Genomic DNA, 51639 nt, shown 5'->3' on the forward strand with positions numbered 1-51639 from the left:
GCCGCGGCCTATGCGAGCGGCGGGCGCGACGGCCTCGCGCGGCTCGCCGCCCGCGAGCCGCAGGCTCGCCGCCTCCTCGCCGACCTGGGTGGCGGCCCGGGCGGCGGCGGTCGATGACGAGGCGAGGCGTCGAGAGCGGAGGCCCGGACGGACGGTGATGATCAACCTGATTTGGGGCCTCGGCGCCGTCCTCGCCTTCTGGTGGCTGATGCGCGCCTTCGCACGGTCGAACCCCAAGGACGTCTCGCGCCTCGTCAAGCGTGTCGGCGGCGGTGCGCTCATCGCGCTCTCGCTGCTGCTCGCCGTGCGCGGGCGCTTCGACATGGCGCTGCTCGTCAGCGGCTTCGGCGCTTGGCTGCTCGGCTGGAGCCTGCCCTGGGCGCGTGCCATCCCGGGGCTCGGCGGCGGGGGCGGGAGGAAATCGACCGGCCAGGTCTCGCGGGTGCGCTCGGCGCTGCTCGAGATGGAGCTCTCCCACGACACCGGCGACATGGACGGGACCGTTCTCGCGGGCTCCCTCTCCGGCAAGAGGCTCTCGCAGCTCGACGAGGCCGCGCTCCAGACGCTCTACCGGGAGGCCGTCGCGTCCGACCCCGACGGGGTGCGCCTGCTACAGGCGTATTTCGACCGCCGGTTTCCCGGATGGCGTCAGGACTCGCAGGGCGATGCCGACGCGGGGGCGGCTCGCGAGACGAAGCCGGGCGCGATGACGGAAGAGGAGGCCTACCAGATCCTGGGGCTTGAGCCGGGGGCGGATGCCCAGGCCGTTCGCCGCGCGCATCGGAGCCTGATGATGAAGCTCCACCCCGACCAGGGGGGCTCGACCTATCTCGCGGCCCGGGTGAACGAGGCCAAGGAAGTCCTGCTGAGCAGACATCGCTGATACTCCACGCGCGATGAACCTGACGACGGGTGAACGCTGGGCCGGTCGACTCCGGCCGCCCTTTCGCTGGGCTGAGGATTTCGGGGAAGAGGACGCCCGCCGCCGACGGGGCGGCGGGTCGCTCCGGGGAAGCCGCGCGTCAGCTGCGCACGGCGAAGCAGTCGAAGCCCGCGCTCTCGAGGCGGCGGCAGGCGTCGCGTGCGGTCTCCTTGTCCTCGAACCCGGTGAAGCGGGCCCGGTAGAGCGTCGCGCCGTTGGACCGCACCTCCTCGGTGAAGGGGGCTGCGGACCGCAGCGGGCTGCCGGCGCGCGACTGGGCGCGCTGCAGCAGGTCGAACGCTGCGTCCTCGGTCGGCGTTGCGGCGATCTGGATCACCCACTCGGTGAGCGCGTAGGTGCGGGCGGGCGGTGTCTCGGCCTGCGGGATCGGGATCGTCGCGTCCGCGGAGGCGACGACGATCTCCTCCGTCGCGGCCGCAGGCTCCGTGTCGCCGACCGGCGCGTTCGCGGCGACGGGCGCCTCGTCGCGGGCGGGCATCGGCGGGAGAGGTGCGGTGACCGCGACCGGTCCGGCGGCCGCGCCGGAGAGCGAGGCGGTCTCGCGCACGTCCGGGATCGGCGCGGGCGGCAGCGGCACGCCGGACGGAGCGGTATCGCGCACCGCGGCGAAGGCGCTCGCCGAGGCGGGGACGACGCCGCCGTCGGCGCGCAGCGATCCGGGTGTCACCGTCGTGTCGCCCGCCGCCGTCGCGACCGCGGGGCGCATGCGGGTGAGGTCGAGGGGCTGGCCGGGGGCCGCGGCGGCGACGAGCACCGGCGGATCGATGTCGGCGGGGCGGCGCGGCGGCAGCGCGGCGAAGACCGTGCCGTTGGGCCCCAGCAGCATCGGCGTGCGGCGGGCGCCGGCGTAGGCGCGGGGCAGGAAGCGCTCGACGAGGCGCTCGACGATGCCGTCGCGGTGCGCGCCCGACCGGCCGCCCATGACGATCGTCACGATGTGGCGGCCGTTCGCCTTGGCGTTCGTCATCAGGTTGAAGCCGGAGGCGCGGATGAAGCCGGTCTTGATGCCGTCGACGCCCTCGACACGCCCGAGCAGGCGGTTGTGATTGCGATGGGTCGTGCCCGCGAAGGCGAAGCTGCGGCGCTGGAAGTAGCCGTAGTAGCGGGGGAAGCGGTCCTGGATGGCCACCGCGAGGGTCGCCATGTCGCGCGCCGTCGTCACCTGCCCGCTGTTGGGCAGGCCGTGCGGGTTGCGGAAGGTGGTGTTGGACATGCCGAGCTGACGGGCGCGCTCGGTCATCTGACGTGCGAAGTTCTCGACCGAGCCGCCGAGATTCTCGGCGACGACCGCGGCGACATCGTTGGCAGACTTCGTCACGAGGGCGAGGATCGCGGCCTCGACCGCGATCGTCGAGCCCGCGCGCACGCCGATCTTCGAGGGCGGCTCCGCGGCCGCGCGCGCCGAGACCCGCAGGGGGGAATCGAGCTGCAGGCGCCCCGATTCCAGCTGCTCGAACAGCATGTAGAGGGTCATGACCTTGGTGAGCGACGCGGGGTAGCGCCGGGCGTCGGCGTTCTCCGCGTGCAGGACCTCTCCGGTCTTCACGTCCATCACGAACGCGGCGTAGGGCGGGTTGTAGGCGGCCTCGGCCCGGGGAGCGTGGACCAGGAGTGCCGCGAGCCCGCACAGGAGCATCAACGCGAGCCGAAGCCCGCGCTCGGCGAAAACGCTACGCTTTACCATCGAAGACCGTCCCCGTATCTCGGTCGTGAACTCGAACGTTGTCGGTCAGCCCATCCCCGGCGCGTGACTGGCGCGCCACGATGTCAATCATGAGGCAACCGCGGTTACGGAGGGGTTAAGCCCACGATCGGGAATTCCGCGGATATGTTGCACCGCACAATAAACTTGACATCCATGTTGCAGTGCACATATCAAGGCATGTCGCGGACCGGTCCGCGGCGCGGGGCCGCCCTCACCCACGGGTGCCGGGGCGGCGCTCGATCACGGACATGCCAGACGCGGCGCGCCGCGCGCCGGAGGAATATGACGATGATGAACCAGTTCGACGATTTCCAGAAGCTCGGCAAGGAGAACATGGACGCCGCGATGAAGGCGCTCGGTGCGTTCTCCATGGGCGCCCAGCAGATCGCCGTCGAGTCGACGGACTTCGCCAAGAAGTCCTTCGAGCAGTCGACCGCGACGCTCGAGAAGCTCGTCGGCGCCAAGACGCTCGACAAGGCGATCGAGATCCAGACCGACTACGTCAAGTCGGCCTACGAGTCGATGGTGGCCCAGTCCAGCAAGATGGGCGAGCTCTACGCGAACCTGATGAAGGACGCGATGAAGCCCGTCGAGGCCATGATGGCGAAGCCCGCCAAGTGATCCGACCGGCCAGGGCGCGACGGCGACCACGCCGTCCCGCCAGCCTCGTCGAGACGCCCGGCCCCACGGCCGGGCGTTTCGCGTTTTCGGCGCCATCCGCTAGGCTCCCCGTCGCACCGCGACGGAGCCAGGCATGCCCCAGGACGCCCGACACGACCCGAGCGACGTCCCCGAAGACGCCGCCCACGACCTCGCCGCCATCCCCGTTCTGGTCAAGCGCCGTCTCCAGGCCGAGGTGATCGGCCCGATCTTCACCGAGATGGTCGCCGCTCTCGGCGAGGCGCAGGCCTCCGCCATCCTCGACGCGGCGATCCGCAAGGCGGCGATCGCGGAAGGGCGGCGCTTCGCCGAGGCGGCGGAGCGCGAGCGCGGCGGCACCTCGATGGCGGACTTCATCGCCCTCTACGAAAACTGGACGCGCGGCGGCGCGCTCGAGGTCGAGGTGCTCGAGGCGAGCGAGACGCGCTTCGACTTCGACGTCGTGCGCTGCCGCTATGCCGAGACCTACAAGGAGATGGGGCTCGGCGGCGTGGGGCACCTGCTCTCGTGCAATCGCGACGGCACGTTCTGCCAGGGCTACGACCCGCGCATCCGCATGGAGCGGAAGACCACGATCATGCAGGGCGCGCCCCGCTGCACCTTCCGCTACAGCTGGGTGGAGGCCGAGCCGGACGGGGGCGCCTGAGCCGCCCCCTGCGCTCCCTTCGCCCTTCGTCGCGTGACGTCGCGCCGCGCTTGGCACCCCCGCGGCTCCGACCAAAGTGCGGATCACAGACCCGGCCGCACGCGTTATGCTGCATCGCGAGAGATCACGACTACCGCTCGCGACGACCCGCCGAGCCTTCGAGGAGGTGCCGATGAACGCCATGCCCGCCATCGCCGAGACGCACGGCACAGAGACGCACGGCACGCAGACGCCCGGCTCCGACGACGTCGCAGACCTTCCCGCGCTGCTGCGCGGCGCCGCCACCGCCGTCGACGCCATACTCGCCGAGGCGACGCGGCGCGTGCGCGCACGGGTGATCGAGGGCGGCGAGGTCTCGGCCACGCTCATGGAGGCCGAGCAGCACGCCACCCACGGCCTCGCCTGGCTCGCCACCTACGCCCAGGCGATCCGCGAGATCGCCGCCTATGCCGAGCGGCTCTCCGAGGAGGGGCGCTTCGGCGAGGTCGAGGCGCTGGTCAGCCGCGTCGCCGCGGGCGAGTACTGCGCGCAGGTGCTCACCGGCATCCCGATGAGCCAGAGCGAGATCGTGCGGCTCTCCGCGCTCGGCCTCTCGGCGAAGGACGTCGCGACGTTCGTCACGCCCGCGCTGGAGCGGCTCGTGGAGAGCGGCAGCACGCCGCAGGCCCGCGCCCGGCTCGTGACGCTCATCCGCGAGGGCCAGGGCTCCGCCACCGTCGGCGACGCCGGCCTCGACGAGACGCTCGAGGCGATCCGCAGCGAGATGCGCCGCTTCTCGCAGGCGGAGGTCGAGCCCCATGCGCACGAATGGCACCTGGCGAACGCCTACATCCCCTACGAGGTCATCGGCAAGATGGCCGAGCTCGGTGTCTTCGGACTCACGATCCCGGAGGAGTACGGCGGGCTCGGCCTCTCCAAGGTGTCGATGTGCGTCGTCTCCGAGGAGCTGTCGCGCGGCTACATCGGCGTCGGCTCGCTCGGCACGCGCTCGGAGATCGCCGCCGAGCTGATCCTCGGCGGCGGGACCGACGAGCAGAAGAGCCGCTTCCTTCCCGCCATCGCGTCGGGCGAGATCCTGCCCACCGCCGTCTTCACCGAGCCGAACGTCGGCTCGGACCTCGCCTCGCTGCGCACGAAGGCGACCCTCGACGGGGAGGTCTGGCGTGTGAACGGCAACAAGACCTGGATCACGCACCCGGTCCGCGCCGACCTGATGACCATGCTGGTGCGCACCAAGCCCGAGGAGCCGGGCCACCGCGGCCTGTCGATCCTGCTCGGCGAGAAGAGCCGCGGCGACGACGAGACCCCCTTCCCCGACGAGGGCCTGTCCGGCGGCGAGATCGAGGTGCTCGGCTATCGCGGCATGAAGGAGTACGAGCTCGCCTTCTCCGACTTCGCCGTGCCGGCGCAGAACCTGCTCGGCGGCGTCGAGGGCCAGGGCTTCAAGCAGCTGATGGCGACCTTCGAATCGGCCCGGATCCAGACCGCGGCGCGCGCGGTGGGCGTCGCCCAGGCGGCGATGGACGTGGCGCTGCGCTACGCCGAGGATCGCGTCCAGTTCGGAAAGCCGCTGATCGCCTTCCCCCGCGTCGCCGACAAGATCGCGCTGATGGCGGCGGAGATCCACGCGGCGCGCCAGGTCACCTACTTCTCGGCCCGCACCAAGGACGAGGACAAGCGCTGCGACCTCGAGGCGGGCATGGCCAAGCTGCTGGGCGCCCGCGTCGCCTGGTCGGCCGCGGACAACGCGCTCCAGATCCACGGCGGCAACGGCTTCGCGCTGGAATATCCCGTCAGCCGCATCCTGTGCGACGCCCGCATCCTCTCGATCTTCGAGGGCGCCGCCGAGATCCAGGCCCAGGTCATCGCCCGCAGGCTGATCGACGCGGCGGGGTGAGCGGCCGACGCTCTCCCCTCTCCCTCGTCATCGGCCGTGCGGCCCGTCCGAAGAGCGCGACGCCGATGCAGTGCGCCGACGCTCTCCCCTCTCCCTCGTGGAGAGGGGTCGGGGGTATGGGGCGGGCAGGACGCACTCGACAGCCGAGCCGCGCTCCACCTGCATAGGCCCGCATCGACGCCGCGCCTTATCCTGTAGCGCCCCACACCCCCCGCCCCTCTCCACGAGGGAGAGGGGAGCCCCCGCTCGCTTGTCGTCGGCGGCGCGGCCCGTCCGAAGAGCGCGACGCCGATGCAATCCGCCGACGCTCTCCCCTCTCCCTCGTGGAGAGGGGTCGGGGGTGTGGGGCGGGCAGGAGGGGCTCTACGCCCATGCCAAAGCTGGGCGACCGGCTGGCACCGGCGTTGCGCTCTTTCCCCCCACCCCTCCCCTTCCCATCAGGGAGGAGGAGAGTTCGCGCGCAGCGGTCAGTCGGAACCCTTGGTGGTCCCTGTGTAGGACGGTGGGTCGGAGGCGGGGAAGCTCTCCTCCAGCGCCTCGTCGATCATCGCCTCCTGCTCCTCGCGGGTATGCGGCTCGGGCGTCAGGCCCGCCTGCTCGCGCTTGGGCGCGGGCGCGTCCTCGGGCTTCGTGGGAGTCTCGGTGCTCTTCGTCTTCTGCGGATCGCTCATGGCGTTCCCCTTTCACGGGTGACGTCGGACGAAACGTCAACGCGCGGGGACCCGGTCGCGGTTTCGCACGATCTCGCGAGCGGGGCGGTCGGGCCTTCCGGGTCCGGCGTCGCGAAGCTACCGTCGCGCGCATGAGACACACCCTCACGCTCGCCTGCGCCCTGTGCGCCCTCGCCTCTCCCGCGCCGGCGGGGGAGGCGGACGTCGTCGACGTCTCCGTGGCGCAGGAGACGGGCGGCACCTGGCGCTTCGCGGTGACCGTCCGCCACGCCGACGAAGGTTGGGACCACTACGCCGACCGGTTCGAGATCGTCGGCCCCGACGGCACCGTGCTGGGCGCGCGGGTTCTGGCGCATCCGCACGTCGACGAGCAACCCTTCACCCGCACGCTCCCGGGCGTCGTGATCCCCGAGGAGATCGGGTCGGTGACGGTGCGCGCCCACGACGGCGTGCACGGGCTCGGTGGGGAGACGATCGCGGTGACGCTGCCGCGGTGAGGGCTCGCATCACCCCACCACCAGCCGCTCCATCTCCGCCCGCGTCTCCCCCTCGAACGCCACCGGCCGGCGGGTGCCGGCATCGATCGCCACGCAGACGCCGGCGGCGGTCGCCGCGCGGCGACCGCCCGAGAAGATCGCCTGGGAGAGCGTGAACGAGGTGCGGCCGATGCGCGAGAGCCAGGTCGCCGTCTCGACCGTGCCGGGGTAGTGCAGCTCGGCCTCGAAGGCGATCTCGAGCTTGACGATGACGAAGGCGACCCCCGCCCGCTCCGCCTGCGGCAGGCGCTCGCGCAGGTACGTGACGCGCCCGGATTCGCACAGTGTGGCGTAGACGACGTTGTTGACGTGGCCGAGCGAGTCGCAGTCCGAGAAGCGCAGCACGTCGCGCGCGATCGCGACGCGGGGGTCGGCGGCCAGCGCCGCGAGATCGAGCGTGTCGGCCATCGCGCGTCGCCTCAGCCCAGGTTCAGCTCGCGGAAGAAGTCGTTGCCCTTGTCGTCGATGACGATGAAGGCCGGGAAGTTCTCCACCTCGATCCGCCAGATCGCCTCCATGCCGAGCTCCGGGTACTCCAGCACCTCGACCTTGCGGATGCAGTCCTGCGCCAGCCGGGCCGCCGGGCCGCCGATCGAGCCGAGATAGAAGCCGCCGTGCTTCTGGCAGGCCTCGCGCACCTGGGAGGAGCGGTTGCCCTTGGCGAGCATCACCATGGAGCCGCCGGCGGCCTGGAACTGGTCGACGTACGAATCCATCCGCCCCGCCGTGGTCGGGCCGAAGGAGCCCGAGGCGAAGCCCTCGGGCGTCTTGGCGGGGCCGGCATAGTAGACCGGGTGGTCCTTGAGGTAGGCCGGCATCGGCTCCCCGGCCTCGAGCCGCTCGCGGATCTTCGAATGGGCGAGGTCGCGGGCCACCACGATCGGGCCGGTCAGCGACAGGCGCGTGCGGATCGGGTGGCGGCTCAGCGTGCCCAGGATCTCGGGCATCGGCCGCGTCAGATCGATCTCGACCACGTCTCCGCCGAGCGAGCCCTCGTCGACCTCGGGCATGTACTTGGCGGGGTTGGTCTCGAGCTGCTCGAGGAACACGCCGTCCTTCGTGATCTTGCCGAGCGCCTGGCGGTCCGCCGAGCAGGAGACGCCGAGCCCGATCGGCAGCGAGGCGCCGTGGCGCGGCAGGCGGATCACCCGCACGTCGTGGCAGAAATACTTGCCGCCGAACTGCGCGCCGACGCCCAGTTGCTGCGTCATGGCGTGGATCTCCGCCTCCATCGCGAGATCGCGGAAGGCGTGGCCGGCCTCGGAGCCCTCCGTCGGCAGGCCGTCGAGATAGCGCGTCGAGGCGAGCTTCACCGTCTTGAGCGTCTGCTCGGCGCTGGTGCCGCCGATCACGACCGCGAGGTGGTAGGGCGGGCAGGCGGCGGTGCCGAGCGTGAGGATCTTTTCCCGAAGGAACGCCATCAGCCGATCCTTGGTCAGGAGCGAGGGCGTGCCCTGGTAGAGGAAGGTCTTGTTGGCCGAGCCGCCGCCCTTGGCGACGAAGAGGAACTTGTAGGCGTCCTCGCCCTCCGCGTAGATCTCGATCTGGGCCGGGAGGTTGTTCTTCGTGTTGCGCTCCTCGAACATCGACAGCGGCGCGAGCTGCGAGTAGCGCAGGTTCCTCTTCTCGTAGGCGCCGAGCACGCCGTCGGCGATGGCGTCCTCGTCGGAGCCGTCGGTCCAGACGAGCCGGCCCTTCTTGCCCATGACGATGGCGGTGCCGGTGTCCTGGCACATCGGCAGCACGCCGCCGGCCGCGATGTTGGCGTTCTTGAGGAGGTCGTAGGCGACGAAGCGGTCGTTCGCCGTCGCCTCGGGGTCCTGGAGGATGGCGGCGAGCTGCTTCAGGTGGCCCGGGCGGAGCAGATGGTTGATGTCCATGAAGGCCTGCTCGGCGAGCCGCCGGATGGCGTCGGCCTCGACGACGAGGATCTCGCGATCGCCCATGCGCTCGACGCGCACGCCCTCCTGCATCAACCTGCGGTAGGGCGTCTCGTCCGGGCCGAGCGGGAAGAGGCTGTTGCGGGAAGCGGGCTTCGGAACGGTATGTGCGGCCATGGTCGTGCGTGGTCTCGGCTCTGGCGTGCGCCCGCGGCCGGGCCGGCCGCGTCTCGTCGTGCCCGCGTCATAGAGCCTGGAGGGCCGAATTCCAAGCCGGAGCCGCGCCCGCGGCTATTCGACGAGCGCCTGCACGATCTTGGAGGCGCGCGCCAGCTGGTCCTCGCTCGCCCGGGAGAGCGTGGCGTGGATGCGCTGGACGAGGATGCCCCGCGCACCCATCGGCCCGGTGGCGGTGGTCGGGACGGCGCCCGTGCCGAAGAAGGCCGTCGGTTGCACCTCCAGCACGGCGCACAGACGCTCGATCGTATCGAAGGAAGGCGCCGCCGCACCCCGCTCCATCTTGGAGATCATGTCGGAGGAGACCTCGATTCGCTCCGCGAGGACGCTCTGCGTCAGGCCCTTTGCCTTGCGGATGTGCCTGAGGTTGGCTCCGAACAGCTCCGGCAGGGGCACCAGACGACACTCCGTTGCGACGTGCGCACAGTCGCGCCCGCGCAGCAGTGGCAGAACGGAGCCGGATTGCCGAAGGACCATGAAGCGTAGTATAATTCAGGAATATTGCGGTTTCGCTATACGGTTGCGCCCTATGTCCACGGAATTCATCTTCTGGTTGGCCGTGCTGGCGATCCCGCTCGGGACCCTGGCATGGGGCCTGTGGGACCACGAGATTCGGGCCGCACGCGTGCCTCGCGCCGAGATCGACGCGCACGTCGCGGCGCTGCGCGCGCAGCACGGCCCGCGCGCGCTGGAGATCGCCGCCGCGAAGGAAGCCGCCGCCTGGAGCCGGGGCGACGCCCGCGAGCAGGGCCTCTGGCGCCGCGTGCGGCGCAGGCTCGCGCGGGAGCGGCGGGGCTAGAACGCGTGTGGAGCGGCCGACGCCCGCGGCGCCGCGGCGTTTCAGCCGGGCTCATCGGGAAAGCCCGGGCCCTCGGTGAGGCCGGGATCATCGGGAAGGCGTGGGTCCTCGACCTCGTCCTGCGGCGCCAGGATGTCGACGAGGGCGCCGACGCGGCCGCCGGAGGCGAGGTGGCGGCCCTCGTTGAGCATGGCCTCGTCGTTCTCCAGCCAGGCTCGCGCCCGAGCGAGCTCCTCCCTCGTGGCGCCGGTCGCGATGATCTCGGCGATCGTGACGTCGTCGATCGGGCCGGCGACGGCCCGGACCTCCTCGCGGGTGAGCGTGTCGGTCATCGTCTCCTCCTCGCGCGATTCACGGTTCGCCTGTCGAACGGGGCGTGCGAGGCTCGTGTTCCCGCCGCCCCGTCCCACGCCGCCCCGCCCCACGCCGCCCCGTCCCCGCCGTCCGAGGAGCGCGCATGCGCATCGTCGTCGACACCAACGCCTTCGTCGCCGCCGGCTTCAACCCGGGCAGCGCCTCCGCGCGCATTCTGGAGGCCGTGCGCGCGCAGGCGCTCACCCTCGTGTGGGACGACGCGACGCGGGCCGAGACCCGCCGTGTCCTGACACGCATCCCGCGCCTGCGGTGGGAGGACGTGGCGCCGCTGTTTCGGGACGCGGCCCGCTTCGACGACGCGCCGGACCCGTCCGCCTTCGGCCTGATCGTCGACCCGTCGGACCGCAAGTTCGCGGCGCTGGCGAGCGCCGCCGGAGCGGTGCTCGTCACGAGCGACGACCACCTCCTCGCTCACGCGGGCACCCTGCCCTGCCCGGTCGAGACGCCGGGCGTCTTCGCGCGGCGTCTCGACGGCACCCTCGGCGGAGGCTAGCCGATCCCGAGCCGCGCGCGTGCGTCCGGCTCGCCGAGGTCCCAGTAGAGCCCCGCCATCAGCGCGAGGCCCTCGCGCGCGATCGAGACCGGCAGGTGCTCGTTCGGCGCGTGCTGCGAGCAGCCGGGATAGGAATGGGGCACCCACACGGTCGGCATGCCGAGGAGATCGGCGAAGACGTCGTTGGGGAGCGAGCCGCCGAGGTTGGGCAGGATCGCCGGCGGCGCGCCGCTCGTGCGCGCGAGGCTCGCCGCGCAGAACGCCACCGCCGGATGATCCGGATCCGTGCGGGTCGCCGGGAACACCTCCTCGCGGGCGCGCGAGACCGCCACGCGCGAGAACCCGTGCGCGCCGAGATGGCGGCGCAGCGCCGGGATCACCGCGTCGGGATCGACGCCGACGGGGAAGCGCAGCTGCCCACGTGCCCAGGCGCGGCCGGGGATCGCGTTCACCGGCGCCTCCGGCACGCCGGCGTGGAGCGCGAGGATCTCGAAGGACGACCAGGCGAACACGCGCTCGGCCGGGGTGAGACCCGGCTCGCCCCACCATGCATCGAGCGCCGGCCCGCTCGGTTGCTGAGCGGGGACGATGTCGGCGAGCGCCCGGCGCACCGCCTCGGGCACGGCGCCCGGCGTCCATTCCGGGATGCGGATCGCCCCCGTCGGGCCGGTGATCGAGGCGAGGGCGTGGGCGAGCTCGATCGCCGGGTTGGCGAGGAGCCCGCCGAAATTCCCCGAGTGATGCGCCCCCTCCCGCGCCTCGACGACGAAGTCGATCGGATAGCCGCCGCGCGCGCCGAGGAACAGCGTCGGGCGCTCCCTGGAGAGCCGCGGCCCGTCGGACGCCACGAGGAGATCGGCGGCGAGCGCGTCCGCCCGATCGCGCGCGACCTCGCGCAGGCCCGGCGAGCCGATCTCCTCGCCCATCTCGATCAGGAAGGTCGCGTTGAAGCCGAGCCGGCCGCGGGTCTCGAGCACGGCGGCGAGCGCCGCCATGCCGATCGCGTGCTGGCCCTTGTTGTCCGCCGTACCGCGGCCCCAGTAGGCGCCGTCGCGCTCCACCACGACCCAGGGCGAGAGCCCCTCGCGCCATTGCGCATCCTGCCCGCGCACCACGTCGCCGTGGCCGTAGCCCAGCACGGTCGGCAGGTCGTCGCCTTCCCGCCGGCGCGCGATCAGGAAGGGCGCGGGACCCGCGGGATGGCGCACGATCTCGGTCTCGAAGCCCATGGCCGCGAAGGCGGGGGCGAGCGCCTCGGCGAGATAGGCCTGGAGCGTCTCCTCGCGCGCGGGGTTCTGGCTCTCGGTCGGCATCGCGACGAGCCGCGCGAGGGTCGCGGCGAAGGCGCCGCCGTCGTGATGCGCGGTGGCGCGGGCGATGGCGTCGGAGCGGCCGGATTCGGGCGTGTGGTCGATGGTCATGGCGACACGCTACCCGGCAGCGCGGGCGAAGGGGAGCGGGGCGGGACCGCGATCGCAGGCGCTGCCGATGGGCGAAAGGCCCGCCCCGGTATTGCAAAGCTCACGTCCAATGCTAAATTCAAGGTAGCTCGCACTTCGGGAGAGGTGTCATGAAGCTTCTGTTCAGCGCAGTGCTGCTCCTTGGCGCCTTGTTGCTCATGGGACAGTCGGTGGAGATGCGGACGCTTCCCGGCGCTCAGCCTGGTCGGACAGACAACGATTGGTTGCCTTTGTCCGCAATCGCGGGCATCATTCTGCTCTTCATTAGCCTTTACGTCTTCACGAAAATGTTCCCGGACCCGTGGAGGAAGAAGGTTGGTGAGTTCGTCAGTTTTGTCGCGGTCGGTGGCACATTCGTCTTCGTGATCCCAGAGGCGGACGATTGGCTGCTCCGCGTTTGGCCTTTTGGAAACGGGCGAATTGAACAGCCGGCCGTTCCGCGCGAGCCTCCTCCGCCAACCCGTCAACCGCAGCCAAGCCCACCCGACGCCGGCATTACGGACGTCCCGCGCGCCACTCCGCTCCATCCGGAGCCCAGCAGGCCGACTGCAGCGCCGGGTCGCGATGCCTTCCAGAGCTATGTGGCCACCGCAGAACGCCACGTCGATCATCGCGACTGGGCACGCGCGCGCGATGCGTTCACGCTCGCGCTCGCCTCGAATGCCGATCGCCAGCAGACGGCGAACGCGCTGCTCGGGAGGGCGTCCGCCCTTATCCAGTTGAACGAGCTAGCGGCTGCCCGTCACGACATCGACCGCGCGGAGGCGACGATGCCCGGTGACCATAGGATCAGTGCATTCCGCTCGGTGATTGCCGGGATCGAGCGGCTTCGGCGATCATGAGGCGCGGCGCCGTACGCCATGCGAGGCCGCGCCGGCCATGCACGCGCGAGCACCCTCCCGTGTCGTCGCAGCCATAGCCGCGCCGCGATCGCTCCCCTACAAGGCGGGTCCAACGCGAAAGACCCGCCATGCAGCCCGCGACCGACGCGCTCACCGCCGCGCCGCCCACGGGCCAGGGGGCGTGGCGGCGCGAGATCCTCGCGACGCTGACGCTGGCCTGGCCGCTGATCCTCACCAACGTCGCGCAGACGTCGCTGCAGGCGACGGACGTGCTGATGCTCTCCTGGCTGTCGCCGGAGGCGCTCGCCGCCGGCGCGCTCGGCTCGAACCTGATGTTCGTGTGCTTCATTGCCGGCGTCGGCCTGTTCAGCGCCGTCTCGGCGATGATCGCCGCGGAGCGCGGGCGCAAGCGCCACGCCGTGCGCGAGGTGCGCCGCACCGTGCGCCAGGGCTTCTGGGCGAGCGCGCTCCTCGTCGTGCCGGCCTGGCTGATGCTGTGGAACGCCCGCACCGTGCTCGGCTGGCTCGGCCAGGACCCGGTCCTCGCCGACATGGCCTCGGGCTACGCGCGCGCCGTGATGTGGTGCCTGCTCCCGGCCTATCTCTACCTGACCTTGCGCAACTTCGTCGCCGCGCTGGAGCGGCCGCTGATCGCGCTCGCGGTCGGCATCGCCGCGATCGGCGTCAACGCGGCGCTGAACTGGGCCCTGATCTTCGGCAATTGGGGCGCGCCGGCGCTCGGCCTCGAAGGTGCGGGCTGGGCCACCACGATCACGAACGTCTTCCTCTTCGGCGCGCTGGCGCTCCTCGTGCTGGCCGACCGGCGGGCGCGGCGCTACCGCGTCTTCGGCCGCTTCTGGCGCGCCGACTGGCCGCGCTTCGTCCAGCTCTGGCGGCTCGGCCTGCCGATCGCCGCGATCGTGCTGTTCGAGGTGACGATCTTCTCCGCCGCCGTCTTCCTGATGGGGCTGATCTCCACCGAGGCGCTCGCAGCCCACCAGATCGCGATCCAGATCGCCTCGCTCTCCTTCATGGTGCCGCTGGGCATCTCGATGGCGGCGACGGTGCGCGTCGGCCTCGCCTACGGCGCGGGCGACCACGCGGCGATCGCGCGCGCCGGCTGGATCGCCTTCGCCATGGGCGTCGGCTTCATGGCGTGCATGGGCCTCGTGATGATCGGCGCGCCGCGCCTGCTGATCTCCGCCTTCCTCGACGTGGACGATCCGGCGAACGCCGTCGTGGTCTCGCTCGCGGTGTCCTACCTCGCGATGGCCGCCCTGTTCCAGGTGGTGGACGGCGCCCAGGCGGTGACGGCGGGCATGCTGCGCGGCCTGCACGACACCCGCGTGCCGATGTTCATGGCGCTCACGGGCTACTGGCTCTTCGGCATGCCGCTCGCGGTCGGCCTCGGCTTCTGGGTGGGGCTAGAGGGCGTCGGCATCTGGTTCGGCCTCGCCGGGGGGCTGGCGCTCACCGCCGTGCTGCTGGTGTGGCGATGGGTGGGGCGGGAGCGGCTGGGGTTGCTGCCCGGCTCGCACAGATGAGCTCCTAGCCCGTGCGCGCTTGCCTCGGTGCTCGCGCCGCTCCCATAGTGTCTGCGCCGATCACGACACGAGGCCTTCATGCCCGACGCCCCCGCCCCCCTCGATCTCGCGACCCTGCGCGGGGAGATCGATCGGATCGATGCCGAGATGCACGCGCTGCTCATCCAGCGCGGGGCGATCATCGAGGAGCTGATCGCCGTCAAGAAGACGAGCGAGTCGGGCTCCGCCTTCCGGCCGGGGCGCGAGAGCGCGGTGATGAAGGCGATCGCGGAGCGCCACCGGGGCATCCTGCCGCTCGACACGGTCGAGTCGATCTGGCGCGTGATCATCGGCACCTTCACCTTCGTGCAGGCGCCGTATTCCGTGCATGCGGACGTCTCCGGCGGGGACGCGCCGATGCGCGATTCGTCGCGGTTCCACTTCGGCTTCTCGGTGCCCTACGTGCCCCACGAGGGAGCGCCCGCGGTGATCGCCGCCGTCGAGGCCTCGCGCGGGGACCTCGGCATCTTCCGCATCGACCAGGGCGCGTCGGCCGGCGCCTGGTGGCGCCGGCTCGCGGCGCCCGACGCGCCGAAGATCATCGCGCGCCTGCCCTTCATCGAGCGTCCCGGCCATCCCGCGGGCACGCCGGTCTACGTGATCTCGAAGCCGCTCGCGGACGCCGCGGTGCGCGAGGTCGTGCTCTACGCCGTGCGCGTCGAGCGCTGGCGCGACGCCGCCGCCGAGGGCATCGCCACGCTCGGCGGCGAGATCGTCTGCACCACCGGGCTCGCCGGCGAGCTGTCGACGCTCGTCGCCGTGCCGGGTCGGGTCGACGCGTCCGACCTCGTCGCGGCGCTGGAGGCGAGCCGCGCGCCGGTGTCCGAGATCGTCGAGGTCGGCAGCCATGCGGCGCGCCTGCACGTGGACGACGTCGCCGCCCGTGCCGCCGCGTCCTCCCGGGCCGCGATATCTTAGCACGTGAAATCGCGGCCGCGATGCGCTAGGACGAGCCGCCCGGCGCCCGGCCGGGAGCCCGCACGCCGTCGCGAGGCCAGACGAGGCCCAGAAATGCCGTCCCCCGTTGACTCTTCCGCCGACACTCTCGCGCCCCTGGAGCCGCCGCGCCCCCTCGCCCGCCCGGAGCCCCGGCCCGGCGTGCTCGCGATCGAGGCCTACGTGCCCGGCAAGAGCGCGGTGCCGCCCGGCGTGACGCCCCACAAGCTGTCCTCGAACGAGAACCCTTTCGGCGCCTCGCCGAAGGCGGTGGAGGCCGCGCGCGCGGCGCTGGAGAAGCCCGCGCTCTACCCCGACGGCGCGGCGACCGCGCTGCGCGCCGCGATCGCCCGCAAGTACGGGCTCGACGCCAAGCGCATCGTGGTCGGCAACGGCTCGGACGAGCTGCTCGAGATGTTGGCGCAGGCCTATATCGGGCCGGGTGACGAGGGCGTGTTCAGCGCCCACGGCTTCCTCGTCTACCGCATCGCCATCCTCACCGCCGGCGGCACCCCCGTGGTCGCACCCGAGCGTGCCTGGACGACGGACGTCGACGCGATCCTCGCGTGCGTCACCCCGCGCACCAGGATCGTGTTCCTGGCCAACCCCAACAACCCGACGGGCACCTACCTGCCCTTCGACGAGATCCGCCGCCTGCACGCGGCGCTGCCGCCCACCGTGCTCCTCGTGCTCGACGCGGCCTATGCCGAGTACGTGCGGCGCAACGACTACGGGTCGGGCCTCGAGCTCGCGCTCACCACCGAGAACGTCGTGATGACGCGCACGTTCTCGAAGGTCTACGGGCTCGCGGCCCTGCGCCTCGGCTGGATGGTCGGCCCCGCCCACGTGGTCGACGCGCTCGAGCGCATCCGCCCGCCCTTCAACGTGAACTCCGCCGCGCTCGCGGCAGGCGCCGCCGCGATCGAGGACGAGGCCTTCGTCGCCGCCTCCGTCGCCCACAACGAGGCCTGGGCGGAGATCCTGGTTCGCGAGATCGAGGCGCTCGGCCTCACTGTGACGCCGAGCGTGGCGAACTTCCTGATGATCCACTTCCCCGAGACCCCCGGGCGCACGGCGCGGGAGGCGGACGCCTTCCTCACCGCACGTGGTCTCGTGCTGCGGCGCATCGACGGGTACGGCCTGCCCAACGCGCTGCGCCTGTCCATCGGAACGGAGGCGGCCAACCGCCTCGTGATCGAGGCCCTGCGCGACTTCCTGGCGGGACGAGCCCCGGAGAGCCGGGATGCCTGAGAGGCTGGGCCCGCCCCGCGAGGAACCGCTGTTCGCCCGTCTCGCCCTCGTCGGGCTCGGGCTGATCGGTTCCTCGATCGCGCTCGCGGCGCGCCGGCAGAACCTCGCCGGCACGATCGTCGCCGCCGACGCCGATGCCGACGTGCGCGCCCGCGCGCAGGCGCTCGGCCTCGCCGACGCCGTCTACGCCGACGCCACCGAGGCCGCGCGCGAGGCGGATTGCGTCGTCCTGTGCGTGCCGGTCGGCGCCTGCGGCGCGGTCGCGGCCGCGATCGGCCCGGTGCTCGAGCCGGGCGCCATCGTCTCGGACGTCGGCTCGGTGAAGGGCGCGGTGATCGCGGCGGTCGTCCCGCACCTGCCGGCCGGCGTGCACTTCGTGCCGGCCCACCCCGTCGCCGGCACCGAGCAGTCGGGCCCCGAGGCGGGATTCGCCACGCTGTTCGTCAACCGCTGGGCGATCCTCACGCCCGCCGAGGGCACCGATCCCGACGCGATCGAGCGCACCCGGACGCTGTGGGAGGGGATGGGCTCGGCGGTCGAGATCATGTCGGCGCCCCACCACGACCTCGTCCTCGCCATCACCAGCCACGTGCCCCATCTCATCGCCTACAACATCGTCGGCACGGCGGCGGACCTCGAGCAGGTCACGCAATCCGAGGTGATCAAGTTCTCCGCCGGCGGCTTTCGCGACTTCACCCGCATCGCCGCCTCGGACCCGACGATGTGGCGCGACGTCTTCCTCAACAACAAGGAGGCCGTGCTGGAGATGCTCGGGCGCTTCAACGAGGACCTCTCGGCGCTCGCCCGCGCCATTCGCTGGGACGACGGCGAGACGCTCCACGCCCTCTTCAGCCGCACCCGCGCCATCCGCCGCGGCATCGTCTCCGAAGGCCAGGACGCGCCGGCGCCGGACTTCGGACGTCCGCGGGAGTAGCGCGCCGGTCAGTACGAGAGGCCACCCATGACCCGCCGCCCCGACCCCATCGCGCTCACCGTCCTCACCGGCTTCCTCGGTGCCGGCAAGACGACGCTGCTCAACCGGCTGCTGCAGGATGCGGACCTCGCTGACACGGTGGTGATCGTCAACGAGTTCGGCGAGGTGGGGCTCGATCATCTCTTGATGGAGACGGTGGACGAGGGCCTGGTGCTGCTCTCGGCGGGGTGCCTGTGCTGCACGATCCGCGGCGACCTCGTCGCCACGCTCGAGGACCTGCTGCGCAAGCGCGACAACGGCCGCATCCCGCCGTTCCGTCGGGTGGTCATCGAGACGACCGGCCTCGCCGACCCGGCGCCGATCCTGCACGCGGTGCTCTACCACCCCTACCTGTCGCTGCGCTACGTCGTCGAGGGCGTGGTCACGCTGGTCGATACGGTCGTCGGCGCGGCGACGCTCGATGCGCACGAGGAGGCGGTGCGGCAGGTCGCGGTGGCGGACGAGATCGTGATCACCAAGGGCGACCTCGCCGACGCCGAGACGAAGGCCGCGCTCGCCGCCCGCCTCGCGGCGCTCGCGCCCGGCGCGCGGCTCCACGAGGCCGTCGGCGGCGCGATCCCCGCGCGGGAGATCGTCGGCCGCGGCCTGTTCGACCTCGCGGCGAAGCCCGGGAACGTGGTCGCCTGGCTCTCGGCGGAGGGCGTCGCCGCGGCGGAGGCGAAGGCGCATGCGGCGCAGCACACGGGCGATCATCACCACCATGGCCATGGTCACGATCACGGTGGCGAGCACGATCACCACGACCACGGCCATCACCACCACGCCCACGACCCCAACCGCCACGACGCCTCGATCCGCGCCTTCTGCCTGACGGCGGAGGAGCCGGTGCCGCAGCGCGCGCTCGACCTCTTCCTCGACATGCTGCGGGCGACACAGGGGCCGAAGCTCCTGCGCATGAAGGGCATCGTGGCGCTCGCCGAGAGCCCGGAGAAGCCCGTCGTCATCCACGGCGTCCAGCACGTCCTGCACGTGCCCGCCGTGCTCGACGCCTGGCCGAGCGCCGACCGGCGCACGCGCATCGTGCTGATCGTCAAGGACCTCGAGAAGACTTACGTCGAGAGCCTCTGGGCCGCCTTCCGCTCCCAGCCGGCGATCGACACGCCCGACCGAGCCGCGCTCTCCGAGAACCCACTCGGCCTCCTGCCGGGGATGCGGCCGGGGCGGTGAGGCTCGCCGCCGCGCGCCCCGGGTCTACTCCTCGCGCCCCAGGCTGTCCTTGAGCGCCGTCACCCGCGCGTTGAGGTCGCGCAGCGCCTCGGGGGAGAGCCCCGTCGCCGCGACGATCCGCGCCGGCACGTGCGCGGCGCGGGCCTCCATGGCGCGGCCGGCCTCGGTCAGCGAGACGATCACCTGCCGCTCGTCCAGCGCGCTGCGGCTGCGGCGCACGAGGCCCGCCGCCTCCATGCGCTTGAGCATGGGGGTGAGCGTGTTGGTGTCGAGCATCAGCCGGCGGCCGATGGCGCCCACGGGCTGCGAGTCCTCGTCCCAGAGCGTCATCAGCACGACGTATTGCGGGTAGGTGAGGCCGAGCGCGTCGAGCAGCGGCTGGTAGGCGCGCGTCATCGCCCGCGAGGCGGCGTGCAGGCTCAGGCACAGCATGTGCTCGGTGCGCATCGTCACCCTCCCGCGCCGGATCCGTCTCGCCGGATTTATATCGCGCACGATCCTGTCGCAAGCCCTTGCGTCCGGGCGCGCATTGCGCTAAGCATCGTGCACGATTCAATCGTGAGCGATTAGAAGGAGACGTCATGTCGATCGACACCAAGTACCGGATTTCCGCTACGGCGACGGGCGGCGGCCGCCAGGGCCACGTGCGCACAGAGGACGGCGCGATCGCCTTCGACCTCACGCCCCCCAAGGCGCTCGGCGGCTCGGGCGAGGGCAAGAACCCCGAGCAGCTCTTCGCCGCGGGCTACGCCGCCTGCTATCTCGGCGCCATGCGCTTCGCGACGAGCCAGGACGGGAGCCTCGCGCGCGTCCCCGACGACGCCACCGTCACCGCGACGGTGGGGATCGGGCCGCGCAGCGACAAGGGCTTCGGGCTGACGGTGGACCTGGTCGTGACCATGCCGGGCGTCGACCGCGCCGAGGCCGAGCGCGTCGCCGAGGCCGGGCACGGCATATGCCCCTACTCGCACGCCACGCAGGGCAACATCGCGGTCACGACGACGATCGCATGAACGCTGCCCGTCGATTCTGATCGGCAAGAACGGGTCCGGGGGCCGAAGCCCCGGCTGGAAACGGGTCCGGGGGCCGAAGCCCCCGGTTCTGTTTCCACGCTTACCCTAGCGCATCGAAGTCACGCCGCGAGGCGCACCTCGGAAGTGGCAACGTTGTCGTTGGCACTTGTGGTTTTGCACTATCAAGGCCGTAGCTCAGCCTAGTCGCAGCCTAGCCTTTACCGCGCCCAATCGATCCTGGTTCGCCCCCAGCGGCAACGCACGTCGCCCGAGGGGCGTCACGTGCGTTCCTGGTGGAGGCGTCGGGAGTCGCACCCGAGTCTTGAACGCCTATTTCACTCTGCCTCTACGACCATAGCCGGGTTGCCCCGACAGGATTGAGATAAGCGCCCGGGAGCCGGCGCGCAAGACCCTGCGGAGATCCCGGCCGCAGGCTCGTCCGCGTTCCGCCGCATGCGCGACCCGCGTCCTCCCCGCAGGGAAGGAGTCCGCGATTCGCGCTGGCGGTGGGGCCGTTGGATCATACGAGCGAACGGCGTCGCTGCCCTCCCCACCCTCCGGCCTGCGGCCTCCGGCCTCCCCTGCGGGGAGGAGGCGCGTCGCGGCGTGAGCCGACGGACGGCCACGGCATCTCGTGATCAGAACGGGATGAGAATGGTGCCCAGGGGCGGAATCGAACCACCGACACTGCGATTTTCAGTCGCATGCTCTACCAACTGAGCTACCTGGGCGCTCCGGACGGGGACGTCCGTGTTGGTGGAGGGGATATAGCCAGAGGTGCCGCGGGGCGCAACCGGTTTTTCGGTGACGAAACGATTTCTCGACCGGCCGGCATCGGCGCCCCGCACGGCCGCCCTATTCCGCGTGCACCTGCGCGGTGACGCCGAGGCGGGCGAGCTCGCGCAGCGCCTCGCGGCGGGCCGTCTCCTTGTCTGCGCCGGCGGCGGGGACGATCGCGATCTCGAGCGACCCCGTCTGGCGCGCTTCCGCCGCGTTGGAGCGGAAGGACGCGATGCGGCCCTCGCGCACCATGCCGTTCAGCACCCGATTGACGTCGCCCCAGGATCTCACCGCACCCTCCCTCGTGATCGGCCGCGGCGTCGCTCGCCGCGACCCGATAACGCACGAAGGTCGCTTCGCGTTTCAGCGCGGCACGCGCAGTGGCAGAGAACCTCGGACCGGGCACCGCTCACGCGCCGATGCTCGCCCAGGCGGCGACCATCGCGACGAAGACGGCGAGGGAGACGACCTCCATGGCGGTCTCGGCGGTGGCGCGCAGCGGAAGGCGGGCGCGGCGGGTGAGGATCACGAGACGGGACATGGCGGCCTCCGTGGCTTGAGGTGCGACCGGCGTTCCCGGCCGCGCTTCGACCGTTCCATTCTGTTCCATCTTCGTTCGGAACAAAAGTTCTCTCTTCGTACGCCCTGCTGTCAAGGTTAACGGACAGACCGGAACGCCCCGTTCCGTCAGGTCTCAAACACCATCTTTTCAATGTGGTTTATGCCGCGCCGCCCGGCAGCGCGAGCTCGACGACACGCCCGTCGCGGATCGAGACGCAGCGGTCCATGCGTCGGGCGAGCTCGTGATTGTGCGTGGCGATCACCGCCGCGAGGCCCGAGGCGCGCACGAGCGAGACGAGCGTCTGGAAGACGTGGGCGGAGGTCTGCGGGTCGAGGTTGCCGGTGGGCTCGTCGGCGAGGAGGATGCGCGGGGCGTTGGCCACCGCGCGCGCGATGGCGACGCGCTGCTGCTCGCCGCCCGACAGCTCCGCCGGGCGATGCGCGAGCCGGTCGCCGAGACCGAGGAAGGCGAGGAGCTCGCCGGCGCGCTCGCGGGCCTCGGCCTTCTTCAGGCCGCGGATGATCTGCGGCATGACCACGTTCTCGAGCGCCGAGAACTCGGGCAGCAGGTGGTGGAACTGGTAGACGAAGCCGATCTCCTCGCGCCGCAGCCGCGTGCGGCCGGCATCGTCCATGTGCGCCGTCGGCTCGCCGCCGACGTAGACCTCGCCGTCGTCGGGCCGCTCGAGCAGGCCCGCGACGTGGAGCAGGGTCGACTTGCCGGTGCCCGACGGCGCCACGAGCGCGACGATCTCGCCGGGCCAGACGGCGAAGTCGACGCTCTTGAGGATGTCGAGCCGGCCCTCGCTCTGCGGATACCAGCGCGCCACGCGGCTCAGGAACAGCGCGGGCGTCTCGCTCGCCGCCCCGCTCTCGCCCGTCTCTCGGGCCTTCGGCTCATCGTCCATGCGGCTCATCCGTAGCGCAGCGCTTCGACGGGATCGAGCCGCGCCGCCCGCCAAGAGGGGTAGAGCGTCGCCAGAAGCGACAGGCCCATGGCCATGGCGAGCACCGATCCGACCTCGGACCAGTCGATCTCGGCGGGGATCTCCGAGAGGAACCGCACCGTCGGATCCCAGAGGGTCTGGTTGGTGATGCGCGCGATCACGTCCTGGATCGCCTGGATGTTGAGCGTGAAGACGACGCCGAGCGCGAGGCCGGCGATGGTGCCCACGATGCCGATCGAGGCGCCGGTGATCAGGAAGACCCGCATCACCGAGCCGCGGGTCGCGCCCATCGTGCGCAGGATCGCGATGTCGGCGGACTTGTCCTTCACGAGCATGATCAGCCCCGAGACGATGTTGAGCGCCGCGACGAGCACGATCAGCGTGAGGATGATGAACATGACGTTGCGCTCGACCTGCAGCGCCGAGAAGAAGCTCGCGTTTCGCTGGGTCCAGTCGGTGAGGAAGATCGGCCGCTCTACGGCGGCCTCGATCGCCGCCCGTGCGGCGCCGACCTCCTCCGCGTCGTCGAGGAAGACCTCGACGACGGTGACGTCGCCGGCGCGGTTGAAGTAGGCCTGCGCCTCCTCGAGCGGCATGTAGACGAAGGCCGAATCGAACTCCGTCATGCCGACCTCGTAGATCGCGGCGATCGGATAGGCCTTGATCCGCGGCGCCGTGCCGAAGGGCGTCGTCGCGCCCCGCGGGGAGATCAGCGTGAGCGTGTCTCCCGGCAGCAGGCCGAGCGAGCTCGCGAGCCGCGCGCCGACGGCGACGCCCTCCCCCTCCGAGAAGGTCTCGAGCGAGCCGCCGACGATGTTGCCGGCGATCTGGTCGAGCCCGGCGAGGTCCTGCGGGCGCACGCCGCGCACGAGCACGCCGCCGCCCTGCACGGTGGAGGAGGCGAAGGCCTGGCCCTCGACGGTCGGCACGGCACGCACTACGCCCGGCAGGGCCTCGACCGTCGCGGCGACCTCGGCGAAGTCGGTCAGCGGCCGGTCGATCGGGGCGATGAAGACGTGGCCGTTCATGCCCACGATCTTGGAGAGCAGCTCGTTGCGGAAGCCGTTCATCACCGAGAGCACGATGATCAGCGTCGCGACGCCGAGCATGATGCCGATGAAGGAGAAGCCGGCGATGACCGAGACGAAGCCCTCGCGCCGCCGGGTGCGCAGGTAGCGCCCGGCGAGCATCCACTCGAAGCCCGAGAAGGGTCGCGTCCCACCCGCGTCGGCCATCGTCCGCTCCGCCCTCACCGTCCCGTCAGCCGCGGGATCACGTCCGCGATCGCGAGGAGCTCGCGCTCGCCGGTGCGCCGGCGCTTGAGCTCGACCTTGCCCTCGGCGAGGCTCTTCGGGCCGACGATCACCTGCCAGGGCAGGCCGATCAGGTCGGCGGTCGCGAACTTGGCGCCCGGACGATCGTCCCGGTCGTCGTAGAGCACCGCGAGGCCCGCCGCCTGGAGATCGCGGTAGAGGCCCTCGCAGGCGGCGTCCACCGCCGAATCGCCCGCCTTGAGGCTCAAGAGCGCCACGTCGAACGGCGCGATCGCGTCCGGCCAGACGATGCCCGCCTCGTCGTGGCCCGCCTCGATGGCGGCGGCTGCTACGCGGGAGGGGCCGACCCCGTAGGAGCCCATGTGGACCGGGTGCTCGCGCCCGTCCGGTCCGGTGACGACGGCCCGCATCGGCTCGGAGTACTTCGTGCCGAAGTAGAAGATGTGCCCGACCTCGATGCCGCGCGCGGCGACCCGCTTGCCCTCGGGCACCTGCGCCCAGGCCGCCTCGTCGTGCTTCTCGTCGGTGGAGGCGTACAGCGAGGTCCAGCGGTCGACGATCGCCTGGAGGCCGGCGGCGTCCTCGAAGTCGGTGTCCGCCGGCGGGGTGTCGAAGCCGAGATAGTCCGTGTGGCAGAACACCTCGCTCTCGCCGGTCTCGGCGAGGATGATGAACTCGTGGGAGAGGTTGCCGCCGATCGGGCCGGTGTCCGCCTGCATCGGGATCGACTTCAGCCCCAGCCGCGCGAAGGTGCGCAGGTAGGCCACGAACATGCGATTGTAGGCGTGCCGCGCCGACGCCTCGTCGAGATCGAAGGAGTAGGCGTCCTTCATCAGGAACTCGCGCGAGCGCATCGTGCCGAAGCGCGGGCGGATCTCGTCGCGGAACTTCCACTGGATGTGGTAGAGGTTGAGCGGCAGGTCCTTGTAGGAACGCACGTACGAGCGGAAGATGTCGGTGACCATCTCCTCGTTCGTCGGCCCGTAGAGCATGTCGCGCTCGTGCCGGTCCCGGATGCGCAGCATCTCGGCGCCGTAGGCGTCGTAGCGCCCGCTCTCGCGCCAGAGTTCGGCCGACTGGATCGTCGGCATCAGGATCTCGATCGCGCCCGCCCGGTCCTGCTCCTCGCGCACGATGGTGCTGATGCGGTCGAGCACGCGCTTGCCGATCGGCAGCCAGGAGAAGATCCCGGCGGATTGCTGGCGGATCAGGCCGGCGCGCAGCATCAGGCGATGGGAGACGATCTCCGCCTCGCGCGGCGTCTCCTTGAGGGTGGGCAGGAAATAACGGGAAAGACGCATGTCGTCCTCGGGCGTGGGCGCGGCGCGCGGCGGACGGGTTCGCCGCACCGCCGCGCGTGTCGCACACAATACGGATGCGCGCCCGATGACAAGGCCACCCGGCGCTTTTCGTCTCTCCGCCGCATCCGTGGCGGTTCCGTGACCGCTGACGCGGGAATACCCATATGCGAAAAGTGAGGGCACACGATGCACAAGGACGTGACAAGCGCGTAACGACGCGCTAAGAAGCCCGCACCAAGACACGCTGTCTTCGACGTGTTCGAGGGGTGCGGCCCAAGTCTGGGAGGAAACGAGGCACAAGCCCGCGGGCATCAACCGCTACCGGGCGTCGGTTCGCGAGAGACCGGCCAACATCTCGAAAACGAGAGAACCTCCCCGAGCAAGGCGCGAGCCTTGCTTTTTTCTTTTGTGCCGCCGATCGGGCTCAGAGGCCGGATGCCAGCGCGTCGAGCTGCGCCGCACAGGTGCCCCAGCCCTCGTGGAACCCCATCGCCTCGTGCTTGTCGCGGTCCTCTCCGGACTTGTGCAGCACGACGACGCGATAGCGCGTCCCACCGGGCACCGCCTCCATCGAGACGTCCGCGGTCATGAACGATTGCGCCCCGGGACGGAAGCCGGGCCCGAGCGCGTCGGTCCAAACGAGGCGCCTCTCGCGCTCGGCGAGAAGCACGCAGCCCGGGCTTTCCTCCATCTCGACGCCCTCCGGCGACGCCATCACGAGGGAGAAGACGCCGCCCGGCGCGGGGGCGATCGACACTCGCGCCACCGTCCAAGGGTGCGGCGCGAACCAGCGCGCGAGCAGGTCCGGCTCGGTCCAGGCGCGCCAGAGCTGCGCGGGGCTCGCCCGCAAGGTGCGCTCGAGCACGAGGTCGAGCTTGGGATCGTGCGTCATGCTTCCGTCCTCCCGTTCGTCTCTTCGGTGATGAGCGCGTCGAGCCTGTCGAGTCGCGCTTCCCAGATGCCGCGCTGGCGGCCGAGCCAATCCTCCGCCGCGCGCGCTGCGTCCGGCCTCAGCCGGCAGATCCGCACGCGCCCTTCCTTGCGGGTCTCGATCCAGCCGCCGTCCTCCAGCACCCGGAGATGCTTCATGAAGCTCGGCAGCGCCATGGCGTGCGGCTCCGCGAGTGCCGACACGGGAGCGGGGCCCGCCGCCAGGCGCGCGACGACGGCGCGGCGGGTCGCATCGGCGAGGCAGTGGAAGACGGCGTCTAGGTTAGCCATTCGGCTAAGTATGGCCGCGGCGCAGAGGGTGTCAAGACGGTTTTCCGGTCGGCTGAGTTTTCCGGAACGCCACCTTCGGCGTCGACCCACCGGCGAGCTGCCGCCCATCCTGCCGGCTCACGCCCGCAGGGCCAGCGCGACGAGGTCGCGTGCCCGCATGCCCACGCACCCGCCGAGCGCCGCCGCACGGGCGTTGAGCGCGCAGACGACACCGTCGTCGTGCGTCGAGCGCGCATCGCCGATCCGCGCGCTCGCGGCGGCGACGGTGGCGGCGGCGATGCGGCGGGCCTCGAGCGCCGGCAGCCGCGTCGTGCCGACGCCGCCACCGGCGTCGTTGAAGAGCGCGAGCGCCGCGTCGGCCTTGAGGGCGTTCTTCGGGTCGCTCCCGAACAGCGCCCCGTGCGAGCCCGTCACCACCACGGCACCGTCGTCCTCCCCCGCCCGCACGAGCGCCGCGCTGTCGACGAGGACGAGCGGCCGGCGCGCGCCCCGCGGCGTCTCGACCCGGCGCGTCTCGGCGAGCGGCGCGAACGCGCCGTCCGGCATCGCGGCCGCCTCCAAGAGGGCGGCGGCCTCGGCGCATGCCTGGCCGGGCCGCACGCCGAGCGCGGCGGCGCGGGCGTTCGCGTGCGAGACGATCCCGCGCGAGATCATGTCGGCGGCGTCGCCGATGTCGGCGGAGGCGGCGGACACCGTCGCCGCCGCCATGCCGGCGGCGTCGAGCCAGGGGAGCCCGCCGATACCGGCGTCGTCCTTGCCCACCCCCGCGTCGTTCAGGATCACCGCCCGCACGCCATCGCGCCGCGCGACGTAGGCCGCGTAGACGCCCCCGTGCGAGCCGCTGACCACGACCGCCCCCGCCGCGCTTTCGGGCAGGCGGGTGATGGTGTCGGCGAGGATGGGATCACGCGACACGGTCGCCCTTCTTCACCTGGACCGCACGGCTGTCGGCGGCCGGGAGCATCTTCGCCGGATCACGGGTGACCACGAGGTCGACGACGAAGGGCCCGTCCGCGTGCGCCAGCGCCTGCTTCAAGGCCGGCGCGAGCGCGTCCGGCGTCTCGACGCGCACGCCCCCGCAGCCCATCGCCTCGGCGACGCGGGCGTAGTTCGTCTCGGCGAGGTCGGAGGACTGGTAGGCGCCCTCGCCGTACATCAGGTGCTGGAGCGCCTTCACGTAGCCGGAGGCCGCGTTGTTGACGACGATGATCGTCACCGCGAGCCCCATCCGCCGGGCGGTCTCGAGCTCGCCGAGCACCATGTTGAAGCCCCCGTCCCCGGTGATCGCCATCACCGGCCGCTCGGGCGCGGCGAGCTTCGCGCCCATGGCGCCGGGCAGCCCGTAGCCGATCGAGGCGAAGCCGCGGTCCGGCAGGAAGCCGCGCCCGGCCTGCCGCTGGTCGAACAGCAACCCGCCCCAATGCGCGGCGAAGCCGCCGTCGGCGACGAGGACGGCGTCCGCCGGCAGGAGGCGGTTGAGCTCGCCGATCAGGCGGCCCATCGAGACCGGCACCTCCTCGCTCTCCAGCCTCTCGCGGGCGCTCTCGCGCCACGCCGCCATGCGCGTGACCACCTGGTCGGCCCAGGCGGAGCGCGCCGGGGGCGGCGCCTTGCCGGCGAGCGCATCGTTCAAGGCGTTGACGCCGGCCTTGGCGTCGCCCCACAGCGCCACGGCGGCGGGATAGGTGCGGTCGATCTCTTCCGCGACGATGTCGAGATGGATCAGCGTCTTGCCCGGCGGGGGCACGGTGTAGCGCTTGGTGGCGATCTCGCCGAGCTTGCAGCCGATGGCCAGCAGCACGTCGGCCTCGGCGATCAGGCCGTTGGCGATACGGTCGTAGCGGCCGAACAGGCCCGCCGAGAGCGGCGAGGCGCAGGCGATCGCGCCCTTGCCGGACATCGTGTGCGCGACGGGGATGCCGAAGCGCTCGGCGAAGGCCTGGAGCGCCTGCGCGGCGCGCGAGATGTGCACGCCGCCGCCGGCGAGGATCAGCGGGCGCTCCGCCGTGGCGAGGAGCGCGGCCGCTTCCGCGAGCGCGTGCGCGTCGGGGCGGGCACGCAGCGCCGGCGCCATCTGGTAGCGGGGATTGGCGACGAGGCTCTCGGGATCGATCGCGATCGTGTCGTGGCAGACGTCCTCGGGCACGATCAGCGCGACGGGCCCGGGCCGTCCCGTCGTCGCCACCGCGAAGGCGCGGCGCACGAGCTCGGGCAGGCGCGCCGTCACCTCGACGCGGATGAGCTCCTTCACGGCGGGCCGCAGGATCTCGGACTGACGCGCCTCCTGCGTCATGTTCTTCCAGGAATGGGCGCGGTGCGTGTCGCCGACGATCGCGACGATCGGCGAGCCGGCGTTGAGCGCCTCGACGAGCCCCGTGACGAGGTTCGTCGCGCCGGGCCCCAACGTGGCGTCGACGAGGCCGACGCGGCCCGACACCTTCGCATAGGCATCGGCCGCGAAGGCGCCGCAGCGCTCGTCGTTGATCAGCGAATGCGCGAGCCCGAGCCGTCGGCAGGCATCGTAGAACGGCAGCAGCTGGAAGCCCCCCATCCCGAAGATCGGCCCCGCCCCATGCGCCTGCAGCATCCGCGCGAGCACCTCGCCGCCGGTCATCTCGTTGGTCATCGTCCCGTCCTTCGCTCTCGTCCGATCAGCTCGCGACGCGCCGAACCACCGGCTCGACGCGCTCCCCTCTCCCTCGTGGAGAGGGGTGGGGGGTGTGGGGCGGGCAGGACTTACACCCGCCGCCGATGCCGTCCGCCCGGCACGAGCCTCCCGCCCTTCACCCGACGCCTCCACACTCCCGGCCCCTTCTCCACCAGGGAGAGGGGAGACCCGCGCCCGTCATTGCTCAGCTCACCCGGTACCCGAGCACGCGCGGGAGCCACAGCGCGATCTCGGGGAAGACGATCACCAGCACGAGGGCCACCACCATCGCGCCGACGAGCCAGAACACCCAGCGGAAGGTCGTTTCCATGGGCACGTTCGCGACCTTGGCCGTCACCATCAGGTTCACCGCGACCGGCGGCGTCACCTGGCCGATGGCGATGTTGATCGCCATGACGACGCCGAACCAGACCTGAGACCAGCCGAAGGTCTGCATCACCGGCACGAGCAGCGGCAGGGTGATCAGGAAGATCGACACGCCGTCGAGCACCATGCCGGCGAGCAGCAGGAGCGCCATGACGACGGCGAGGGTCACCCATTCCGAGGCCGAGAGCGCGATGATCAGGTCGGCCGCCGCGCGGAAGGCGCCCATGGTCGAGCCGGCCCAGGCGAAGAGGCCGGCGAGGGAGATGATCAGCATGAGCACGCCCGAGATCTTCGCCGCGTCGACGAAGCAGCGATACACCTCCGCGAACCCCATCGTGCGGTAGAAGAGCGTGCCGACGAGGAGCCCGTAGACGGCGGCGACGACCGCCGTCTCGGTGGGCGTGAACAGCCCCGAGCGCAGGCCGCCCAGGATGATCACGGGCGCCATCAGGCCCGGCAGCGCGCGGTAGAGGCTGCGCCAGAACGGCGGGCGTTCAAAGCCTTCGTTCGCGCCGAAATCGTGCTTGCGCGACAGGATCATCGTGGGCACCGCGATGGCGAGGCCCACCAGCAGCCCGGGGAAGAGCCCCGCCGCGAAGAGCGCGCGCAGATCGACGCCCGGCACCATGATCGCGTAGACGATGAGCGCGATCGAGGGCGGGATCAGGATCGCGGTCGCCGCGGAGGCCGCGATGACGGAGGCCGAGAAGGGCTTGGGGTAGCCCGCCTTGAGCATGGAGGGCACCATCACGGTGGCCACCGCGGCGGCATCGGCGACGCCCGAGCCCGACATGCCGCCCATGATCAGGCAGACCAGGATCGCGACGAGCGCGAGCCCGCCGCGCCGTGGCCCCACGATCGCCTGCGCGAAGACGACGAGGCGGGTCGCGACGCCGGAGCGCTCGAACACCATGCCCGTGAGGATGAAGAGCGGGATGGCGATGAGCGGGTACTTCGCCACCGCGTTGTAGGTGTTCGTCCCCACCATCGCGAGCGCGGTGAGGTCGAGCCCGATGACGATGCCGATGGCGCCGGCGACACCGAGCGCCACGGCGATCGGCGTGCCGACGGCGAGCAGGAGGGCGAAGGCGAGGAGCAGGATCAGGTTCGGATCCATCAGCGCACCCGCCCGCGGAAGAGCGCGATCGCCCGGCCGATCACGCGGCCCAGGATTGCGAGCGAGAGGAGCGGGAGCCAGATCGTGTAGATCCAGGCCGGGTAGCCGAGCCCCGGCGAGGTCTCCTCCCAGTACCACTCGTCATAAGTCACCTGCGCACCGTAATAGACGATCAGCGCGAACATCGCCGTCGTGGCCAGGAGCGTCGCGGCCTCCGCCAGGAGCCGCGTGCGCGGCCTCATCAGGTCGAGGAAGAAGGTGATGCGGATGTGCTCGTTCGTGGCGAAGGCGGCCGAGGCGCCGACGAAGGTCATGAACACGAGCAGGAAGACCGAGAACTCCTCGGTGAAGGCGAAGGACACGTTGGTGAGGTAGCGCACAACGACGTTGCCGAAGGAGATCGCGACGATGAGCGCCATCGCGAGCGCGCCGAGCGCCTCCTCGATCTTCACCGGCACGCGGGCGTGCGGCGCGAGGTTCTCGGGGGCTTCGGTGCGGGCGGTGTCGCGCGAGTCGGTGAGGGGGTCGTCGTCGGTGCTCATGCTCGGCTCGTCGTGATCGGCTCGCATCGCGCCGCCTCGCGCACCGGACCCTCTCCTTCCCTTTAGGGGAAGGTGGATCGGCGCCGAAGGCGACGAGACGGATGGGGCGTGCGGAACGCGCGTTCGGCGAAGCCGAAATCGACGTGCGAACCCGGACACCGCGGTTTTCCGCTTCGCGGAACACGCCTTACGGCGTGCCCCATCCGTCACCGGCTTCGCCGGCGCCAACTTCCCCCAAAGGGAAGGAGAAGGGGCGCCGCGCCGTCGAACGTCACCGATTGGCGACCGACTCCTCGGCCATGGTCACGAGGTCGGCGCCGATCGTCTCGCGCCACTTCTCGTAGACCGGGCGCGTCGCCTCGACGAATGCCTGCCGCTCTTCGTCGGTGAGGCGCACCACGGTCACGCCGTAGCCCTCGATCTCCGTGACGAGGCTCTGGTCCTCGCCCGTGAGCCCGTTGCGCGCCACCTCGATGCCGTGCGCACCGGCGTCGAGCGCCGCCTGCCGCACGATGCCCTGGTCCTCCTCGGTGAAGCTGTCCCAGACCTCCTGGTTGACCGCGAAGATCAGCGGGTCGGCGACGTAGTGCCAGAGGCTGACGTTCGTCTGGCCGAGCTCGTGCATCTTGAGCACGGTGTAGATCGTCAGCGGGTTCTCCTGCCCGTCGACGGCGCCGGTGGTGAGCGCCGGCTGGGCATCGGCCCAGGACATCTGCGTCGGGTTCGCGCCGAGCGCCGTGAAGATGTCGTTGAAGATCGGCGAGCCGACGACGCGCATCTTCAGCCCCTCCATGTCCGCGGGGGTGCGGATCGGGCGCTGGGAGTTCGTCACCTCGCGAAAGCCGTTCTCGGCCCAGGCGAGGGGCACGACCCCGTTCTCCTCGATCAGCTCGAAGATGCGCTCGCCGACGGGCCCCTGCGTCAGCGCGTCGAGCGCCGCATAGTCCGGCATCAGGAAGGGCAGCGCGAAGACGTTCATCTCCGGGATCTGCGGCGACCAGTTGATGGTCGAGCCCACCGCCATGTCGATGATGCCCCGGCGCATCGCCGTGAACTCGCGGGTCTGCTCGCCCTGCACGAGCTGCGCGCCCGGGTAGAGCTTCATGACGATGCGCCCGTCGGTGCGCTCGGCCACGAGATCGGCCCAGCGCTGCGCCGCGATGCCCCAGGGGAAGGGCGGCGGCACCACGGTGGAGACGCGGTACTCCTCCTTGTAGTCCTGCGCGCCCGCGCCGCCGGCGAGCGGCAGCACGAGGGCGGCGGCGGCGGCGAAGACCGCGAAGGGCTTCCAGATGCGCATTGTCGTTCCTCCCTGTTCTCGTTTCTCAGGACGCGCGCGCGGCGACGGGCGCGAGCATGGCTCGCACCGCCCCGGCGATCGCGTCGGGCGTCACCCGCGCCGCATTCTCGAGCGGCGGCGCGTAGGCGATGGGGATGCGCGGCGCGCCGAGGCGGCGCACCGGCGCGAGCAGGCGATGATGCAGATGCTCGGCGACGAAGGCTGCGATCTCCGCGCCGAAGCCGGCGACGGTGACCGCCTCGTGCACGACGAGGAGGCGCCCGGTGCGCTCCACGGAGGCGAGCACGGCGTCGCGGTCCCAGGGCCAGAGGGTGCGCAGGTCGATCACCTCGGCCTCGATCCCCTCCCCCGCGAGCGTCTGCGCGGCGGCGACGCAGGTGCGGCGCATGGCCGACCAGGTGACGACCGTCACGTCGCGCCCCGCCCGCGCCACGTCGGCGACGCCGAGCGGCACGAGGTGCTCCGCGTCGGGCACTTCGGCCTCCGCGGCCCACAGGTCCTTGTGCTCGAGGTAGACGACCGGATCGTCGGCGCGGATGGCGCTCTTGAGGAGGCCGAGATTGTCCGCGGGCGTGCCCGGCGCCACCACGACGAGCCCCGGCACGTGGGCGTACCAGGCCTCGAGCGATTGCGAATGCTGCGCGGCGGAGGAGCGCCACATGCCGATCGGCTGGCGCGCGACGAGCGGCACCTTGGCCTGCCCGCCGAACATGAAGCGCGCCTTGGCCGCCTGGTTGATCAGCTCGTCCGTGGCGCACAGCGCGAAATCCGAGAACCGCATCTCGACCACGGGCCGGGTGCCCGCCATCGCGGCCCCCACCGCGGCACCCATGATGCAGGCCTCGGAGATGGGCGTGTCCGCGATGCGCGCGGACCCGAAGCGCTCCTGCAGGCCCTTGTACTGGCCGAAGACGCCGCCGCGGCCGAGGTCCTCCCCGAGCGCCCAGACGGTGGGGTCGCGCGCCATCTCCTCGGCGAGCGCGCGGGTCGAGGCCGCGAGGTAGGTCGTGGTTCCCATCTCGGCCCGTCCTCCTCTCAATACGCCCGCTCGGCGGGGTCGCCGACATCCTGCACATCGGCGTAGGCGGCGGCGAGCTCGGGCCAGGGCGCCGCGCGCGCGTCGTCGAGCACGTCGGCCATCTCCGCCTCGGCCCGCCCGCGCGCTGCCTCGAGCCGCCCGCGATCGACGCCCGCCTCGGCGAGCGCGGCGGCGAGCCGCGCGATCGGGTCGCGGCCGCGCCAGGCCTCGACCTCGGCGGGATCGCGGTAGGCTGCGGCGTCGGCCGCGGTGTGGCCGGTCATGCGATAGGTGCGCACGTGCATCAGCCGGGGCCCCTCCCCCGCCCGCACTGCGGCGATGGCGTCGCGCGCGGCGGCGTCGAGCGCGATCGCGTCGTTGCCGTCGTGGATCTCCGCGGGGATGCCGAGGCTCAGCGCCCGGGCCGCGGCGCCCTCACCGGCCGTCAGGTCCGCGGTGCGGGTCGTCGCGGACCAGGCGTTGTCCTCGCAGACGAACAGGACCGGCAGGCGGAAGATCTTCGCCCAGTTCAGCCCCTCGAGGAACGGACCGCGGTTGATGGCGCCGTCCCCGAAGAAGCAGGCGACGATCTCGGAGCCGCCGCGCAAGGCGATCGCGTGGGCCGCACCGACGGCGATGGGGATGTTCGCGCCGACGACGCCGTTCGCGCCGAGCATGCCCACCGAGAAGTCGGCGATGTGCATAGAGCCGCCCTTGCCGCCGCAGGTGCCGCCGGCACGGCCGAGCAGCTCGCGCATCATCGCGCGCGCGTCCGCGCCCTTGGCCAGCGTGTGGCCGTGGCCGCGATGGGTGGAGAGGATGAGGTCGCTGCGCGCGAGGTTGAGGCACACGGCGGCGGCGACCGCCTCCTGGCCGATCGAAGGGTGGATCGCCCCACGCACAAGGCCCTCCGAGAGCCCGCGCAGGGCGGCCTCCTCGAAAGCGCGGATGCGCCACATCGTGTCGAGATGCGCGGTGAGCCGCTCGCTGTCCAGGTTGCTCGCGAGGTTGCGCGCAGGCCTGCGCGCCTCTTCCGATGCGGGGCTCACGCCCGCCCTCCCGCGGCCGTTCTCCCCATGCGGACCATACGGCGAGAGCCGCCCGGCCCGGCGACCCGCGTCGCCCCGCCCATGCCGTTCCTCCCTGTATCTCGTCGGGCGCACCGCGCGTGTCGGGGCGCTCCGCGATCGCCTCTTGCGGGCGACGTTTCGCGAGCGTAGCCCTGTTTGCGCGCGGCGGGCAAGGCCTTCCGGCGTCTGCGAGAATTTGCATCCCCGGCGCGCGCGCGATCCTGTAGTATAGCCTCCGCGCGTATCCCGACGACCGCCGTCCCGAACACCCGCATTCACAACGGACACCCGATGACGAAGCACTACTGGATCCGCCCGGAGGCCGGGGCCACCCCCGCGAGCGGCATCGTCGACACCGTCAACTACGGCCGCGGCCGTCCCGGGCTGATCCCCCTGTGGGTCGGCGAGGGCGACCTGCCGACGCCGCCCTTCATCGCGGAGGCGGCGACGCGCTCGCTCGCGGCGGGCGAGACCTTCTACACTCACCAGCGCGGCATCCCGGAGCTGCGCGAGGCCATCGCCCGGCGCCAGGGCGCGATCCTCGGCAAGGAGATCTCCTCGGAGCGCTTCTTCGTCACGGCCGGCGGCATGCACGCCGTCGAGATCGCCCTGCGGCTCGTCGCGGGCGCCGGCGACGAGGTGATCGTCCCCACCCCCGCCTGGCCGAACTTCCGCGGCGCGCTCACCGCCAACGGCGCGAGCGTGGTCGAGGTGGCGCTCGCACCGAGCGAGATCGGCTTCTCGCTCGACCTCGGCGCCCTCGAGGCGGCGATCGGCCCGCGCACGACGGCGCTCGTCGTCAACTCCCCGGCGAACCCCACCGGCTGGACCGCGACCCGCGCGGAGCTCGCCGCGATCCTCGAGATCGCGCGCGCCCGCGACCTGTGGATCGTCGCCGACGAGATCTACCAGCGCTTCGTCTGGGACGAGCGCGTGGCCGTCGGCACCCGCGCGGCCTCGTTCCACGACGTGATGCGCGCGGACGAGAAGATCCTGTTCGTGCAGACGCTGTCGAAGAACTACGCCATGACCGGCTGGCGAATCGGCTGGCTGGAGGCGCCCTCCGAGCTCGCCCGCACGATCGAGAACCTGATCCAGTTCTCGTCCTCCGGCTCGCCCGTCTTCATCCAGCGCGGGGCGATCGCCGCGCTGGACCACGGCGAGGGCTTCGTCGCCCACCAGATCGCGCGGGCGAAGCGCGGGCGCGAGATCGTGGCCGAGGCGCTCGCACCCCTCAACACGGTGCGCTTCGCGCCGCCGCCGGGCGCCTTCTACGCCTTCTTCGCCTCGCCCGGCAACGAATCCGCCGCGCTCGCACGGCGCGTGATCGACGAGGCGAACGTCGGCCTCGCTCCCGGCAGCGCCTTCGGCGAGGGCGGCGAGGGAGGGCTGCGGCTGTGCTTCGCGCGCAAGGAGTCGGACCTCGTGACGGCCATGGAGCGGCTCGTGCCGGTGCTGCGCGGATAGGCGAGAGGGGCAGACCACGGGACGGACCAGAAGCCACCGACCGGCTCTCCCCAGCCGGTACGCATTATTCCGGAGGATTGTCTTGCATCCGGGCCGGTCCAGCCGTTACCTTCACCCTATTGAATACACCGAGAGGCCCGGGGCAGGGGCCAACCGGGGGAGGCCATGCACCAGAACACGACCGGTGGCGGTGACGGCCATGCGGGGGACCAGCACGGTGACCAGAACGGCACACGCGCCGACGTGCATCCCGCCGGACACCATCCGGGCCTCGGCTCGGTCTCGGACGCCCGCTGGGCGAGCATCCTGAACACGGCGGTCGACGGCATCATCGTCATCGACGAGCAGGCCCGGATCATGATCTTCAACCGCGCCTGCGAGCGGATGTTCGGCTTCGCGGCGGAGGAGGTCGTGGGCCGCAACGTCTCCATGCTCATGCCGCCGGAGCACGCGTCGGACCACGATGCCTACGTCGAGGGCTACGTACGCACCGGCCATCGGCGGATCATCGGCATCGGGCGCGAGGTGCGCGCCCGGCATCGGGACGGCACGCTCTTCCCGATCGACCTCTCCGTGGGCGAGGCGCAGACGCCGGACGGGCGCCAGTTCGTCGGCATCCTGCGCGACCTGACCTCCCGCAAGGATGCGGAACGGCGGCTCAACGAGCTGCAGGCGGACCTCATCCGCCTCGCCCGCGTCTCCGCGCTCGACGAGATGGGCTCGGCCCTCGCCCACGAGCTCAACCAGCCGCTCACCGCGATCATGCTCTACCTCCAGGCGGTGGGCCGCGAGTTCGCCCGCGCCAAGGAGATGGGCCACACGGCGGAGGCCGACGCCCGCGCCGACGCGATCCTGGAGAAGGCGCGGCGCGAGGCGCATCGCGCGGGCTCGATCATCCAGCGCATCCGCTCGCTCGTCGAGAAGCGCGCGCCCGAGCGCAAGGAGGTCGAGCTCAACACGATCGTGGACGATGCCGTCGACCTGACGATCATCGGCCAGGACCGCAACGTCACGATGGTGCGGGACTACCAGGCCGGCCTGCCGACCCTGCGGATCGATCCCGTTCAGATCCAGCAGGTGGTGGTCAACCTCGTCCGCAACGCCTACGAGGCCGTGAAGGGCCGGCGCGGCGGCCGCATCGTGGTCTCGACCACCCAGGACGAGCGGCACGCGCTCGTCGCCATCGAGGACAGCGGGCCGGGCATCCCCCGGGAGGTCCTCACCGACCTGTTCCAGGCCTTCAAGACCGGAAAGCGCAGCGGCATGGGCCTGGGCCTCGCGATCTCCCGCACGATCGCGCAGAACCACGGGGGAGACCTGTCGGTCGACCCCGGCGGGGACGGACGCGGCGCCCGCTTCGTGGTGCGCCTCCCGCTCCGTCCGCAGGACGAGGAACGCACCGAGGAAGACGAGTCCGGCAAGACCCGGACCGACCAGGAGTGGGGCAGACGATGAGCGACGAGACACTCGAGATCGCCGTGGTGGACGACGACCCCGCGGTGCGTGATTCGCTGGTGACGATCTTCGATCTCGAGGGCTGGCGCGTGCGTGCCTATTCGGATGGGGACGCCTTCCTGGCCGACGCCAAGCGTGGCCGCCTCGACTGCCTGCTTCTCGACGTCCACATGCCCGGGCGTTCCGGCCTCGAGGTACTGGAGGCCCTGGGCGGCCACCACTACGCCGCGCCGATCTTCATCATCTCCGGCCAGGGCGACATCCCGATGGCGGTCACCGCCATCAAGGCGGGCGCGCACGACTTCCTGGAGAAGCCCTTCGACGCCGACGAGGTGATCTCGCGCGTGCGCGAGGCCGTCGCCAAGCGACGCAAGGCGGCGCAGGCGGGCTCGAAGCTCGGCATCCGCTTCAACGGCGCCGAGCTGCTCACCCCACGCGAGCGCGACGTGCTGGAGCAGATCGCCCACGGCGCCTCCAACAAGGAGGCCGGCCGCGAGCTCGGCATCAGCCCGCGCACGATCGAGGTGCACCGCGCCCGCATCATGGAGAAGCTGGGCGCCCGCAACACCGCCGACCTCGTGCGCATCGTGTTCACGGAGGGCGCGGGGGGCTGAGCGAGCACTGGGCGAGGGCGCACGCCTCCTCGCTGTCAGCCCGGAAGAACACCACCCTGGAATGCGGCACGCCGGCGACCGGCGCAGGCGTTCTCCTCGGCGTCGGGCAAACCGGCTGGCCGCGAAGCGGCGTGGCGGAACGCGTCGCTCTCCCGTCCGTCTCGGCCGGGCCGAACCCCCTCGCCTCACCGGGACGGGGAGCTGCTGCGGCACGCGTCGCATCGTCTGAGCCCATCCCGTCACAAGCCCCGCTCGGCTCCCGCGGTGCCTCCCGCGACCGCTTTCGTCGGGCATCCAGCTCCGGTCGCCGAGCAATCCGGACGCGTAGTAATCCAGCCCTTTCCTCTGGGGAACACGCTCGTGTACGTGCTTGTGCGCGGTTGAGACCGGGGCGGGCGAGTGCGCATACTCGCACCGTATCCCCCGCCTTCGCCCGCCGTTGCGGCGGGAAACTGCTTACTTGATACCGATCATGGCGATCTCGACATGAAGCGGGTACTTGAACCAGACCGTTGCGTAGAATGGCGCCCGAAGGCGAGAGGCCCCCTGTGAGGATCCACATCGTCGAAGACGACTTCGGCGTACGCGACGCGCTCATCGAGCTCGTGTCCGCCTTCGGCTTCGCCGCCCGCGCCTACGCGGACGGCGAGAGCTTCCTGCGCGCGGGTCCTCCGAGCCCCGGCGACGTCGTCTTCGTCGACCTCGGGCTCCCCGGCATCTCCGGCTCCGACGTGATCCGTTGGCTCTCGACCCAGGCACGCGGACCGCGCGTCGTCGCTATCTCCGGCAAGCCGCGGGCGGACATCGAGGCCATGCTGCGCGAGCTGCCGACGACGCCGCTCCTGCGCAAGCCCCTCGAGGCCGAGGCGATCGCCGCCTATCTCTGAGAATACGCGCCCGTTCGGGCACCTCGGCCGCGCCCGGCTCCGAACGAACGACGAACCACCGCTCCGCTGCGGCACGAATCCGCACGCGTGCTTTTCCCGACGGCATCGTGCTTAAGCACATGTCCCGATGCGCAGATAAGGCCTGCGCCGTAATCCTCTGCCCCACTACGACGCTCCGTTCCCCCGGGCACCCTTTCTCAGGATCTGTCACATGGATGCGCGCCACGACCGCTCCGATTTCTCCAACGCGAAGTTCGATTCCGGCTGGAGCTTGCGCTTCGTTGCCGACCGGGCGGCCGAGAAGCCGGAGAAGGGCAAGATCTACGCCCACCATCACCGCGCGCTCATCCTCGACGAGGGCGACGCCGCAACCTCCGTCTACGAGGTGCTCGAGGGCGGCGTGATCCTGTTCAAGCTCCTCCCGGACGGGCGGCGCCAGATCATCGAGGTGCTCGGCGTCGGCGACGTCTTCGGGCTCTCGGCGACGGACGTCTCCGACGTCGCGGCCGAGGCGCTGACCGACGTGCGCCTCGTGGCCTACGACAAGCGCTCCATCGATTCCGACGCAACGCTGCGAGACCGGCTCTTCGCCCGCCTGCGCCAGCAGATGTGCGCGCTGCACGATCACGCCCTGCTGCTCGGGCGCAAGTCCGCGCAGGAGCGCGTCGCGACCTTCATCATGCGCCTCGTGCCCAACCGCGGCGGCTTCGCCTGCGCCGGCCCGAAGCCCGGTGACGGCGATACCCGCGTCGATCTCGCGATGACGCGCCAGGAGATCGCGGATTACCTGGGCCTGACGATCGAGACCGTGAGCCGCGCCTTCTCGGCGCTGCGCCGCTCGGGCATCATCGCCTACGACCGGCAGGATCGCGTCGACATCGGCGACGTCTGCCGCCTGTGCCGGCTCACCGGCTCGCACTGAGCCCGGCCGGCCCCCCGTTCCTCCCAGGGAAGCGCCGACGCCCTTCCCCACCTTCGACGGCCGCCTCGCGAGAGGCGGCCTTTCTTCGTTCGGCAGGAGGCGTCAGAGCGCCGCGCGCACGGCGTCGACGATTCGATCCTGCGTCGGCTCGTCGAGATAGGCGTGCATCGGCAGGCTCACCACCTCGCGCGACAGCCGCTCGGAGACCGGCACGCCGTTGCCGGCGCTCGGGTAGCGGGCATAGGCCGGCTGCTGGTTCAAGGGCTTGGGATAATGCACGGCCGTGGGCACGCCGCGCTCCTGCAGCGCCGCGCGGAAGGCGTCACGGCGCTCGGGCGCGAGCCGCAGCGTATACTGCGCCCAGACCGAGGGCTCCGCCTCCGAGATCGCCGGCGTACGCGCGACGTCGCCGAGCGCCGCGTTGTAGCGCGCCGCGATGCGCCGGCGGGCCTCGACCTCGTCGGGGAAGATCTTGAGCTTCTCGACGAGGATCGCCGCCTGCATCGCGTCGATGCGCCCGTTCATGCCGATCTCGACATGGTCGTATGCGGCCGCACCCATGCCGTGCATGCGCATGGAGGAGATGGTGCGGGCGAGATCCGCATCCTCGGTGAAGACGGCACCGGCGTCGCCGTAGGCGCCGAAGGGCTTGGAGGGAAAGAAGCTCGTCGCCGTGGCCAGCCCGATCGTGCCGACCGTGCGGCCCTTGTAGGCGGTGCCGAAGCTCTGGGCGGCGTCCGACATCAGCCACAGCCCCTCGCGCGCGACGATCGGCTCGATCCGGTCGTAGTCCGCCGGCCGGCCGTAGAGGTCCACCGAGATCACGCCCACGGGCCGCAGCTTCAGCGCCCGCGCCGTCTCGATCCCGCGCTCGAGGCTGTCGGGGGAGAGGTTGAAGCTCTCCTCCTCCACGTCGCAGAAGATCGGGGTCGCCCCAAGCCAGACCACGACCTCCGCGGTCGCGGCGAAGGTGAAGGCGGGCACGAGGATCGCGTCGCCGGGGCGCACGCCCTTGGCCATCAGCACGAGGGCGAGCGCATCCGTGCCGCTGCCCACGCCGATGGCGAAGCGCGCGCCGGTGAAGGCGCGCAGCGCCTCCTCGAAGGCCTCGACCTCGCGCCCGAGGATGAAGCCGCAATGGTCCATGACGCGACGGACCGCCTCGTCGAGCGCGGGCCCGAGCCGCCGGCGCTGCGCCGGCAGGTCGATGAAGGGAATGGGTGTGGTCATCTCGGACGGGGCTTGCGAGGGGCGCTCAGGCGCTGGCGCGGGCGGGCGCGGCATGCGCCTGGTGATCGGTCATCGACAGGGCGGCGCGATGGAGCACGTCCATGACGGCGAGCGCCTCCGTCGCACCGGTGATCGGCTCGGAACCCGAGCCGCAGCACTCGAGGAAGTGGGCGCACTCCGCCATCAACGGCTCGGACTGCTCGATCGCCACCGGCACGGGGTCGGCCCGCACGACCGTCGGCGAGCCGTTGTCGAGGGAGATCTGGTGCGGGTAGATCTGCACCTTCTTGTCCCAGGGCAGGCAGTCGTCGAACACGGCCATGGCCTGCGAGCCGATGACGGAGAGGCGATGCTCCTTGAAGGGGTGGAGCCAGGAGACGTGGATCATCGCCTGCGCGCCGCCGGGGAAGCCGAGCCGCATCGTCACCGCATCGGCGGTGTCCTTGCGCAGGTGCCCCTCGCCGAAGGCCTCGACCGTCTCGGGGCGCCCGCCCATCAGCGCGAGCGTCATCGAGACGTCGTGCGGGGCGAGGCACCACAGCGCGTCCTCCTCCTTGCGCACCGCGCCGAGGTTCAGCCGGTTGGCGTGCACGCGCTTGACCTCGCCGAGCCGTCCCGACGCGACGAGGTGCTTGAGCGCGCGAAAGCCGTTGTGGAATTGCAGGATGTGGCCGGTCATCATGATCCGGTCCGACGCCCGCGCCGCCTCCACCACCGCCGTCGCGTCCGGGTAGTTCAGGGTCAGCGGCTTCTCGATGTAGACGTGCTTTCCAGCCGCGATCGCGGCGAGCGCCACCTCCCGGTGGAGCGAGGGCGGGGTCGCGATGGCGAGCGCGCCGATGCCGGGATCGGCGAGCACCTCGTCCAGCGTCGCGCCGCGGCAGCCGAACAGCGCCGTCAGCGACTCCACCGTCTGCGGGTTCGGATCGACGACCGCCTCCAGCACGCCGAGGCCGGCGAAGCATCGCGCGATGTTGCGTCCCCACGCACCGCAGCCGATGACGGCGATACGCGGCTTCTGGTTCTGCGCGTCCATGAAGTCCTTTCCAGCCGCGCGCCCCGCTCGGGTGGGCGGGGCCCGCACGTGATCGTCCCCGCGTGTAGCGCATCTTCGCCCGAGGTGCCATACGCTCGGCGTGCCGCTGTGGGCCGGGCCGCGCATGACACGGGCGACCCCTCGCCGCAGCACGGCGCGCGAATTGGCAATCTTCAGACGCAGGGGTGAGACCGATGAGGATCGAAGACCGTTATCGTGACATGGCGGCCTACAACGCGTGGGCGAACGTCCAGCTCTACGACGCCGCCGCGGCTCTCTCCGACGACGCCTATCGGTCCGATCAGGGCGCCTTCTTCGGCTCGCTGCATCGCACGATGAACCATGTGCTCGTGGGGGATACGATCTGGATGGCCCGCTTCACCGGCGACGAAAGCCCGCCGCCGGCGCTCGACGCCGTCCTGCACGACGACCTGCCGTCCCTGCGCGCGGCCCGCGAGGCGATGGACACGCGCATCGTCGCTTTCGTCGAGGAGCTCGACGCGGCGGCCCTCGCCCGCAAGTTCTCCTACCGTACGATGCTGAACCCGAGCCTCGTCACCCAGCCGCTCGCGCCCGCGCTCGATCACTTCTTCAACCATCAGACCCATCACAGGGGCCAGGCGCACGCGCTGCTGACGCGGCTCTCCGGGGGGGCGCCGTCGTTCGACCTGATCAACTTCCAGCGGGAGAGCGGGCGCGGGGGCGCCTCGGTCACGCGGCTCAGCCCCGCCTGAACACGATCTCCGTCGGCTGCGGCGAGAGCGCCGCGGCCGGCCAGCGGTCGGGACCCGCGAGCGGATCGGCCCCGCAGGTCCGGGCCATCTCGGCGAGCGGTGGGCAGCCCCGCGCCGAGCCGATCGCGTCGAGCGCGACGGCGATTCCCGCGATCAAGGTGATCACGGCGACGATCGTGGCATGCTTGCAGAAGCGGTGCGCTATCTCTGACATGTCGGGGGAACGCGAATCACCTGTTTCAGGTTCCATCTCGCCCCGCCATCGCGTCGCCACGAAGGCGCGAATGCGGCGAGTCCATGACGACGCCCCGACGCAGGCCCGCCCCTCCCCGCTTTCCACAGCGCTTGTCAACGGCGGGCGCGTGGGGGAGATAGGGCGCATGCTGCACGTCAACGACCTCACCTACCGCCTGGGCGAGCGCGTCCTTCTCGACGCGGCGTCCTTCGCCGTGCCCGACGGGGCCCGTGTCGGCATCGTCGGGCGCAACGGCGCGGGCAAGACGACGCTGTTCCGCATCCTGATGGGCGAGATCGCCCCCGAGAGCGGCACGATCGGCATGCCCAAGGGCGTGCGCATCGGCACCGTGGCGCAGGAGGCGCCCGGCGGCCCGGAGAGCCTGATCGAGGTCGTCCTGGCCGCCGACACGGAGCGCGCCCGCCTCCTCGCGGAGGCCGAGCACGCCGACGGCATGCGCCGGGCCGAGATCGAGACGCGGCTCGCCGACATCGGCGCGCACGCCGCGCCCGCGCGGGCGGCGACGATCCTGCACGGGCTCGGCTTCGACACCGCCGCGCAGGCGCGGCCCTGCTCGGACTTCTCCGGCGGCTGGCGCATGCGCGTCGCGCTCGCCGCCGTGCTCTTCACCGAACCCGACCTCCTGCTCCTCGACGAGCCGACGAACTACCTCGACCTCGAGGGCACGCTCTGGCTCTACGACTACCTCGCCCGCTATCCGCACACCGTGCTCGTCATCAGCCACGATCGCGAGCTGCTCGACGAGGCGGTGGACCACATCCTCCATCTCGACCGCGGCAAGCTGACGATCTACCGCGGCGGCTACACGAGCTTCGCCCGCCAGCGCGCCGAGAAGGCGATGCTGCAGATGAAGGCGAAGGCCAAGCAGGAGGAGGAGGCCAAGCACCTCCAGGCCTTCGTCGACCGCTTCCGCGCCAAGGCCTCGAAGGCCCGCCAGGCGCAGTCGCGCCTGAAGCGGCTCGAGAAGATGACGCCGATCGCCAACGTCGTCGAGGACGAGACGCTGCCCTTCGACCTGCCGAGCCCCGGCCGCCCGCTGTCGCCGCCGCTCGTGCGGGTCGACCGCGCCAGCGCCGGCTACGGCGAGCGCACCGTGCTCAAGCGCCTCGACCTGACGCTCCTGCCCGACGACCGCATCGCGCTGCTCGGCGCCAACGGGAACGGCAAGTCCACGTTCTGCAAGCTGATCGGCCGGAGGCTCGACCCGCTCTCCGGCGAGGTCGTCGCCTCGCCCAAGCTCGACGTCGCCTATTTCGCCCAGCACCAGCTCGACGAGCTGCGCCTCGCCGATACGCCCTACGGCCATGTCGCGCAGCGCATGAAGGATGCGCCGGAGGCGAGGATCCGCGCCCGCTGCGCCCGCTTCGGCTTCTCGGGGCCGAAGGCCGACACGCCGATCTCGAAGCTCTCGGGCGGCGAGAAGGCGCGCCTCCTGATGGGGCTCGCGGCCTTCGACGGGCCGCACCTGCTCATCCTCGACGAGCCGACGAACCACCTCGACATCGAATCGCGCCAGGCGCTGGTGGAAGCGATCAACGACTACGAGGGCGCCGTCGTCATCGTCAGCCACGACCGCTTCCTGATCGAGGCCTGCGCCGATCGGCTCTGGCTCGTCTCCGACGGCACGGTGAAGCCCTTCGACGGGGACATGGACGACTACCGCCGGCTCGTGCTGTCGGGCGGGCTCGATCCCGCCAGGGATCCGAAGGCCGCGGGCAAGGGGTCGGAGGCGGGCGGCGAGAAGGTGGGCGCCCGGCGTGCCGCCGCGGAGAAGCGCGTCGCCCTCGGCCCGCTGCGCAAGCAGCGCGACGCGCTGGAGGGCAAGATCGACACGCTCGGCGCGCTCATCGCCAAGATCGACGCGGCGCTGGCCGACGGCACCGCCTTCCAGAAGGACCCCACCAAGGCGAGCGACCTCGCGAGGAAGCGGGCCGAGGCCGCCGGCGCGCTGGCGCGGGTGGAGGAGGAGTGGCTCGCGGTGTCGGGGGAGCTGGAGGCGGCGGGGGGATAGAGGGGCGGAAGTCTCACCCCTTCGGCAGCATCTCCTTCACGAGCGCGCTCGCCCGGGCGAAGTCCATGCGCCCGGCGTAATCGCCGCGAAGCTTGCCGATCACCTTGCCCATGTCCTTCATCGAGGTCGCGCCCGTCTCGGAGATGGCGGCCTCGATCGCGGCGCGGGTCTCCGCCTCGTCGAGCTGGCGGGGGAGGAAGCCCTGGATGATCTCGGCCTCCTCGCGCTCCTGGACGGCGAGTTCCTCGCGGCCGTTCTCGGCGTAGACCTGCGCGCTCTCCTGGCGTTGCTTGATCATCTTCTGGAGGAGCGCGAGGATCTCCTCGTCGCTCGCCTCGCCCTTGCCGGCGCCGCGGGCCTCGATGTCCTTGTCCTTCACCGCCGCCTGGATCATGCGCACGGTGCCGAGCTTGCGCTTCTCGCCCGCCTTCATGGCATCCTTGAGTTCCTGGGTGAAGCGCGCGCGCAGGCTCATCGTCTCTCTCCTGGAATGCGGGCGGGTCGCCGCCGATTGACGGCTCCGCGCACCATGCTTACGTCACGGGGACGTTGCCACGGCGGCGCAAAAGTGCGATCTGCCGCGGGGCCGCCGGACCGGCCTCGATCTCCGCTCCATCTACGAGAGAACCCGTCGATGCCGCAAGACACGTCTGCCCCCCAAGGCTCCTCCGCCCACCAGGGCTGGGAAGAGCCGAAGGCCACCGCCGTGCTCGTGCTCGAGGACGGGACCGTGCTCGAGGGCCACGGCATCGGCGCCGTCGGCGAGGCCGCCGGCGAGGTCTGCTTCAACACGGCGATGACCGGCTACCAGGAGATCCTGACGGACCCCTCCTACGCCGGGCAGATCATCACCTTCACCTTCCCCCACATCGGCAATGTCGGCGTCAACGACGAGGACACCGAGACGGTCAACGCCGCCGCCTCCTCGGGCGTGCGCGGCGTCGTCATGGCCGCGCCGATCACCGACCCCTCGAGCTGGCGCGCGAGCCGCGACCTCGACGCCTGGCTGAAGGCACGCGGCATCGCCGGCATCACCGGCATCGACACCCGCGCGCTCACCGCGCTCATCCGCGATCGCGGCATGCCCAACGCCATCATCGCGCACGACCCGGCGGGCGCCTTCGACCTCGACGCGCTCAAGGCGCGCGCAGGCGCCCTACCCTCCATGGCGGGGCTCGACCTCGTGCCGCTGGTCGCCGCCACCCAGCGCTACGAATGGGACGAGACGACCTGGGAGCTCGGCCGCGGCTACGGCCGGCGCACCGAGGCGCAGCACCACGTCGTCGCCATCGACTACGGCGTGAAGCGCAACATCCTGCGCCTCCTCGCCGACGCCGGCTGCCGCGTCACCGTCGTGCCCTCGACGGCGAGCGCCGAGGACATCCTCGCCCTCGAGCCCGACGGCGTCTTCCTCTCGAACGGCCCCGGCGACCCGGCGGCGACGGGGGAATACGCCGTGCCGACGATCCGCGCGATTCTCGAGAAGAAGATCCCCACCTTCGGGATCTGCCTCGGGCACCAGATGCTCGGGCTGGCCATCGGCGCCAAGACCCGGAAGATGATGCAGGGCCATCACGGGGCGAACCACCCGGTGAAGGACAAGACCACCGGCAAGGTCGAGATCGTGTCGATGAACCACGGTTTCGCGGTGGACACCGACACGCTGCCGTCGGGCGTCGAGGAGACGCACGTCTCGCTCTTCGACGGCTCGAACTGCGGCATCGCGCTCACCGACGCGCCGGCCTTCTCCGTGCAGTACCACCCGGAGGCCTCGCCCGGCCCGCACGACAGCCACTACCTCTTCGACCGCTTCGTGTCGCTGATGCGCGCGAAGGCGGCCACCGCCTGAATTCCGCCGCCTTAAGCATCCGTTAACCATGTCGGACCACCGTTGCGCCGCAGCCCCGATCCGGGGCACGGCCTGGAGGAGATTCGACATGCGCGCCGGCCCCCTGATCAGAGCGATGCTCGTCGTCCTCGTGGGCGGGACGATGGTGGTCGGCTTCGCGCGGGCGCAGGGAGATGCGCGCGACGTCACGCGCGGCGAGCGCATCCTCGCGCAGAACTGCGCCACCTGCCACGCCATCGGCGAGACCGGCGACAGCCCGCACCCGTCGGCCCCGCCCTTCCGCACGCTGTCGGAGAACTATCCCGTCGAGGCGCTGGAGGAGGCGCTCGGCGAGGGCATCCTCGTCGTGCACGACGGCGTCCAGCAGATGCCGCAGTTCGTGTTCTCGCCGGAGGACGTCGGCGACATCATCGCCTACCTGCGCTCGGTTCAGCCCGACGGCTGAGGGGCGCCCGTCGGCGGGGGGCCGAGCGTCGCGGGGTCGCTCTCGCTGCGCCCGACGAGGGCGAGCTGGCGCTCGATCTCGCGCTTGAGCGCGTCCTTGATCGGGTCGACCGCGTCGAACAGCGCCTGCGCCTCGAAGAACTCCAGCACCCGGAAGGCCTGCACCGGCGGGCGCAGCATGATCTGCGGGCAGGCGAGCTTGAGCTTCGCCTGGACGATCGCCTCCTGCATGATCTCGACGGCGCCGAAGGAGACGTCGATCCCGCTCACCAGCCGCGAGGCGTCGAGCGCCGGGCCGGCGGCGACGTCGACGGCGACGATCACGTCGGCCTTGCCGATGAGGTTGTCGAAGGGCAGCGGGTTCACCGCCCCGCCGTCGATCAGGGTGCGACCCTCGAACGCCACCGGCTTGAAGAGGCCGGGGATCGCCATCGACCCCGCCACGGCCGGCACCAGCCGCCCGCGGGCGTAGGTCACCTCCGATCGGGCGAAGAAGTCGCAGGCCACCGCCTGGAAGGGGATGTCGAGCTCCTCGATGCGCGCGGGGACGCCGCCCGGCCAGAAGGCGTCGAGGATCTTCTCGCCATCGAGCAGCAGCGGGTTGCCGAGCCCGTTGAACACGTCGACGAGCCGCCCCACCCGCGCCTCGGCGAGCCGCCCCATCACCCGCGCGCGGTCCGCCATCGCGTCGAGCACATGCTGGCGCAGCGCCCGTGCCGGGATGCCGGCGCAATAGGCGGCGCCGACGACCGCGCCCATCGAGCAGCCGACGATCGCCGCGGGGCGGATGCCCATCTCGTCGAGCGCCTCGAGCACGACGACGTGCGCGAGCCCGCGCGCGCCGCCGGAGCCCAGCGCGAGCCCCACCGTCGGCCCGCCGTCGCGCGGCACGAGACGTCCCACGCGCTCGCGCGGCGTGAAGGCGGCGCGGCGGCGGGCGGCCTGGGCCCGCGTCGGTCGCAGGTCGTCGTGACGGCTCACGCGGGCGTCTCCAGGAGGCCGCGGATCACCGCGAGCGTGCCGGCGGGGTCCTCCTCGGCGACGAAGTGCCCGGCCTCGACCTGCCGGCCCGTCGCGCCGGGCGCGAAGCTCGCACGCCAGACCTCGAGCGGCGTCGGCCCACCCTCGTCTCGGCCGGTGAGGAAGAACGTGCCCCAGGCGAGCGCCACCGGGCAGGCGATGGTGCGCCCCGCCGCGAGGTCCGCCTCGTCCGCCGTGCGGTCGAGGCTCGCGCCGGCGCGGTAGTCCTCGCACATGGCGTGGATGCGGGAGGGCTCGTTCGTGCCCTTGCGATAGGCGTCCAGCGCGCGGGCGTCGAAGGGAGCGAGCGATCCCTCGCGGGTCCAGCCGGCCATCAGCTTGTCGAAGAAGGCCGCGGGGTTCTTCCCGATCGCCTCCTCGGGCTCGGGCGCGGGTCGGGCGAGGAACTCCCAATGCGCGGCGGGGAAGCGCCCCGCGTCGATCTCGCGCCAGACGTGGAAGGTCGGCAGGATGTCGAGCAGGACGAGATGCGACAGCCGCCCGGGATGATCGAGCGCGAGCCGGTAGCCGACGCGCGCGCCGCGGTCGTGGCCGACGAGCGCGAAGCGGGCGAAGCCGAAGTCGGACATGACCCGCACGGCATCGCGGCCCATCGCGGCCTTGGAATAGGTCTCGTGGCGCGCGTCGCCTGCCGGAGCGCTCGACCAGCCGTAGCCGCGCAGGTCCATCAGGACGACCGTGTGCGTGCGCGCCAGCTCCGGCGCCACGCGGTGCCACATCACGTGCGTCTGCGGGAAGCCGTGCAGGAGGAGCACCGGCGGCCCCTCCCCACCCTTGCGCACGAAGGCGCGGCCGACTTCCGTGTCGAGCCAGTGCGAGGTGAAGCCTGGGAACAGGTCCGACATGCGCGCGCCTCCGGGCTGGCGTCCTTGGTGTCGTACCCTAACGCGCGAGCGCCCGCCAACCGATATCCCGCCGGCAGAATCCCTGCGGCCAGTCGATGGCGTCGACGCCCGCATAGGCCCGCGCGCGCGCGTGCGCCACGTCGGCGCCGAGGCCGACGACGGAGAGCACACGCCCACCGCTCGCCAGCACGCGATCCCCGTCCCGCTTCGTACCGGCATGGAAGACCCGCACGCCGGGCAGCGCCGCGGCGGCGTCGAGCCCGCGGATCTCGCTGCCGCTCTCGACCGCGCCGGGATAGCCGCGCGCGGCGAGCGTGACCACGAGCGCCGCCTCGTCGCGCCAGCCGAGCGAGACCTCCGCGAGGCGCCCCGCGCAGGCGGCCAGCATGGCGGCGAGGAGATCGCCCTCCAGGCGCGGCATCAGCGCCTGCGCCTCCGGGTCACCGAAGCGCACGTTGTACTCGACGAGCTTCGGGCCGTCCGCGCCGATCATCAGGCCGGCGTAGAGCACGCCGACGAAGGGCGTGCCGCGGGCACGCAGGGCGGCGAGGGTCGGCTCGACGATCTCGGCCATGGCGCGGGCCTGGAGCTCGGGCGTGAGGACCGGGGCCGGCGAATAGGCGCCCATGCCGCCGGTGTTGGGGCCGACGTCCCCGTCGAAGGCGCGCTTGTGGTCCTGCGCCGAGGCGAGCGGGAGCGCCGTGGTGCCGTCGCACAGGGCGAACAGGCTCACCTCCTCGCCCTCGAGGAAGTCCTCGATGACGAGCGCGTCGCCCGGCCCCGCGAGCATGGCGCGCACCGCCTCCTCGGCCTGGGCGACGGTCTCGGCGACGACGACGCCCTTGCCGGCGGCGAGGCCGTCATACTTCACGACGATCGGCGCGCCGCGATCGCGCACCCAGGCGAGCGCCGGCTCGGCGGCGTCGAAGCGGGCATAGGCCGCCGTCGGCGCGCCGGTCTCGTCGCAGATCGCCTTGGTGAAGGCCTTCGAGCCCTCGAGCCGCGCGGCCTCGCGCGTCGGCCCGAAGGCCGCGATCCCGGCGGCCGCGAGGTCGTCCACCAGCCCCGCGACGAGCGGCGCCTCGTTGCCGACGACGACGAGGCCGACCGCACGGGCGCGGCAGAAGGCGATCACGGCGGCGTGGTCGGCGACGTCGAGGGCGACGTTCGTCGCCACCTCCGCCGTCCCCGCGTTGCCGGGCGCGCAGAAGAGCGCATCGCAGAGCGGGCTCTGCACGAGCTTCCAGGCGAGCGCGTGCTCGCGCCCGCCCGATCCGATGAGGAGGACGTTCATGGCGCTCCGTCTAGCGCAGGGGACGGCGCGCGTCCATGCTCCTCCCCCATCGGGTCCCGGCCCCGAGTGCCGCGACGTGCTTGCCCTCGGGGGCGGGCTCGTCCAGAATCCCGCGCATGGCCGCCCCTGCACAAGTCTCCAACGCCCCCGAATGGTCCGTCTCCGAGCTGTCGGGGGCGCTCAAGCGCACGATCGAGGACGCCTACGGCCACGTCCGCCTGCGCGGCGAGATCTCGGGCTTCCGCGGCCCGCATTCCTCGGGCCATTGCTACTTCTCCCTCAAGGACGAGGGCGCGAAGATCGACGCGGTGGTCTGGAAGGGCACCTACGCGCGGCTGAAGACCAAGCCGCAGGAGGGGCTCGAGGTGATCGCCACGGGCAAGATCACCACCTTCCCCGGCAAGTCGAGCTACCAGATCGTCATCGACCAGATCGCGCCCGCCGGCGTCGGCGCGCTGATGGCGCTGCTCGAGGAGCGCAAGCGTACGCTCGCCGCGCAGGGCCTGTTCGCCGCCGAGCGCAAGCGCCCCCTGCCCTACCTGCCGCGCGTGATCGGCGTCGTCACCTCCCCGACCGGCGCCGTGATTCGCGACATCCTCCACCGCGTGCAGGACCGCTTCCCCCGGCATGTCCTCGTCTGGCCGGCGCGCGTGCAGGGCGAGACGTGCGCCGAGGAGGTGGCGGCGGGCGTGCGCGGCTTCAACGCGCTCGATCCCGCGGGACCGATCCCGCGGCCGGACGTGATCATCGTCGCCCGCGGCGGCGGCTCGATCGAGGACCTGTGGGGCTTCAACGACGAGGACCTGGTGCGCGCGGTGGCCGAGAGCGCGATCCCGGTCGTCTCGGCGGTGGGCCACGAGACCGACTGGACGCTCATCGATCTCGCCGCCGACGTGCGTGCGCCGACGCCCACCGGCGCCGCCGAGATGGTGGTGCCGGTGCGCTCCGAGCTCCTCGCCCTGGTCCGCGACCGCGCGCGCCGCCACGAGGACGCGATGCTCCGCCGTCTCGAGCGCCTGCGCGCCGACCTGCGCTCCGCCGGCCGCGCCCTGCCGCGGCCCGAGGACCTGACGGCCACGCAGCGCCAGCGGCTCGACCTCGCCGCGGCGCGGCTCGCGCCGGCTCTGCGAACGAATGCTCGCGCCTACGAGCAGCGCCTCGCCGAGGTCGCCCGCCGGCTGGAGCGCAGCTCGCCGCGGGTGCGGTTGTCGCGTGCGCGCGGCGGGCTGGAGGCCATCGCCGGACGGCCGGAGCGGGCGCTCGCGGGGGCGATCGCCCGGCGGCGCGACCGGCTGGAGAGC

53 protein-coding genes, 1 tRNA gene and 1 other RNA gene are annotated in these 51639 nt (G+C 71.7%); 24 read left to right on the forward strand and 31 right to left on the reverse strand.

Annotated features, from left to right (window positions below; translation table 11 throughout):
- Positions 1-157 precede the first annotated feature (157 nt).
- Positions 158-883 carry a DnaJ domain-containing protein gene (locus ACTZWW_RS13480; RefSeq protein WP_444781479.1) on the forward strand — a complete coding sequence of 242 codons (726 nt, stop codon included), beginning with the start codon at positions 158-160 and terminating at the stop codon, positions 881-883.
- Positions 884-1022: 139 nt separating this feature from the next.
- Here ACTZWW_RS13480 and ACTZWW_RS13485 read toward each other — a convergent pair whose 3' ends face one another.
- Positions 1023-2627, reverse strand: a complete 1605-nt coding sequence (locus ACTZWW_RS13485) for a serine hydrolase (protein WP_444781480.1) — start codon at positions 2625-2627, stop codon at positions 1023-1025.
- A gap of 309 nt (positions 2628-2936) precedes the next feature.
- On the opposite strand from ACTZWW_RS13485, the gene ACTZWW_RS13490 reads away from it, so the two are divergent.
- The 3 genes from ACTZWW_RS13490 (at position 2937) to ACTZWW_RS13500 (ending at position 5851) form a co-directional block, all read left to right on the forward strand.
- The gene (locus tag ACTZWW_RS13490) at positions 2937-3269 is read left to right on the forward strand and encodes a phasin family protein (protein ID WP_444781530.1); all 333 of its coding nucleotides are present in this window, start codon (positions 2937-2939) and stop codon (positions 3267-3269) included.
- Positions 3270-3402: 133 nt separating this feature from the next.
- The gene (locus tag ACTZWW_RS13495) at positions 3403-3954 is read left to right on the forward strand and encodes an L-2-amino-thiazoline-4-carboxylic acid hydrolase (RefSeq protein WP_444781481.1); all 552 of its coding nucleotides are present in this window, start codon (positions 3403-3405) and stop codon (positions 3952-3954) included.
- 181 nt (positions 3955-4135) lie between these two features.
- A complete protein-coding gene (locus ACTZWW_RS13500) occupies positions 4136-5851 on the forward strand; it encodes an acyl-CoA dehydrogenase family protein (RefSeq protein WP_444781531.1) in 1716 nt (571 codons plus the stop codon).
- Positions 5852-6318: 467 nt separating this feature from the next.
- Here ACTZWW_RS13500 and ACTZWW_RS13505 read toward each other — a convergent pair whose 3' ends face one another.
- Entirely contained in the window at positions 6319-6522 is a 204-nt protein-coding gene (locus ACTZWW_RS13505) for a hypothetical protein (protein WP_444781482.1), read from the reverse strand.
- A 131-nt stretch (positions 6523-6653) separates the two neighbouring features.
- Between ACTZWW_RS13505 and ACTZWW_RS13510 the strand changes: the two genes are divergently transcribed.
- Entirely contained in the window at positions 6654-7019 is a 366-nt protein-coding gene (locus ACTZWW_RS13510) for a hypothetical protein (RefSeq protein ID WP_444781483.1), read from the forward strand.
- A 9-nt stretch (positions 7020-7028) separates the two neighbouring features.
- Here ACTZWW_RS13510 and ACTZWW_RS13515 read toward each other — a convergent pair whose 3' ends face one another.
- The 3 genes from ACTZWW_RS13515 to ACTZWW_RS13525 form a co-directional block, all read right to left on the reverse strand.
- A complete protein-coding gene (locus tag ACTZWW_RS13515) occupies positions 7029-7466 on the reverse strand; it encodes an acyl-CoA thioesterase (RefSeq protein ID WP_444781484.1) in 438 nt (145 codons plus the stop codon).
- Positions 7467-7477: 11 nt separating this feature from the next.
- A complete protein-coding gene (locus ACTZWW_RS13520; RefSeq protein ID WP_444781485.1) occupies positions 7478-9115 on the reverse strand; it encodes a fumarate hydratase in 1638 nt (545 codons plus the stop codon).
- Between the two features lie 114 nt (positions 9116-9229).
- Positions 9230-9571, reverse strand: a complete 342-nt coding sequence (locus tag ACTZWW_RS13525) for a helix-turn-helix domain-containing protein (protein WP_444781486.1) — start codon at positions 9569-9571, stop codon at positions 9230-9232.
- Between the two features lie 133 nt (positions 9572-9704).
- Between ACTZWW_RS13525 and ACTZWW_RS13530 the strand changes: the two genes are divergently transcribed.
- Positions 9705-9974 carry a hypothetical protein gene (locus tag ACTZWW_RS13530; RefSeq protein ID WP_444781487.1) on the forward strand — a complete coding sequence of 90 codons (270 nt, stop codon included), beginning with the start codon at positions 9705-9707 and terminating at the stop codon, positions 9972-9974.
- A 41-nt stretch (positions 9975-10015) separates the two neighbouring features.
- Here the strand turns inward: ACTZWW_RS13530 and ACTZWW_RS13535 are convergent, their stop codons facing one another.
- On the reverse strand, positions 10016-10306 hold the full coding sequence (locus ACTZWW_RS13535; protein ID WP_444781488.1) for a hypothetical protein: 291 nt from the start codon (positions 10304-10306) through the stop codon (positions 10016-10018).
- Positions 10307-10431: 125 nt separating this feature from the next.
- Between ACTZWW_RS13535 and ACTZWW_RS13540 the strand changes: the two genes are divergently transcribed.
- Positions 10432-10842 carry a PIN domain-containing protein gene (locus ACTZWW_RS13540; RefSeq protein ID WP_444781489.1) on the forward strand — a complete coding sequence of 137 codons (411 nt, stop codon included), beginning with the start codon at positions 10432-10434 and terminating at the stop codon, positions 10840-10842.
- Here ACTZWW_RS13540 and ACTZWW_RS13545 read toward each other — a convergent pair.
- Entirely contained in the window at positions 10839-12263 is a 1425-nt protein-coding gene (locus ACTZWW_RS13545) for a M20 family metallopeptidase (protein ID WP_444781490.1), read from the reverse strand. The two genes, ACTZWW_RS13540 and ACTZWW_RS13545, sit on opposite strands and share 4 nt — an antisense overlap.
- Before the next feature lie 149 nt (positions 12264-12412).
- Here ACTZWW_RS13545 and ACTZWW_RS13550 point away from each other — a divergent pair, with 149 nt between their 5' ends.
- The 6 genes from ACTZWW_RS13550 to ACTZWW_RS13575 all read left to right on the forward strand — a co-directional run bounded on the left by ACTZWW_RS13550 (position 12413) and on the right by ACTZWW_RS13575 (position 19075).
- Positions 12413-13144 carry a tetratricopeptide repeat protein gene (locus tag ACTZWW_RS13550; protein ID WP_444781491.1) on the forward strand — a complete coding sequence of 244 codons (732 nt, stop codon included), beginning with the start codon at positions 12413-12415 and terminating at the stop codon, positions 13142-13144.
- Between the two features lie 128 nt (positions 13145-13272).
- On the forward strand, positions 13273-14688 hold the full coding sequence (locus ACTZWW_RS13555; protein ID WP_444781492.1) for an MATE family efflux transporter: 1416 nt from the start codon (positions 13273-13275) through the stop codon (positions 14686-14688).
- Between the two features lie 78 nt (positions 14689-14766).
- The gene (locus ACTZWW_RS13560; RefSeq protein ID WP_444781493.1) at positions 14767-15645 is read left to right on the forward strand and encodes a chorismate mutase; all 879 of its coding nucleotides are present in this window, start codon (positions 14767-14769) and stop codon (positions 15643-15645) included.
- Between the two features lie 93 nt (positions 15646-15738).
- The gene (hisC, locus tag ACTZWW_RS13565; protein ID WP_444781494.1) at positions 15739-16914 is read left to right on the forward strand and encodes a histidinol-phosphate transaminase; all 1176 of its coding nucleotides are present in this window, start codon (positions 15739-15741) and stop codon (positions 16912-16914) included.
- Complete coding sequence (locus tag ACTZWW_RS13570; RefSeq protein WP_444781495.1) at positions 16907-17848, forward strand: prephenate/arogenate dehydrogenase family protein; 942 nt, start codon at positions 16907-16909, stop codon at positions 17846-17848. Before hisC ends, ACTZWW_RS13570 begins: the two co-directional genes overlap by 8 nt.
- A gap of 27 nt (positions 17849-17875) precedes the next feature.
- Positions 17876-19075, forward strand: coding sequence for a CobW family GTP-binding protein (locus ACTZWW_RS13575; protein WP_444781496.1), 1200 nt, complete (start codon positions 17876-17878; stop codon positions 19073-19075).
- A 24-nt stretch (positions 19076-19099) separates the two neighbouring features.
- On the opposite strand, the gene ACTZWW_RS13580 is transcribed toward ACTZWW_RS13575, so the two are convergent.
- Complete coding sequence (locus tag ACTZWW_RS13580) at positions 19100-19522, reverse strand: MarR family winged helix-turn-helix transcriptional regulator (RefSeq protein ID WP_444781497.1); 423 nt, start codon at positions 19520-19522, stop codon at positions 19100-19102.
- 134 nt (positions 19523-19656) lie between these two features.
- Here ACTZWW_RS13580 and ACTZWW_RS13585 point away from each other — a divergent pair, with 134 nt between their 5' ends.
- Entirely contained in the window at positions 19657-20088 is a 432-nt protein-coding gene (locus ACTZWW_RS13585; RefSeq protein WP_444781498.1) for an organic hydroperoxide resistance protein, read from the forward strand.
- Between the two features lie 77 nt (positions 20089-20165).
- On the opposite strand, the gene ssrA is transcribed toward ACTZWW_RS13585, so the two are convergent.
- The 16 genes from ssrA to ACTZWW_RS13665 form a co-directional block, all read right to left on the reverse strand.
- Positions 20166-20500, reverse strand: a transfer-messenger RNA (tmRNA) gene (gene ssrA / locus ACTZWW_RS13590).
- Between the two features lie 243 nt (positions 20501-20743).
- Positions 20744-20819: transfer RNA gene (locus ACTZWW_RS13595), tRNA-Phe, on the reverse strand.
- A 124-nt stretch (positions 20820-20943) separates the two neighbouring features.
- Positions 20944-21159: a hypothetical protein gene (locus ACTZWW_RS13600; protein WP_444781499.1), complete on the reverse strand. Its 216-nt coding sequence runs from the start codon at positions 21157-21159 to the stop codon at positions 20944-20946.
- Positions 21160-21277: 118 nt separating this feature from the next.
- Positions 21278-21409: a hypothetical protein gene (locus ACTZWW_RS13605; protein WP_444781500.1), complete on the reverse strand. Its 132-nt coding sequence runs from the start codon at positions 21407-21409 to the stop codon at positions 21278-21280.
- Between the two features lie 178 nt (positions 21410-21587).
- On the reverse strand, positions 21588-22337 hold the full coding sequence (locus ACTZWW_RS13610) for an ABC transporter ATP-binding protein (RefSeq protein WP_444781501.1): 750 nt from the start codon (positions 22335-22337) through the stop codon (positions 21588-21590).
- 5 nt (positions 22338-22342) lie between these two features.
- Positions 22343-23611 (reverse strand): lipoprotein-releasing ABC transporter permease subunit, encoded by a 1269-nt coding sequence (locus ACTZWW_RS13615; RefSeq protein ID WP_444781502.1) that lies wholly within the window; start codon positions 23609-23611, stop codon positions 22343-22345.
- 14 nt (positions 23612-23625) lie between these two features.
- Positions 23626-24951, reverse strand: coding sequence for a proline--tRNA ligase (gene proS / locus ACTZWW_RS13620; protein ID WP_444781503.1), 1326 nt, complete (start codon positions 24949-24951; stop codon positions 23626-23628).
- 424 nt (positions 24952-25375) lie between these two features.
- Entirely contained in the window at positions 25376-25843 is a 468-nt protein-coding gene (locus ACTZWW_RS13625; RefSeq protein WP_444781504.1) for an SRPBCC family protein, read from the reverse strand.
- Positions 25840-26172 carry an ArsR/SmtB family transcription factor gene (locus ACTZWW_RS13630; protein WP_444781505.1) on the reverse strand — a complete coding sequence of 111 codons (333 nt, stop codon included), beginning with the start codon at positions 26170-26172 and terminating at the stop codon, positions 25840-25842. Before ACTZWW_RS13630 ends, ACTZWW_RS13625 begins: the two co-directional genes overlap by 4 nt.
- Positions 26173-26289: 117 nt before the next feature.
- Positions 26290-27087 carry a hypothetical protein gene (locus ACTZWW_RS13635; RefSeq protein WP_444781506.1) on the reverse strand — a complete coding sequence of 266 codons (798 nt, stop codon included), beginning with the start codon at positions 27085-27087 and terminating at the stop codon, positions 26290-26292.
- Positions 27077-28798: a thiamine pyrophosphate-binding protein gene (locus ACTZWW_RS13640; RefSeq protein WP_444781507.1), complete on the reverse strand. Its 1722-nt coding sequence runs from the start codon at positions 28796-28798 to the stop codon at positions 27077-27079. Before ACTZWW_RS13640 ends, ACTZWW_RS13635 begins: the two co-directional genes overlap by 11 nt.
- A 226-nt stretch (positions 28799-29024) precedes the next feature.
- The gene (locus ACTZWW_RS13645; protein ID WP_444781508.1) at positions 29025-30323 is read right to left on the reverse strand and encodes a TRAP transporter large permease; all 1299 of its coding nucleotides are present in this window, start codon (positions 30321-30323) and stop codon (positions 29025-29027) included.
- Complete coding sequence (locus ACTZWW_RS13650) at positions 30323-30865, reverse strand: TRAP transporter small permease (protein ID WP_444781509.1); 543 nt, start codon at positions 30863-30865, stop codon at positions 30323-30325. Before ACTZWW_RS13650 ends, ACTZWW_RS13645 begins: the two co-directional genes overlap by 1 nt.
- A gap of 271 nt (positions 30866-31136) precedes the next feature.
- Positions 31137-32165 carry a DctP family TRAP transporter solute-binding subunit gene (locus ACTZWW_RS13655; protein ID WP_444781510.1) on the reverse strand — a complete coding sequence of 343 codons (1029 nt, stop codon included), beginning with the start codon at positions 32163-32165 and terminating at the stop codon, positions 31137-31139.
- Between the two features lie 25 nt (positions 32166-32190).
- On the reverse strand, positions 32191-33183 hold the full coding sequence (locus ACTZWW_RS13660; protein ID WP_444781511.1) for an alpha-ketoacid dehydrogenase subunit beta: 993 nt from the start codon (positions 33181-33183) through the stop codon (positions 32191-32193).
- 17 nt (positions 33184-33200) lie between these two features.
- Entirely contained in the window at positions 33201-34232 is a 1032-nt protein-coding gene (locus tag ACTZWW_RS13665; protein WP_444781512.1) for a thiamine pyrophosphate-dependent dehydrogenase E1 component subunit alpha, read from the reverse strand.
- Between the two features lie 312 nt (positions 34233-34544).
- On the opposite strand from ACTZWW_RS13665, the gene ACTZWW_RS13670 reads away from it, so the two are divergent.
- From ACTZWW_RS13670 to ACTZWW_RS13690, 5 genes are all read left to right on the forward strand, one after another.
- Positions 34545-35720 (forward strand): pyridoxal phosphate-dependent aminotransferase, encoded by a 1176-nt coding sequence (locus ACTZWW_RS13670; RefSeq protein WP_444781513.1) that lies wholly within the window; start codon positions 34545-34547, stop codon positions 35718-35720.
- Positions 35721-35885: 165 nt separating this feature from the next.
- A complete protein-coding gene (locus ACTZWW_RS13675; RefSeq protein WP_444781514.1) occupies positions 35886-37175 on the forward strand; it encodes a two-component system sensor histidine kinase NtrB in 1290 nt (429 codons plus the stop codon).
- Entirely contained in the window at positions 37172-37789 is a 618-nt protein-coding gene (locus ACTZWW_RS13680) for a response regulator transcription factor (protein ID WP_444781515.1), read from the forward strand. The genes ACTZWW_RS13675 and ACTZWW_RS13680 overlap by 4 nt, the downstream gene beginning before the upstream one ends.
- Positions 37790-38337: 548 nt before the next feature.
- Positions 38338-38676 (forward strand): response regulator, encoded by a 339-nt coding sequence (locus ACTZWW_RS13685; RefSeq protein ID WP_444781516.1) that lies wholly within the window; start codon positions 38338-38340, stop codon positions 38674-38676.
- 211 nt (positions 38677-38887) lie between these two features.
- Positions 38888-39598 (forward strand): helix-turn-helix domain-containing protein, encoded by a 711-nt coding sequence (locus ACTZWW_RS13690; protein ID WP_444781517.1) that lies wholly within the window; start codon positions 38888-38890, stop codon positions 39596-39598.
- A 102-nt stretch (positions 39599-39700) separates the two neighbouring features.
- Here ACTZWW_RS13690 and ACTZWW_RS13695 read toward each other — a convergent pair whose 3' ends face one another.
- Both ACTZWW_RS13695 and ACTZWW_RS13700 read right to left on the reverse strand, forming a co-directional pair.
- The gene (locus tag ACTZWW_RS13695) at positions 39701-40828 is read right to left on the reverse strand and encodes a DegT/DnrJ/EryC1/StrS family aminotransferase (RefSeq protein ID WP_444781518.1); all 1128 of its coding nucleotides are present in this window, start codon (positions 40826-40828) and stop codon (positions 39701-39703) included.
- 25 nt (positions 40829-40853) lie between these two features.
- Positions 40854-41864, reverse strand: coding sequence for a Gfo/Idh/MocA family protein (locus ACTZWW_RS13700; protein WP_444781519.1), 1011 nt, complete (start codon positions 41862-41864; stop codon positions 40854-40856).
- A 194-nt stretch (positions 41865-42058) separates the two neighbouring features.
- On the opposite strand from ACTZWW_RS13700, the gene ACTZWW_RS13705 reads away from it, so the two are divergent.
- Complete coding sequence (locus tag ACTZWW_RS13705) at positions 42059-42598, forward strand: DinB family protein (protein WP_444781520.1); 540 nt, start codon at positions 42059-42061, stop codon at positions 42596-42598.
- Here the strand turns inward: ACTZWW_RS13705 and ACTZWW_RS13710 are convergent.
- Entirely contained in the window at positions 42585-42812 is a 228-nt protein-coding gene (locus tag ACTZWW_RS13710) for a hypothetical protein (protein ID WP_444781521.1), read from the reverse strand. The two genes, ACTZWW_RS13705 and ACTZWW_RS13710, sit on opposite strands and share 14 nt — an antisense overlap.
- A gap of 166 nt (positions 42813-42978) precedes the next feature.
- Between ACTZWW_RS13710 and ACTZWW_RS13715 the strand changes: the two genes are divergently transcribed.
- Positions 42979-44865, forward strand: a complete 1887-nt coding sequence (locus tag ACTZWW_RS13715) for an ABC-F family ATP-binding cassette domain-containing protein (RefSeq protein ID WP_444781522.1) — start codon at positions 42979-42981, stop codon at positions 44863-44865.
- A 13-nt stretch (positions 44866-44878) separates the two neighbouring features.
- On the opposite strand, the gene ACTZWW_RS13720 is transcribed toward ACTZWW_RS13715, so the two are convergent.
- Positions 44879-45340, reverse strand: a complete 462-nt coding sequence (locus ACTZWW_RS13720) for a GatB/YqeY domain-containing protein (protein ID WP_444781523.1) — start codon at positions 45338-45340, stop codon at positions 44879-44881.
- Between the two features lie 159 nt (positions 45341-45499).
- Here ACTZWW_RS13720 and carA point away from each other — a divergent pair, with 159 nt between their 5' ends.
- Both carA and ACTZWW_RS13730 read left to right on the forward strand, forming a co-directional pair.
- On the forward strand, positions 45500-46714 hold the full coding sequence (carA, locus tag ACTZWW_RS13725) for a glutamine-hydrolyzing carbamoyl-phosphate synthase small subunit (protein WP_444781524.1): 1215 nt from the start codon (positions 45500-45502) through the stop codon (positions 46712-46714).
- 88 nt (positions 46715-46802) lie between these two features.
- Positions 46803-47159: a c-type cytochrome gene (locus tag ACTZWW_RS13730; RefSeq protein WP_444781525.1), complete on the forward strand. Its 357-nt coding sequence runs from the start codon at positions 46803-46805 to the stop codon at positions 47157-47159.
- Here ACTZWW_RS13730 and ACTZWW_RS13735 read toward each other — a convergent pair.
- The 3 genes from ACTZWW_RS13735 to purD are packed head-to-tail and all read right to left on the reverse strand — an operon-like array spanning position 47144 to position 50338.
- Entirely contained in the window at positions 47144-48139 is a 996-nt protein-coding gene (locus tag ACTZWW_RS13735; RefSeq protein ID WP_444781526.1) for a patatin-like phospholipase family protein, read from the reverse strand. The two genes, ACTZWW_RS13730 and ACTZWW_RS13735, sit on opposite strands and share 16 nt — an antisense overlap.
- Entirely contained in the window at positions 48136-49044 is a 909-nt protein-coding gene (locus ACTZWW_RS13740; RefSeq protein ID WP_444781527.1) for an alpha/beta fold hydrolase, read from the reverse strand. The genes ACTZWW_RS13735 and ACTZWW_RS13740 overlap by 4 nt, the downstream gene beginning before the upstream one ends.
- A gap of 37 nt (positions 49045-49081) precedes the next feature.
- Positions 49082-50338, reverse strand: coding sequence for a phosphoribosylamine--glycine ligase (gene purD, locus ACTZWW_RS13745; RefSeq protein ID WP_444781528.1), 1257 nt, complete (start codon positions 50336-50338; stop codon positions 49082-49084).
- Between the two features lie 116 nt (positions 50339-50454).
- Here purD and xseA point away from each other — a divergent pair.
- A partial coding sequence (gene xseA / locus ACTZWW_RS13750; RefSeq protein WP_444781529.1) for an exodeoxyribonuclease VII large subunit occupies positions 50455-51639 on the forward strand: 1185 nt, incomplete at its 3' end.

The sequence above is a fragment of the Salinarimonas sp. NSM genome (assembly GCF_052380005.1).
Classification (GTDB): domain Bacteria; phylum Pseudomonadota; class Alphaproteobacteria; order Rhizobiales; family Beijerinckiaceae; genus Salinarimonas.

Excerpts from the sequence above, each read along its gene's own strand:
- ACTZWW_RS13480 (WP_444781479.1), top strand. The coding sequence starts at position 158 with ATGATCAACCTGATTTGGGGCCTCGGCGCCGTCCTCGCCTTCTGGTGG.
- ACTZWW_RS13485 (WP_444781480.1), bottom strand. The coding sequence starts at position 2,627 with ATGGTAAAGCGTAGCGTTTTCGCCGAGCGCGGGCTTCGGCTCGCGTTG.
- ACTZWW_RS13490 (WP_444781530.1), top strand. The coding sequence starts at position 2,937 with ATGATGAACCAGTTCGACGATTTCCAGAAGCTCGGCAAGGAGAACATG.
- ACTZWW_RS13495 (WP_444781481.1), top strand. The coding sequence starts at position 3,403 with ATGCCCCAGGACGCCCGACACGACCCGAGCGACGTCCCCGAAGACGCC.
- ACTZWW_RS13500 (WP_444781531.1), top strand. The coding sequence starts at position 4,136 with ATGCCCGCCATCGCCGAGACGCACGGCACAGAGACGCACGGCACGCAG.
- ACTZWW_RS13505 (WP_444781482.1), bottom strand. The coding sequence starts at position 6,522 with ATGAGCGATCCGCAGAAGACGAAGAGCACCGAGACTCCCACGAAGCCC.
- ACTZWW_RS13510 (WP_444781483.1), top strand. The coding sequence starts at position 6,654 with ATGAGACACACCCTCACGCTCGCCTGCGCCCTGTGCGCCCTCGCCTCT.
- ACTZWW_RS13515 (WP_444781484.1), bottom strand. The coding sequence starts at position 7,466 with ATGGCCGACACGCTCGATCTCGCGGCGCTGGCCGCCGACCCCCGCGTC.
- ACTZWW_RS13520 (WP_444781485.1), bottom strand. The coding sequence starts at position 9,115 with ATGGCCGCACATACCGTTCCGAAGCCCGCTTCCCGCAACAGCCTCTTC.
- ACTZWW_RS13530 (WP_444781487.1), top strand. The coding sequence starts at position 9,705 with ATGTCCACGGAATTCATCTTCTGGTTGGCCGTGCTGGCGATCCCGCTC.
- ACTZWW_RS13535 (WP_444781488.1), bottom strand. The coding sequence starts at position 10,306 with ATGACCGACACGCTCACCCGCGAGGAGGTCCGGGCCGTCGCCGGCCCG.
- ACTZWW_RS13540 (WP_444781489.1), top strand. The coding sequence starts at position 10,432 with ATGCGCATCGTCGTCGACACCAACGCCTTCGTCGCCGCCGGCTTCAAC.
- ACTZWW_RS13545 (WP_444781490.1), bottom strand. The coding sequence starts at position 12,263 with ATGACCATCGACCACACGCCCGAATCCGGCCGCTCCGACGCCATCGCC.
- ACTZWW_RS13550 (WP_444781491.1), top strand. The coding sequence starts at position 12,413 with ATGAAGCTTCTGTTCAGCGCAGTGCTGCTCCTTGGCGCCTTGTTGCTC.
- ACTZWW_RS13555 (WP_444781492.1), top strand. The coding sequence starts at position 13,273 with ATGCAGCCCGCGACCGACGCGCTCACCGCCGCGCCGCCCACGGGCCAG.
- ACTZWW_RS13560 (WP_444781493.1), top strand. The coding sequence starts at position 14,767 with ATGCCCGACGCCCCCGCCCCCCTCGATCTCGCGACCCTGCGCGGGGAG.
- hisC (WP_444781494.1), top strand. The coding sequence starts at position 15,739 with ATGCCGTCCCCCGTTGACTCTTCCGCCGACACTCTCGCGCCCCTGGAG.
- ACTZWW_RS13570 (WP_444781495.1), top strand. The coding sequence starts at position 16,907 with ATGCCTGAGAGGCTGGGCCCGCCCCGCGAGGAACCGCTGTTCGCCCGT.
- ACTZWW_RS13575 (WP_444781496.1), top strand. The coding sequence starts at position 17,876 with ATGACCCGCCGCCCCGACCCCATCGCGCTCACCGTCCTCACCGGCTTC.
- ACTZWW_RS13580 (WP_444781497.1), bottom strand. The coding sequence starts at position 19,522 with ATGCGCACCGAGCACATGCTGTGCCTGAGCCTGCACGCCGCCTCGCGG.
- ACTZWW_RS13585 (WP_444781498.1), top strand. The coding sequence starts at position 19,657 with ATGTCGATCGACACCAAGTACCGGATTTCCGCTACGGCGACGGGCGGC.
- ACTZWW_RS13605 (WP_444781500.1), bottom strand. The coding sequence starts at position 21,409 with ATGTCCCGTCTCGTGATCCTCACCCGCCGCGCCCGCCTTCCGCTGCGC.
- ACTZWW_RS13610 (WP_444781501.1), bottom strand. The coding sequence starts at position 22,337 with ATGGACGATGAGCCGAAGGCCCGAGAGACGGGCGAGAGCGGGGCGGCG.
- ACTZWW_RS13615 (WP_444781502.1), bottom strand. The coding sequence starts at position 23,611 with ATGGCCGACGCGGGTGGGACGCGACCCTTCTCGGGCTTCGAGTGGATG.
- proS (WP_444781503.1), bottom strand. The coding sequence starts at position 24,951 with ATGCGTCTTTCCCGTTATTTCCTGCCCACCCTCAAGGAGACGCCGCGC.
- ACTZWW_RS13625 (WP_444781504.1), bottom strand. The coding sequence starts at position 25,843 with ATGACGCACGATCCCAAGCTCGACCTCGTGCTCGAGCGCACCTTGCGG.
- ACTZWW_RS13630 (WP_444781505.1), bottom strand. The coding sequence starts at position 26,172 with ATGGCTAACCTAGACGCCGTCTTCCACTGCCTCGCCGATGCGACCCGC.
- ACTZWW_RS13640 (WP_444781507.1), bottom strand. The coding sequence starts at position 28,798 with ATGACCAACGAGATGACCGGCGGCGAGGTGCTCGCGCGGATGCTGCAG.
- ACTZWW_RS13645 (WP_444781508.1), bottom strand. The coding sequence starts at position 30,323 with ATGGATCCGAACCTGATCCTGCTCCTCGCCTTCGCCCTCCTGCTCGCC.
- ACTZWW_RS13650 (WP_444781509.1), bottom strand. The coding sequence starts at position 30,865 with ATGAGCACCGACGACGACCCCCTCACCGACTCGCGCGACACCGCCCGC.
- ACTZWW_RS13655 (WP_444781510.1), bottom strand. The coding sequence starts at position 32,165 with ATGCGCATCTGGAAGCCCTTCGCGGTCTTCGCCGCCGCCGCCGCCCTC.
- ACTZWW_RS13660 (WP_444781511.1), bottom strand. The coding sequence starts at position 33,183 with ATGGGAACCACGACCTACCTCGCGGCCTCGACCCGCGCGCTCGCCGAG.
- ACTZWW_RS13670 (WP_444781513.1), top strand. The coding sequence starts at position 34,545 with ATGACGAAGCACTACTGGATCCGCCCGGAGGCCGGGGCCACCCCCGCG.
- ACTZWW_RS13675 (WP_444781514.1), top strand. The coding sequence starts at position 35,886 with ATGCACCAGAACACGACCGGTGGCGGTGACGGCCATGCGGGGGACCAG.
- ACTZWW_RS13680 (WP_444781515.1), top strand. The coding sequence starts at position 37,172 with ATGAGCGACGAGACACTCGAGATCGCCGTGGTGGACGACGACCCCGCG.
- ACTZWW_RS13690 (WP_444781517.1), top strand. The coding sequence starts at position 38,888 with ATGGATGCGCGCCACGACCGCTCCGATTTCTCCAACGCGAAGTTCGAT.
- ACTZWW_RS13695 (WP_444781518.1), bottom strand. The coding sequence starts at position 40,828 with ATGACCACACCCATTCCCTTCATCGACCTGCCGGCGCAGCGCCGGCGG.
- ACTZWW_RS13700 (WP_444781519.1), bottom strand. The coding sequence starts at position 41,864 with ATGGACGCGCAGAACCAGAAGCCGCGTATCGCCGTCATCGGCTGCGGT.
- ACTZWW_RS13705 (WP_444781520.1), top strand. The coding sequence starts at position 42,059 with ATGAGGATCGAAGACCGTTATCGTGACATGGCGGCCTACAACGCGTGG.
- ACTZWW_RS13710 (WP_444781521.1), bottom strand. The coding sequence starts at position 42,812 with ATGTCAGAGATAGCGCACCGCTTCTGCAAGCATGCCACGATCGTCGCC.
- ACTZWW_RS13715 (WP_444781522.1), top strand. The coding sequence starts at position 42,979 with ATGCTGCACGTCAACGACCTCACCTACCGCCTGGGCGAGCGCGTCCTT.
- ACTZWW_RS13720 (WP_444781523.1), bottom strand. The coding sequence starts at position 45,340 with ATGAGCCTGCGCGCGCGCTTCACCCAGGAACTCAAGGATGCCATGAAG.
- carA (WP_444781524.1), top strand. The coding sequence starts at position 45,500 with ATGCCGCAAGACACGTCTGCCCCCCAAGGCTCCTCCGCCCACCAGGGC.
- ACTZWW_RS13730 (WP_444781525.1), top strand. The coding sequence starts at position 46,803 with ATGCGCGCCGGCCCCCTGATCAGAGCGATGCTCGTCGTCCTCGTGGGC.
- ACTZWW_RS13740 (WP_444781527.1), bottom strand. The coding sequence starts at position 49,044 with ATGTCGGACCTGTTCCCAGGCTTCACCTCGCACTGGCTCGACACGGAA.
- purD (WP_444781528.1), bottom strand. The coding sequence starts at position 50,338 with ATGAACGTCCTCCTCATCGGATCGGGCGGGCGCGAGCACGCGCTCGCC.